This is a genomic window from Campylobacter sp. 2014D-0216 (genome assembly GCF_014931215.1).
GTDB lineage: Bacteria > Campylobacterota > Campylobacteria > Campylobacterales > Campylobacteraceae > Campylobacter_D.
On the sequence record NZ_CP063089.1, the window covers coordinates 169,755 to 225,949 of the forward strand.

Annotated in this window: 64 protein-coding genes (2 of these 64 cut by a window edge); 45 read left to right on the top strand and 19 right to left on the bottom strand. The window is 31.1% G+C overall.

The window, feature by feature from the left end; translation table 11 throughout:
* The 5 genes from A0083_RS00940 to pseI form a co-directional block, all read right to left on the bottom strand.
* Positions 1–747 carry the beginning of a motility associated factor glycosyltransferase family protein gene (locus tag A0083_RS00940; RefSeq protein WP_197553459.1) on the bottom strand. The gene continues 1,131 nt to the left of window position 1, outside the view, so only the first 747 of its 1,878 coding nucleotides appear in the window; the start codon lies at positions 745–747; its stop codon lies beyond the left edge, outside the window.
* Complete coding sequence (locus tag A0083_RS00945; RefSeq protein ID WP_197553462.1) at positions 744–2,615, bottom strand: motility associated factor glycosyltransferase family protein; 1,872 nt, start codon at positions 2,613–2,615, stop codon at positions 744–746. Before A0083_RS00945 ends, A0083_RS00940 begins: the two co-directional genes overlap by 4 nt.
* A gap of 4 nt (positions 2,616–2,619) precedes the next feature.
* Positions 2,620–4,356 carry a motility associated factor glycosyltransferase family protein gene (locus A0083_RS00950; RefSeq protein WP_197553465.1) on the bottom strand — a complete coding sequence of 579 codons (1,737 nt, stop codon included), beginning with the start codon at positions 4,354–4,356 and terminating at the stop codon, positions 2,620–2,622.
* A gap of 72 nt (positions 4,357–4,428) precedes the next feature.
* A complete protein-coding gene (locus tag A0083_RS00955) occupies positions 4,429–6,351 on the bottom strand; it encodes a motility associated factor glycosyltransferase family protein (RefSeq protein ID WP_197553468.1) in 1,923 nt (640 codons plus the stop codon).
* A gap of 2 nt (positions 6,352–6,353) precedes the next feature.
* Positions 6,354–7,388: a pseudaminic acid synthase gene (gene pseI, locus A0083_RS00960; protein WP_197553471.1), complete on the bottom strand. Its 1,035-nt coding sequence runs from the start codon at positions 7,386–7,388 to the stop codon at positions 6,354–6,356.
* A 116-nt stretch (positions 7,389–7,504) separates the two neighbouring features.
* Here pseI and A0083_RS00965 point away from each other — a divergent pair, with 116 nt between their 5' ends.
* Genes A0083_RS00965 through A0083_RS00975 form a run of 3 tightly spaced genes read left to right on the top strand, consistent with a single transcriptional unit; the run spans position 7,505 to position 8,978 of the window.
* The gene (locus A0083_RS00965) at positions 7,505–7,927 is read left to right on the top strand and encodes a chemotaxis protein CheX (protein ID WP_120760235.1); all 423 of its coding nucleotides are present in this window, start codon (positions 7,505–7,507) and stop codon (positions 7,925–7,927) included.
* Positions 7,924–8,220: a flagellar motor switch protein FliN gene (gene fliN, locus A0083_RS00970; RefSeq protein WP_120760236.1), complete on the top strand. Its 297-nt coding sequence runs from the start codon at positions 7,924–7,926 to the stop codon at positions 8,218–8,220. Before A0083_RS00965 ends, fliN begins: the two co-directional genes overlap by 4 nt.
* Positions 8,217–8,978, top strand: coding sequence for a hypothetical protein (locus tag A0083_RS00975; protein WP_197553474.1), 762 nt, complete (start codon positions 8,217–8,219; stop codon positions 8,976–8,978). Before fliN ends, A0083_RS00975 begins: the two co-directional genes overlap by 4 nt.
* Here the strand turns inward: A0083_RS00975 and A0083_RS00980 are convergent.
* The 5 genes from A0083_RS00980 to plsY form a co-directional block, all read right to left on the bottom strand.
* Entirely contained in the window at positions 8,975–10,471 is a 1,497-nt protein-coding gene (locus A0083_RS00980; protein WP_197553477.1) for a Ppx/GppA phosphatase family protein, read from the bottom strand. The genes A0083_RS00975 and A0083_RS00980 overlap by 4 nt on opposite strands.
* Positions 10,471–10,716: a YfhL family 4Fe-4S dicluster ferredoxin gene (locus A0083_RS00985; protein ID WP_012660922.1), complete on the bottom strand. Its 246-nt coding sequence runs from the start codon at positions 10,714–10,716 to the stop codon at positions 10,471–10,473. Before A0083_RS00985 ends, A0083_RS00980 begins: the two co-directional genes overlap by 1 nt.
* Positions 10,717–10,833: 117 nt before the next feature.
* Positions 10,834–11,508: a homeostatic response regulator transcription factor HsrA gene (hsrA, locus tag A0083_RS00990; RefSeq protein WP_197553480.1), complete on the bottom strand. Its 675-nt coding sequence runs from the start codon at positions 11,506–11,508 to the stop codon at positions 10,834–10,836.
* A gap of 78 nt (positions 11,509–11,586) precedes the next feature.
* Positions 11,587–11,904 carry a dihydroneopterin aldolase gene (locus A0083_RS00995; RefSeq protein ID WP_120760243.1) on the bottom strand — a complete coding sequence of 106 codons (318 nt, stop codon included), beginning with the start codon at positions 11,902–11,904 and terminating at the stop codon, positions 11,587–11,589.
* The gene (plsY, locus tag A0083_RS01000) at positions 11,889–12,500 is read right to left on the bottom strand and encodes a glycerol-3-phosphate 1-O-acyltransferase PlsY (protein WP_120760245.1); all 612 of its coding nucleotides are present in this window, start codon (positions 12,498–12,500) and stop codon (positions 11,889–11,891) included. The genes A0083_RS00995 and plsY overlap by 16 nt, the downstream gene beginning before the upstream one ends.
* Before the next feature lie 204 nt (positions 12,501–12,704).
* Here plsY and A0083_RS01005 point away from each other — a divergent pair, with 204 nt between their 5' ends.
* The 28 genes from A0083_RS01005 (at position 12,705) to recO (ending at position 33,534) form a co-directional block, all read left to right on the top strand.
* The gene (locus A0083_RS01005) at positions 12,705–13,736 is read left to right on the top strand and encodes a cytochrome-c peroxidase (protein ID WP_197553483.1); all 1,032 of its coding nucleotides are present in this window, start codon (positions 12,705–12,707) and stop codon (positions 13,734–13,736) included.
* Between the two features lie 151 nt (positions 13,737–13,887).
* On the top strand, positions 13,888–14,196 hold the full coding sequence (gene rplU, locus A0083_RS01010; RefSeq protein ID WP_039617324.1) for a 50S ribosomal protein L21: 309 nt from the start codon (positions 13,888–13,890) through the stop codon (positions 14,194–14,196).
* A 10-nt stretch (positions 14,197–14,206) separates the two neighbouring features.
* The gene (gene rpmA / locus A0083_RS01015) at positions 14,207–14,461 is read left to right on the top strand and encodes a 50S ribosomal protein L27 (protein WP_002862355.1); all 255 of its coding nucleotides are present in this window, start codon (positions 14,207–14,209) and stop codon (positions 14,459–14,461) included.
* A gap of 95 nt (positions 14,462–14,556) precedes the next feature.
* On the top strand, positions 14,557–15,600 hold the full coding sequence (gene obgE, locus A0083_RS01020; protein ID WP_197553486.1) for a GTPase ObgE: 1,044 nt from the start codon (positions 14,557–14,559) through the stop codon (positions 15,598–15,600).
* Entirely contained in the window at positions 15,600–16,067 is a 468-nt protein-coding gene (locus A0083_RS01025) for a DUF6194 family protein (protein ID WP_197553489.1), read from the top strand. The genes obgE and A0083_RS01025 overlap by 1 nt, the downstream gene beginning before the upstream one ends.
* Positions 16,064–16,975, top strand: coding sequence for a methionyl-tRNA formyltransferase (gene fmt, locus A0083_RS01030; protein WP_197553492.1), 912 nt, complete (start codon positions 16,064–16,066; stop codon positions 16,973–16,975). Before A0083_RS01025 ends, fmt begins: the two co-directional genes overlap by 4 nt.
* Positions 16,956–17,591, top strand: coding sequence for a biotin--[acetyl-CoA-carboxylase] ligase (locus tag A0083_RS01035; protein WP_120760255.1), 636 nt, complete (start codon positions 16,956–16,958; stop codon positions 17,589–17,591). The genes fmt and A0083_RS01035 overlap by 20 nt, the downstream gene beginning before the upstream one ends.
* Complete coding sequence (locus A0083_RS01040; RefSeq protein ID WP_120760257.1) at positions 17,588–18,370, top strand: ParA family protein; 783 nt, start codon at positions 17,588–17,590, stop codon at positions 18,368–18,370. The genes A0083_RS01035 and A0083_RS01040 overlap by 4 nt, the downstream gene beginning before the upstream one ends.
* Before the next feature lie 3 nt (positions 18,371–18,373).
* Positions 18,374–19,225, top strand: coding sequence for a ParB/RepB/Spo0J family partition protein (locus A0083_RS01045; RefSeq protein WP_120760259.1), 852 nt, complete (start codon positions 18,374–18,376; stop codon positions 19,223–19,225).
* 63 nt (positions 19,226–19,288) lie between these two features.
* On the top strand, positions 19,289–19,714 hold the full coding sequence (locus A0083_RS01050) for a FoF1 ATP synthase subunit B' (RefSeq protein WP_120760261.1): 426 nt from the start codon (positions 19,289–19,291) through the stop codon (positions 19,712–19,714).
* A gap of 9 nt (positions 19,715–19,723) precedes the next feature.
* Positions 19,724–20,236, top strand: coding sequence for a F0F1 ATP synthase subunit B (locus A0083_RS01055; protein WP_197553495.1), 513 nt, complete (start codon positions 19,724–19,726; stop codon positions 20,234–20,236).
* Positions 20,236–20,757 carry a F0F1 ATP synthase subunit delta gene (locus A0083_RS01060; protein WP_120760264.1) on the top strand — a complete coding sequence of 174 codons (522 nt, stop codon included), beginning with the start codon at positions 20,236–20,238 and terminating at the stop codon, positions 20,755–20,757. Before A0083_RS01055 ends, A0083_RS01060 begins: the two co-directional genes overlap by 1 nt.
* Positions 20,758–20,766: 9 nt before the next feature.
* Positions 20,767–22,272 carry a F0F1 ATP synthase subunit alpha gene (gene atpA / locus A0083_RS01065; protein ID WP_039617356.1) on the top strand — a complete coding sequence of 502 codons (1,506 nt, stop codon included), beginning with the start codon at positions 20,767–20,769 and terminating at the stop codon, positions 22,270–22,272.
* Between the two features lie 9 nt (positions 22,273–22,281).
* Entirely contained in the window at positions 22,282–23,166 is an 885-nt protein-coding gene (gene atpG / locus A0083_RS01070; RefSeq protein WP_120760266.1) for an ATP synthase F1 subunit gamma, read from the top strand.
* 14 nt (positions 23,167–23,180) lie between these two features.
* A complete protein-coding gene (gene atpD, locus A0083_RS01075; RefSeq protein WP_120760268.1) occupies positions 23,181–24,578 on the top strand; it encodes a F0F1 ATP synthase subunit beta in 1,398 nt (465 codons plus the stop codon).
* 2 nt (positions 24,579–24,580) lie between these two features.
* Complete coding sequence (gene atpC / locus A0083_RS01080; protein ID WP_197553498.1) at positions 24,581–24,973, top strand: ATP synthase F1 subunit epsilon; 393 nt, start codon at positions 24,581–24,583, stop codon at positions 24,971–24,973.
* Complete coding sequence (locus A0083_RS01085; RefSeq protein WP_120760272.1) at positions 24,973–25,533, top strand: MotA/TolQ/ExbB proton channel family protein; 561 nt, start codon at positions 24,973–24,975, stop codon at positions 25,531–25,533. The genes atpC and A0083_RS01085 overlap by 1 nt, the downstream gene beginning before the upstream one ends.
* Positions 25,534–25,535: 2 nt before the next feature.
* Entirely contained in the window at positions 25,536–25,922 is a 387-nt protein-coding gene (locus A0083_RS01090) for an ExbD/TolR family protein (RefSeq protein ID WP_043019333.1), read from the top strand.
* A 3-nt stretch (positions 25,923–25,925) separates the two neighbouring features.
* Positions 25,926–26,702 carry a Tol-Pal system subunit TolA gene (locus A0083_RS01095; protein WP_043019334.1) on the top strand — a complete coding sequence of 259 codons (777 nt, stop codon included), beginning with the start codon at positions 25,926–25,928 and terminating at the stop codon, positions 26,700–26,702.
* A complete protein-coding gene (tolB, locus tag A0083_RS01100; RefSeq protein WP_197553501.1) occupies positions 26,699–27,901 on the top strand; it encodes a Tol-Pal system protein TolB in 1,203 nt (400 codons plus the stop codon). The genes A0083_RS01095 and tolB overlap by 4 nt, the downstream gene beginning before the upstream one ends.
* Positions 27,902–27,967: 66 nt before the next feature.
* On the top strand, positions 27,968–28,453 hold the full coding sequence (gene pal / locus A0083_RS01105; RefSeq protein ID WP_197553504.1) for a peptidoglycan-associated lipoprotein Pal: 486 nt from the start codon (positions 27,968–27,970) through the stop codon (positions 28,451–28,453).
* 12 nt (positions 28,454–28,465) lie between these two features.
* Positions 28,466–29,461: a tetratricopeptide repeat protein gene (locus A0083_RS01110; protein ID WP_197553507.1), complete on the top strand. Its 996-nt coding sequence runs from the start codon at positions 28,466–28,468 to the stop codon at positions 29,459–29,461.
* A gap of 14 nt (positions 29,462–29,475) precedes the next feature.
* Entirely contained in the window at positions 29,476–30,054 is a 579-nt protein-coding gene (locus tag A0083_RS01115; protein WP_120760281.1) for an FKBP-type peptidyl-prolyl cis-trans isomerase, read from the top strand.
* Positions 30,054–30,974: an ACP S-malonyltransferase gene (gene fabD / locus A0083_RS01120; RefSeq protein ID WP_120760282.1), complete on the top strand. Its 921-nt coding sequence runs from the start codon at positions 30,054–30,056 to the stop codon at positions 30,972–30,974. The genes A0083_RS01115 and fabD overlap by 1 nt, the downstream gene beginning before the upstream one ends.
* Positions 30,971–31,657: a 5'-methylthioadenosine/adenosylhomocysteine nucleosidase gene (locus tag A0083_RS01125; RefSeq protein ID WP_120760284.1), complete on the top strand. Its 687-nt coding sequence runs from the start codon at positions 30,971–30,973 to the stop codon at positions 31,655–31,657. Before fabD ends, A0083_RS01125 begins: the two co-directional genes overlap by 4 nt.
* On the top strand, positions 31,654–32,415 hold the full coding sequence (locus tag A0083_RS01130; protein ID WP_197553510.1) for an ATP-binding protein: 762 nt from the start codon (positions 31,654–31,656) through the stop codon (positions 32,413–32,415). The genes A0083_RS01125 and A0083_RS01130 overlap by 4 nt, the downstream gene beginning before the upstream one ends.
* On the top strand, positions 32,408–32,920 hold the full coding sequence (locus tag A0083_RS01135) for a cysteine hydrolase family protein (protein ID WP_197553513.1): 513 nt from the start codon (positions 32,408–32,410) through the stop codon (positions 32,918–32,920). The genes A0083_RS01130 and A0083_RS01135 overlap by 8 nt, the downstream gene beginning before the upstream one ends.
* Positions 32,920–33,534, top strand: coding sequence for a recombination protein RecO (recO, locus tag A0083_RS01140; RefSeq protein ID WP_197553516.1), 615 nt, complete (start codon positions 32,920–32,922; stop codon positions 33,532–33,534). Before A0083_RS01135 ends, recO begins: the two co-directional genes overlap by 1 nt.
* On the opposite strand, the gene A0083_RS01145 is transcribed toward recO, so the two are convergent.
* The 7 genes from A0083_RS01145 to bamA are packed head-to-tail and all read right to left on the bottom strand — an operon-like array spanning position 33,518 to position 39,734.
* Complete coding sequence (locus tag A0083_RS01145) at positions 33,518–33,838, bottom strand: hypothetical protein (RefSeq protein WP_120760291.1); 321 nt, start codon at positions 33,836–33,838, stop codon at positions 33,518–33,520. The two genes, recO and A0083_RS01145, sit on opposite strands and share 17 nt — an antisense overlap.
* A 60-nt stretch (positions 33,839–33,898) precedes the next feature.
* Positions 33,899–34,825, bottom strand: a complete 927-nt coding sequence (locus A0083_RS01150; RefSeq protein WP_197553519.1) for a tRNA dihydrouridine synthase — start codon at positions 34,823–34,825, stop codon at positions 33,899–33,901.
* Positions 34,822–35,805 carry a hypothetical protein gene (locus A0083_RS01155; protein WP_197553522.1) on the bottom strand — a complete coding sequence of 328 codons (984 nt, stop codon included), beginning with the start codon at positions 35,803–35,805 and terminating at the stop codon, positions 34,822–34,824. Before A0083_RS01155 ends, A0083_RS01150 begins: the two co-directional genes overlap by 4 nt.
* Positions 35,802–36,158 carry an RNA polymerase-binding protein DksA gene (gene dksA / locus A0083_RS01160; RefSeq protein ID WP_120760296.1) on the bottom strand — a complete coding sequence of 119 codons (357 nt, stop codon included), beginning with the start codon at positions 36,156–36,158 and terminating at the stop codon, positions 35,802–35,804. Before dksA ends, A0083_RS01155 begins: the two co-directional genes overlap by 4 nt.
* 8 nt (positions 36,159–36,166) lie before the next feature.
* Positions 36,167–36,622 (bottom strand): 23S rRNA (pseudouridine(1915)-N(3))-methyltransferase RlmH, encoded by a 456-nt coding sequence (locus A0083_RS01165; protein ID WP_197553525.1) that lies wholly within the window; start codon positions 36,620–36,622, stop codon positions 36,167–36,169.
* A 2-nt stretch (positions 36,623–36,624) separates the two neighbouring features.
* Positions 36,625–37,467, bottom strand: a complete 843-nt coding sequence (accD, locus tag A0083_RS01170) for an acetyl-CoA carboxylase, carboxyltransferase subunit beta (RefSeq protein WP_120760300.1) — start codon at positions 37,465–37,467, stop codon at positions 36,625–36,627.
* 50 nt (positions 37,468–37,517) lie between these two features.
* Positions 37,518–39,734, bottom strand: coding sequence for an outer membrane protein assembly factor BamA (gene bamA, locus A0083_RS01175; RefSeq protein WP_197553528.1), 2,217 nt, complete (start codon positions 39,732–39,734; stop codon positions 37,518–37,520).
* Between the two features lie 77 nt (positions 39,735–39,811).
* Between bamA and A0083_RS01180 the strand changes: the two genes are divergently transcribed.
* The 12 genes from A0083_RS01180 (at position 39,812) to ribD (ending at position 52,826) form a co-directional block, all read left to right on the top strand.
* Entirely contained in the window at positions 39,812–40,639 is an 828-nt protein-coding gene (locus A0083_RS01180; protein WP_197553531.1) for a prephenate dehydrogenase, read from the top strand.
* Between the two features lie 74 nt (positions 40,640–40,713).
* Positions 40,714–42,093 carry a M23 family metallopeptidase gene (locus A0083_RS01185; RefSeq protein ID WP_120760305.1) on the top strand — a complete coding sequence of 460 codons (1,380 nt, stop codon included), beginning with the start codon at positions 40,714–40,716 and terminating at the stop codon, positions 42,091–42,093.
* Positions 42,094–42,095: 2 nt separating this feature from the next.
* Entirely contained in the window at positions 42,096–42,980 is an 885-nt protein-coding gene (gene lpxC, locus A0083_RS01190) for a UDP-3-O-acyl-N-acetylglucosamine deacetylase (RefSeq protein ID WP_197553534.1), read from the top strand.
* Between the two features lie 41 nt (positions 42,981–43,021).
* On the top strand, positions 43,022–43,429 hold the full coding sequence (locus A0083_RS01195; protein ID WP_120760355.1) for a tRNA threonylcarbamoyladenosine biosynthesis protein TsaB: 408 nt from the start codon (positions 43,022–43,024) through the stop codon (positions 43,427–43,429).
* Between the two features lie 8 nt (positions 43,430–43,437).
* Positions 43,438–44,316 carry a homoserine kinase gene (thrB, locus tag A0083_RS01200; protein ID WP_197553537.1) on the top strand — a complete coding sequence of 293 codons (879 nt, stop codon included), beginning with the start codon at positions 43,438–43,440 and terminating at the stop codon, positions 44,314–44,316.
* A gap of 48 nt (positions 44,317–44,364) precedes the next feature.
* Positions 44,365–44,607 (top strand): DUF448 domain-containing protein, encoded by a 243-nt coding sequence (locus A0083_RS01205; RefSeq protein WP_232087590.1) that lies wholly within the window; start codon positions 44,365–44,367, stop codon positions 44,605–44,607.
* On the top strand, positions 44,588–47,224 hold the full coding sequence (gene infB / locus A0083_RS01210; RefSeq protein ID WP_197553540.1) for a translation initiation factor IF-2: 2,637 nt from the start codon (positions 44,588–44,590) through the stop codon (positions 47,222–47,224). The genes A0083_RS01205 and infB overlap by 20 nt, the downstream gene beginning before the upstream one ends.
* Positions 47,221–47,583 (top strand): 30S ribosome-binding factor RbfA, encoded by a 363-nt coding sequence (gene rbfA, locus A0083_RS01215; RefSeq protein ID WP_197553543.1) that lies wholly within the window; start codon positions 47,221–47,223, stop codon positions 47,581–47,583. Before infB ends, rbfA begins: the two co-directional genes overlap by 4 nt.
* Entirely contained in the window at positions 47,573–47,995 is a 423-nt protein-coding gene (rimP, locus tag A0083_RS01220) for a ribosome maturation factor RimP (RefSeq protein ID WP_197553546.1), read from the top strand. Before rbfA ends, rimP begins: the two co-directional genes overlap by 11 nt.
* Before the next feature lie 94 nt (positions 47,996–48,089).
* Positions 48,090–50,450 (top strand): McrB family protein, encoded by a 2,361-nt coding sequence (locus A0083_RS01225; protein ID WP_197553549.1) that lies wholly within the window; start codon positions 48,090–48,092, stop codon positions 50,448–50,450.
* The gene (locus tag A0083_RS01230; protein ID WP_197553552.1) at positions 50,443–51,825 is read left to right on the top strand and encodes an McrC family protein; all 1,383 of its coding nucleotides are present in this window, start codon (positions 50,443–50,445) and stop codon (positions 51,823–51,825) included. The genes A0083_RS01225 and A0083_RS01230 overlap by 8 nt, the downstream gene beginning before the upstream one ends.
* 8 nt (positions 51,826–51,833) lie before the next feature.
* Positions 51,834–52,826 (top strand): bifunctional diaminohydroxyphosphoribosylaminopyrimidine deaminase/5-amino-6-(5-phosphoribosylamino)uracil reductase RibD, encoded by a 993-nt coding sequence (gene ribD, locus A0083_RS01235; RefSeq protein ID WP_197553555.1) that lies wholly within the window; start codon positions 51,834–51,836, stop codon positions 52,824–52,826.
* Here the strand turns inward: ribD and sppA are convergent.
* Both sppA and mqnF read right to left on the bottom strand, forming a co-directional pair.
* On the bottom strand, positions 52,823–53,716 hold the full coding sequence (sppA, locus tag A0083_RS01240) for a signal peptide peptidase SppA (RefSeq protein ID WP_197553558.1): 894 nt from the start codon (positions 53,714–53,716) through the stop codon (positions 52,823–52,825). The genes ribD and sppA overlap by 4 nt on opposite strands.
* Positions 53,704–54,927 carry an aminofutalosine deaminase family hydrolase gene (gene mqnF, locus A0083_RS01245; RefSeq protein WP_197553561.1) on the bottom strand — a complete coding sequence of 408 codons (1,224 nt, stop codon included), beginning with the start codon at positions 54,925–54,927 and terminating at the stop codon, positions 53,704–53,706. The genes sppA and mqnF overlap by 13 nt, the downstream gene beginning before the upstream one ends.
* An 88-nt stretch (positions 54,928–55,015) precedes the next feature.
* Between mqnF and aroQ the strand changes: the two genes are divergently transcribed.
* Together aroQ and A0083_RS01255 are read left to right on the top strand one after the other, a co-directional pair.
* The gene (gene aroQ, locus A0083_RS01250) at positions 55,016–55,498 is read left to right on the top strand and encodes a type II 3-dehydroquinate dehydratase (RefSeq protein WP_197553564.1); all 483 of its coding nucleotides are present in this window, start codon (positions 55,016–55,018) and stop codon (positions 55,496–55,498) included.
* Positions 55,495–56,195 carry the 5' portion of a M24 family metallopeptidase gene (locus tag A0083_RS01255; protein ID WP_197553567.1) on the top strand. Its footprint extends 325 nt past the window's final position, so only the first 701 of its 1,026 coding nucleotides appear in the window; it begins with the start codon at positions 55,495–55,497; its stop codon lies off the right edge, out of view. Before aroQ ends, A0083_RS01255 begins: the two co-directional genes overlap by 4 nt.

Below are 56,195 nucleotides of genomic sequence, written 5' to 3' on the forward strand. Positions count from 1 at the left end.
AAGTAAAGGAAGTTGTTTTTTTAAAGAAGGTCCAGTGGCTACCAAGATGGCATTTTGGCTTTTATTGCTTCTTTTTTGCTTAAGCTCTTTAAAGCTTGGGTGGGTTAGCATTTTAGGTAAGTTTAAGACAAATTGTTCAATGCCTTGCATTGCATCAATAGGATCATTTCCTCTTCTTAGTGCAATGCTTTTTATTACTTTAAAATTTAAATCACTGATGTATCTGATTTCTTCTTTATGATCTTCATAAAAATGTGAATGAATGTGTAAATCGTAAGTTTTTAAAAAAAGATCTAAAAAACTACAAAGAGTATCAGCTTTTGCATAATTTAGTTCTTTAGTATGAATTAAAATCAACCTTCCCGATGAGAGTTCTTGAGAGAAATCAACCATATTCAAAACTAAAAATATAAGCTCTAAATCTCTTTCGTATACAATAACTCTTTTATGAGTTTTATTTGCAAGTAAGCTTTTATAAAAAATTCCATTGCCCAAACCATAAAAAAACAAATAAGGGTAACGAGTATAGTTTTTGTTAAAAAATTCTAGTTTTTCTTTGAGTTCATCTAAAGGATTGATATAGATATTTTTTTGATTTTTATAACAGATATTGCAATTTAAAGGATCTTTGTCAAATACATAAAGATAGTCTTTTGTTTCTTTAATCCTTCCTAGTTTACGTTTTAGACTTTGGTATGCATCTCCCCCTAGTGCCTTGATATTTTTTTTATAAATTTCTGTTTTCATGGCTTACCTTTTATTTGTGATAAATTTTTATATTTTTCTAGATTATTTTCTAAAAGTATATCGTTCAAAAGCGACTGATGTTTATCGATGATGTATTTTAAATTTTCTAGCGTGGTAATCACAAGTTTAAAATACTCAAAATGAGAAAATATCCAAGCTTTTATTTTTTCCATACGCGTATATTCATCTGTGGGTATAATGACATAAATTTTTGCCAAAGCAAAACGAAGTTGGTCTAAAAAACAAGCCAAGAGTATTTTAATGGCATGGTTTTTTTCAAAATCATCTAAATCTAAATTTTCTAAATAAAACATGACTTTTTCAAAATCATTATGATTTTCTGCGATAAATGTCAATTGTTTGGTGTATTTATCGATATAATAATAAATATCATTTTGAAGGGTTAAAATTTTATAATAAGTTTTTAATAAATATTCTTGCTTTTTATAGTAGGGAAATTGTTTTAATTTTATAAAGTTTTTATCAATAGGTGTTGAAAGTAGTAGCTTACAAAGTTTCTCAAAAGATTCTTCTGTAGCTCCTTCTATCCTCGCTCCACCTTCGGTGGCATTGTAAATTTTTGCTTTAGATTGTGTGATGAGATATTCTAGGTTAACTCTAAATGTATCCCAAGCTATGTGGGTATAAACTTTACTTTTACCTCCATATGCTAACACTTGAATTTTTTCTAGATTACTTTCATAGTTTGCACTATACTTGTAGTTTTTAGGATGAGATTCGCCTAGATTATTATAAGCCAAATCTTGACCTATAAAAATAATGTTTTCAAATTTTAATAAATTAATAATTATGAAAGCTAGATGAGCAACGGAAAGCGCTAGATCAACATAACCAAAACTATGCAAAGCGAAATAATACTCAAAAGTTTCTTTTGAAATGAGCACGAATTGTCTATTGTTTTGTTTTAAATATTTTATAGCATTTGGATGAACTAATGATGTCAGAATAAAAGTTGTATTTTTATCAAAATCTCCAAAATCATTATGAAAAAATTCCGCAGTAACCTCTCCTCTTTCTACCATAAATACATAGTCAGGTTTTATGCCTTTTTCATACAAGATAGAATATGCACTATCTGCGCAAAAAATAACAGCATTGTTTTGATATTGCTTTAAAAGATGGAGTTGTTTGGTGAGAGATGGTCCTGTTGATACTATAATCGCATTTGATTGTATTTGTTTTCTTTTGTTTATAAACTCCTTAAAACTTGGCCTTGAAAGCATATCGGGTATATTTTTTAAAAATTGATCTATGCCTTGTAGCGTATCTTTTGCATCTGTTCCTTTTATGGTTGCTATGGATTTTATACAAGATAAAAAGACGCTGTTTAAATTCAAAATATCGGTTTGAAATTTCTCATAATACTTGCAGTGAATTTCCAAAAAATAAGTTCTAATAAATTCTCTAAAAGGGTTTTTAGAGATCAAAGAAAGTAGCATAGGTGTATTGATATTATCTTGAGTGATGATTAATCTCCCTTCTTGTAGTTCTTTTGAAAAATCAATATGATAAAACAAAAATTGTATTAGACTTAAGTTTTTTTCAAAAACTACTATGTGTTTTATGTTGGGGTTTTGCAACAATGCTTTATATAAAATTCCATTGCCAAAGCCATAAAAATACAAAACAGGATATAATTTATACATTTGATTATATTTTGTTAGCATATTGTTAAGTTCCAAAATGGGATTTTCATAAAATACCCCCCCCCATTCATCTTTGATATTTATATCTAAAGGGTCATTTCCTTGTATTATTTGGTAGTGATGCTTTTGAGATTTTTTTAAAATTTGTTGAAAAGAAGGGTTTAGCGACTGTATATTTTTTTCAAAAAGTTCATGATTCATAAAATTATGCCTTTAAATTTTCTTTTATGGTTTTGTTGTATTCTTCTAGGTATAGTATAACTTCTTGGAAAAAGTCAATTTGTTGCATTAAAAACAAATCAGTATTTTTGTCTTTTTCGACCTTATATTTTAAGACTTCACATTCATTTTGAAAACACCTAGCTTGCAAAATATCTGAAAAAAAATCACTTTTAGGTAGTTTCAGCCTTAGTTTTTCTAGTTTTTCTAAATTTTTTTCTTGCATAGCTTTTTTACATTCGTTGATGTAAATTTCGCTTTGTCTTGTAAGTTTACTAAGTCTTTCTTTGCACTGCTTGATTTTTTTTTGTGGGTTTTTAGGTTTTGCTAAGATGTTGTTTTTAACAATTTTTTCTTTTAGTAGTGTTTCGCATAGTTCTTTAAAAGGCTTTTCTATAGCTCCTTCTATCCTTGCTCCACCTTCAGTGGCGTTGTAGGTTTTGATTTTTAAGATATCTCTTGCTAAGGCGATGTCTTTTTCGAAACTTTTTAAAAATAAATACCAAGTAAGTTGTGTTTTTACTTCACCCTTTCCTCCATAAGCAGGAATCATCTTATAAACAACTTCTTCATCGCCTTGTTCACCATATAAATGTTCTTTAGGGTGGGATTTGCCATCATCATCATAAGCTAGATCTTGCCCGATTAAAATAATATTTTCAAATCTTAACCCCCCGGCTAATTCATAAGCCATATTAGCAACACTCATACCATTACCTAAAAAGCCATATTCATTTAAACCAAGCTTGCTTTCAAAAAACAATGGTCTTAAAACAAGCATGTAGTTTCTGTTGTTTTTTTCTAGATATTTTACTGTATTAGGATGGGTTAAAGAGGCGATGATAAACAAGATATTTTGATCTATTTCTTTGAAATCATTGTTAAAAAATTCACTAGTAAAGTCAACTCTTTCTAAAGAGAAAACATAATCAGGCTTGATGCCAGCATTAGCTAAAATAGCATAAGAGCTATCGGCACTAAAAATTACGACATTATCTTGGTATTGCTTTAGCAAAGGAAGTTGTTTTGTTAAAGATGGTCCAGTTGAAACAATAATAGCGTTCTTTGCTTTTGCTTTTTTTTCTTTTATAAGATTTTTTAGTGGTGTGTGAGAGATGATTTTTTCTAGATTGATTACATTATGTTTTATACCTAAGAGAGCATCTTTTGGATCGTTTCCATGTGCTAGCATGAGTGTTTTGATGGTGTTGAGTAAAATTTGCATGATTTTTTGAGCATTTGCTAGATAAAAGTGGGTATAAAACTCATTATAAAAATTAAAATTAAAAATTTTCAAAGTATGTTTGATATTTGGATAATTAAAAAGAATATTTAATTGTGCTGTATTGATATGAGGAGGATAAAATAAAATCAGTTTTTCTTTTTTGATAAAGTGGCTAAAATCATATAGATAAAATGCAAGATGTAAAATTTCTAATTCATCTTCGAAAATCACAATATGTTTGAGGTGTTTATTTTCTAAAAGTTTAAAGAAAAAACTTCCACTACCAAAACCATAGAAAAATAGCACAGGATAAAACTCAAACTTATCAAAATCAAATAGGTGGTTTTCATCTAAGAAAATTTGATTTTGTTGATCAAAAATTTTACCATCTATAAGCTTAAAACGAGTAGTTTGGGAAATTTTTCTAAGTTCATATGCTAAAATTTGGTCCACTTCAAATAAAGCTTGGGTGTTTTTTAAAAACAATTCTTTGTTCATAAAAGTCCTTATGGATATGGTTGGTTTGAATTATAACGAAAAAACATAAGGACTTTTTGAAGCTATGATTTGTTAGAATATTGTGACTAGTGGCTTGGTGTTTTTGATCTTGTTGATTTGCCGAGTTAGTTTATTTTCTTCTAGTTTTAACTCTAAATTTTTTATATTTTTTTCTAAAGTGCTTTTTAGTGCTTTTATATGGTTGTTTATTGTGGTGATCCACTCTAAATGCTCTTTGATCCAAAGATAGTTTTTGTTAAATACATCTTCATGAGTTTTGGGATTTAACACATAAATTCTAGCAAGATTGAGTTCAAATTGAGTATTTAATGGGTCTATAAGCTCTTTTGTAAACATAACATTGTTGATTTTTTCTTTAAAAACATCTAGTTGTTTTATGATGTTTTTAAAATTATTCTCATCATTGCTTAAAAAATTCAAAGTGTTGGACATAAAAGCACATTCTTTTTCTAAATATTCGCAAATTTTTATCGCTTTGTGGGTTTTATGAAAAGATTTTAGCATGAGTTCTATCTGCTTTGTGGAGTTAAGTTTTTCAAGTTTAGCAAAGTGCTTTTGCGGTTCTTTTGCTAGCAATTCTTCGCATATTTGTTTAAAAGGCTTTTCTATAGCTCCTTCTATCCTTGCTCCGCCTTCAGTGGCGTTGTAGGTTGAGGTGTGTTGTTTAGAATTTAAGATGATATTTTCAAGTTGGGTTTTAAAAAGCATCCAAGTTTCACTTGTTTTGACATAATGAGTTCCTCTGTAGCTTATGGTTGTTAAACTATAGTCAATTTCTTGAGGATTATAAGTATCATATTTTCCGTAGTGATACTCCGTAGGATGAGATGATCCATCTTTAGCATAAGCTAGATCTTGTCCTATAAAGATGATGTTTTTGTGTTCTAGTTTTAATGCTAAAATATAAGCCATCGTAGCCACACTACTTCCCATTTCCATATATCCAAAATCTTTTAAAGCTAAATGGTATGCAAATGGACGAACGTCTGATATTGTTCCAATATGTGGTTGTTGTGTTTTTTTGAGATACTTAAAAGTGTTAGGATGCACTAAGGATTTTAAAACAAAAACAATATCTTTGTCAAAATCCCCAAAGTCATTATTAAAAAATTCACTAGTAAAATCAACTCTTTCTAAAGATAAAACATAGTCAGGTTTTATATTATGTTTTGCTAGGATGGGGTATGCACTATCAGCGCAAAATATGCTAGCTTTATCAGCATATTGTTTTAATAAGGGAAGTTGTTTGATTAAAGATGGGCCAGTTGATACTATGATGGCGTATTTAGAGCTGTTTTTTCTTTTTAGTAGTAATTCTTTAAAAGAAAAATTAGAAATAATATCAGGAAGATTATAAATGTAATTTTCAATCCCCATTAATGCATCTTGGGATGAATTTCCTTTTGTAAGAATGGTTTGTTTAATATATTTTTGCATATTTTGGTTGGTTGTTAAAATATCTTCTTGATATCTTTCATAGTAATCACAATGTAAATCCAAAAAATATACACGTAAAAAATTAAAAAAAGGACTAGTGGAGCAAAGCATTTGAAAATCAACTGCTTGGAGGTTTGAAGCATCTAAGATAATTAAAGCATTGTTTTCTAATATATCGCTAAAATCTAGCACGTGAAAACTCAGATAAATAAATTCCAATTCTTTCTCAAAAACAACAATTTTTTGTCTATTTTTGTTCTGTAATAAAGCTTTATATAAAATTCCATTTCCAAAGCCGTAAAAATAAAGTACAGGGTATAGTAGATATTGATCATTGTATATATTCAATTTTTCATTTAATTCACTTAAGCTATTGTTATATAGTGTATACCCCCCCCCATCATGAATAAAATTAATATCCAAAGGATCGCTTCCTTGGAGAATTTGGAAATTTCTTTGTTTAAAATGAAGTAGTTTTTCTTTTAGTTTTGTATTTTGCAATGCTTGGATATTTTTTTCAAATACACTTTTATTCATTGTTATCCTTTAAAATGCTTTTGTTCTAATGCTGTGCCAAATTCTATATCACAATTGGCTTTTTTACCAAGTATGATAGGCAAAAACTTAGGATGTAAACCTAGGCTTGGTCTTACGCTTTTTACATTTTCTAGTGTAAAAATTTCACCTTTTTTGATATCTTTGCTAGCATATAAGCTTCTTGCAAAATGACGGTTTTTTAAGGTTTTTTCATCCATCGCTAAACTAACATCGCCTAGTGCTTGTTCGCTTTTTCTCACCATGTCACACATTTGTTTAAATGCTTCAAAATCAAGACTAAATTTCGCATCGGCACTATTTAAGGTTTTATCTAGTATAAAGTGTTTTTCTATCACTCTTGCTCCAAGGGCTACGGCTAAAGCAGGCGCTAAAAAACCCTCGCTATGATCGCTTAGGCCTACTGTGGTTTTAAATTTTTCTTGTAAAGTTTTTATGGCATTTAAATTTAGATCGCATATTTGAGAAGGATAAGCTGAAGTGCATTTAAGCAAGATTAGATCAGGGTTGTTTTCTTCTTGAAAAATTTTAGCGATCATTTCAAGTTCTTCTTCATAAGCAATACCAGTAGAAACCAAAGTCGGTTTTTTTTCTTTTGCAACAAATCGCACAAAGTCATAATCATTGACTTCAAAAGATGCGATTTTATAAGCAGGCGGATTAAATTGTCTTAAAAATTCTACATCTTGTTTAGAAAAAGGACTAGAAAAGCAGATTAAACCTTCATTTTTAGCGCACTCAAAAAGTTTTTCATGCCATTGGTAGGGAGTTTTAGCTTCTTCGTATAATTCATATAGTTTTCTTCCATGCCACAAACCACCTTCTATGGTGAAATCTTTTTTATTGGAATTTAGTGTCAAGCTATCTGGTGTATAGGTTTGTATTTTTATAGCATCAGCACCCGCTTTTTTAGCCGCTTGTATGGTTTTTAAAGCTATATCAAGACTGCTTGCGTGATTAGCTGAAAGTTCTGCGATGATGAAAACTCGTTGGTTTAGATCAAAATTTCCTATAAACATTCTAAAGCCCTTTTTTGTCTAAATAAAATTATGATATTGTATATTTTAATTATTAATTATGGTTAAAGGTTTATTTAGTAAAATAAATTTATTACAAGTCTTTTTAAGGAAAAGCTATGACTAAAACACTTGAGTATTCAATTCACCATTTTTGTGAGCATATTTTAAAATTAAAAATTTCACCAACAAGCATTATTCGCGGTGAGCTTTATGGAGCTTCTATACCTTTGTATTTTAAAGAAGAGGAGTATAGCTTTTATTTGTTTTTTCAGAAAAAAGCTTTAAATGAGATCGCACATTTTTTATTGCATGAAGAATTAAAAGAAGATGATTTGGCAGATTTATTAAAAGAAGTAGCAAATCAAATCGTAGGTTATGCGAAAAAATTACTCAATGACACGAATGGAAAAGATGAGTATCGTTTGGGTGTTCCTGAGTATTTAGGGCGTATTGATGGTTTTTCAAAAATTAAGTTAAAAGAAAAATTTACTTATGAGATGAAAAATGCTCGTTTTAGAATAGGCTATAAAAAACTATGATAGATGATCGCTTAGGTTTATTGCAATCTTATGAAGATATTTTAGATATCAGCGTGGATTTTGTGAGTGAGCTTGGTACAACCAATATGAGCGTAAAAGAACTTTTAAAACTAGAAGTAGGTTCTGTGATAGATCTTGAAAAGCCAGCAGGTGAGAGCGTGGAGCTTTACCTTAATAAAAGGATATTTGGCAAAGGCGAGGTAATGGTGTATGAGAAAAACCTTGCCATAAGGATCAATGAAATTTTAGATTCAAAATCAGTATTGCAGTATTTCAAAAAAGAATTGCAATGAAAATATTTTGGATTTTGCTGCTAGCATTGCCACTTTTGGGGGCAAAAATTCTTAATTATAATATCTACCCAAGAGAAGATAGGGTAGATATCACTTTTTCTTTTGACACGCCTTATAAAGAAGGGATAAGCCAGAAAAAGAAAAATGATATTGTTATTTTTACTTTAGATGCTAAAACTGTAAAAGAAGAAGATAAGGTATTAAATTCAAATATCATCAAAAAAATCAAGATCTTTTCAGAAGGAGAAAAGACTTTCATTGCTTTGAGCGTTGGTGATAAAATAGAAATTAGCGCTGATAGCATAGGAGAATACGGCTTAAGATTGCGTGCGCAAAAAGAGGGTGCAAATTTAACGAGCAAAAAAACCGCAGAGGAAAAAACCAAGGAAATGAATATGCAAGAGTATGATTTTACAAATTATATTTTAGTGTTGAGTGTTTTGATTCTTTTGCTTGTAGGGCTTTGGTTTTTGAAAATGTATTTAAGACAAAAGCACCCACTAGATCGAAATTTTAATTTAATTTTTCAACGCCCACTAGATAGACATAATCAATTAGTTGTATTTGAATACGGATTAAAACGTTATACGATGATTATTGGTAATTCAAATATAGTTTTAGAGACAAGTCAAGCTACAATGAAAAGTGAAGAAGTGACTAAAACTCCACCAAAGTCAAAAGAGAGAGATTTTGACTCTTACTTTGAAGAAAACAAGCAAAGACTGCAAAATTTACTTTCAAAGCAAAACAGTATTTAGCTTTTTTGATTAAAAGCTAAAATGATCAGTTTTGGCTTTGAGATTTTTTTGATTTCTTCTTTTGAAAAATAAATTTTTCTTTTATTGGAATAAATATATAAAGTATGATTTTTTAATACAAATTCTAAATTTTCATCGCTATCTTTGGCAAGCTTGTTGGCTAAAGCTAGAATGAAATTAAGCCATGTCAGTATATGGTGATTAGGCAGTAACGCTTTAATATGTTCTATACCAAATGGGTTGATTTTTTTGCCATTGGCTTTTAAAAGTGTCCAGATGAGTAAAATTTCTTGATGTGAAAAGCCAAAATGCAAACCGTTTAATGCCATATATGCACTGTGTTCATTGGCAAAATAAAAATTAATCCTTTCGCCTATATGGGTTAGTTTTGCTGCATTTATGAGGTCTTTTTTATAAGAAGCTTCAATTTTATGAAGCGGTGAAAAAACTTCAAAGAGCTTATTTGCAAAATATGCACTTTTATCAGTGTAGTCTATATCAAAACGATCTTGTAAAGATTTTAGACTTGGATTGAAGTTGGGTGGAAATTTTGCATTAAATTTTGAAAAATCAGTGGTGTCGTTTTTTATCTTGGCGTATTTTTGAAAAAGATTTGATAAAAACACCCCTTCTCTTACACCTACTGCAGATGTGATGATGTTTTTAGCTTTGAGGTTTTTTGCTAAAGCTAGAAAGATCACACAACCTTCTTTAATAGTATCAAAGCGATCTTTTTTGATGTTAAAATCGATCAAATTTTTTGCATTTTGAATTTTTTCTATATGACTTTTTTCTTTTTCAAAACTGTAGCTAAAATTATGGATCATTTTTAAAGGATAAGAGTTTTTCTTCATGATAGAATTTGATAATGCTCTTAAACTCCCTCCTATGGCGATGATATTATCATTTTGAAAGTGTTTTGGTACTTGTGTAAGAGCTTCTTGTATGAATTGATCTAAAGCATTTAATCTTTTAGTATCGTAAAAAATTTCTTTCAATCTTACTGTGCCAAGATCAAGTGAAATACAGTCTACAATTTTCCCTTCTTTAATTAAACAAAGTTCGGTGGAGCCACCACCAATATCAATAGTGGTGGCATTTTGGACATTAGATAATAAATTAAGCGCAGCAAGACCACCTAAGAAAGACTCGGTTTTTCCGTTGATACATTTGATATTTAAGCCTACATTTTTTGCAATTTTATTGATAAAATCCTTCGCATTAGGCGCATCTCTTAATGCAGAAGTCCCTACAGCGATGATTTTTCTGCATTTTTCTTTTAAGGCTTTTTCTTTGAAGTAGGCTAAAGCTTTTTCAGCCTTAAGCATAGCTTCTTCTTGAAGAATTTTATTATTATTGTACGCATTTTCTCCAAGTCTTACTTTCTTTTTGTGCTCACTACAAATAAAAAATCCATATCTTGAGGTTCTTTCAAAAATCACCATACGAACGGAATTGGAGCCAAGGTCAATTACTGCGGTTTTTTTAGCCATTAAATATCTTTGTTTTTGTGTTTTAAACGAAGTTCATCAATGCTTTCTACATTGTCAGGATCAGGTATGATACAATCTACCGGACAAGCTACAATGCAAGCGGGTTCTGAAAATTCATTTACACATTCAGTGCAAAGATCAGGATCGATAACATAAATTGGATCGTTATCATAAATTGCTTCATCTGGACATTCTTCCCTGCATGCATCACAGGATATACATTCTCTAGTGATTAAAAGTGACATATTTTTCCTTTTTATGAGTAATATAGTAAAACTTATACTATATAAAAACTTATAGCTAATTTAAACAGAGGAAAATAGGTATAATTTTTAGAATGAATTCATCATTCTAAAAATTTATCAGTTGGTTTTTTTAGGAAAGCAAAAACGATAGCCTCTACGGCGTACGGTTTCTATAGTTGAGATATTAAGAGGTTTATCCATTTTTTGTCTAATTTGATTAATCGCAACTTCTATTACATTCGGAGTGACAAGCTCAGGTTCTTCCCAAATGGCATCTAAAAGTTGTTCTTTTGATACGATTTGATCTGAATGTCTAGCTAGGTGAGTTAAAACCTCAAAAGGTTTTCCTTTTAATTCTATGTCTTTTCCTTGATAAGTGATTTTTTCTTCATCTGGATCGATCACTAAATCATCAATTTTAATCACATTTGTACCGCCAAATCTAAGTCTAGCTTCAATTCTTGCCATTAAAATTTCAAAGTCCAAAGGTTTTTTAATATAATCATCTGCTCCTGCTTTTAGAGCTTTTATTTCATTTTCTTTATCTGCTTTTGCGCACATTGTAACGATTGCAGTTCTTGGAGATTTTTGTTTGATTGCGTTGATTAAATCACCCGCATCGCTATTACCAATAGTCCAATTTGATAATACTAAATCATAATGTCTAATACCTATAAAATACTCAGCGTCTTTAAAATTTTCTGAAGTATCACTTTGATAACCAAATTCGTTTAAAGTGTTAGATAGTGTTTTGTTCAGTGATGCTTCATCTTCTACAACTAAAATACGCATTTTATTCCTTTGAAGAAAGTTTTACTAAAAAAAGTATAACACAAATTAAGCAAATATTCAAAATTCTTTAAAAAAATTTTAATATTTTTTACTTAGACTTGCCCCAACCCTAGCATTTTTGATGATATCAGGTTTGTAGCAAGTGATGTGGATAAACTGCAATTTTTTATGACGTTTTTTTGTGTCTTTGCATATGTATTTTAAAGATTTTTCTATAGTTTTAAACTTTTTTTTCTTATAAATTTTTTCAATCCTAGCGCATAATTTTGCATAATCTAGAAATTTTTTGCTTTTGGCTTCTAATTCTATCAAAACACTTTGTTCTTGAATTCTTTCAAAATCCAAAAGCCCTATAATGCATTTAAATTCCAAACTAACTTTTATATGACTTTGCATTCTTGCTTCCCAATTAGTCTTAAGATGTTTGGTATGTGTTTGTACACCACGATAAAAGCAATGATGAAAATCGGAGCATGGGTGTTAATAACCGGCATGTCATAGTGAAATACAAAAGAAGTTGTGATTAAAACAACTAAAGCACCTAGTGAAGCAAGGCTTGAAATTTTAAATACCTTACCTATGATAAACCAAGCTAATACCGCACATAAAATTTCTAGTGGTAAAAAGACAGCTAAAACTCCAGCGCCAGTAGCTACTCCTTTTCCACCTTCAAATTTTAAATAAGGTGAAAAGCAATGACCAAATACAGCTAAAACAGCCATAGTCCATAAAATGTTAGCATCATAACCCATTGATTGTGCTATTAAAATAGGAATAATCCCTTTAAGTGCATCTAAAACAACAGTGCTTATAGCAAGTTGTTTGGCTAGTTTAGGGTTATTTTCTTTTACCACTCTTAAGACATTAGTCGCACCTATGCTTTTGCTACCTGAATTTTTGATATTAGTTTTGGCAAAAATTTGAGCTAGCAAAAGTCCAAAAGGTATAGCCCCTATAAGATAAGCTAAAAGATAAATGATTAAATTTTCCATATATTCATACCTTAAAATTTATAAAACATTTTCTTGAAATAATAATAAAAAAACGCTGAAATAATTATTTAAGATATATTTTGTCTTATAATAATTTTTATTTATAAATATAATTTTTTTATTTTGTTTAAAGAAAATTATAGATATATTTTTAATAAGTTTATTTTTATGTAGACTTCATTTTATCTTAATTGGGAGTGGATAATGAAAAGAGTTTCATTGTGGGCTGTGTCGTTGTTGGTTGCTTCGAGTGTTTTTGCTAATGATAGGGCTTTGCTTGATGAAGCAAAAGCTGCTGGTTTGGTGCCTTTGCCAAAAGATCAAGCAGCCGTTGAAAAACTTTTAAAACAAATGGGTGTAAAAGTTAGTAAATTTTCTAAGGAAAAAGTTAATCTTGGTAAGAAATTGTATTTTGAACCAAGACTTTCGAAAAGTGGTTTGATTTCTTGTAACACCTGTCATAATTTAGGCATGGGAGGTGCTGATGGGATAGCTGCTGCTGTAGGACATAAATGGACTGCTAATCCTCATCATTTAAATTCGCCAACAGTTTATAACTCGGTTTTAAATTCAACTCAATTTTGGGATGGTAGAGCAGGTAGCTTGGCTGATCAAGCAAAAGGACCGATTGAAGCAGAACCCGAGATGGCAACACCGGCAAAATTAGCAGTGGAAAAAATTTCTTCTATGCCAGAATATGTCAAAGAATTTAAAAAAATATATGGCAGTAATGGCGTAACTTTTGATAATATTGCAGATGCTATTGCGACATTTGAAAGAACGCTTTTAACACCATCTAAATTTGATAAATTCTTAGAAGGTGATACAAAAGCATTAAGCAAAAAAGAAAAAGAAGGTTTGAAAACTTTCATTGATAAAGGTTGTACGGCTTGTCATACAGGAGTAAATTTGGGTGGTAGCATGCAGGCTTTCCAAGTGGCAGCTAAATATAAATTCGCAAATGTAGGGGATTTTAAAGGCGATGCAAATGGTTTGGTTAAAACTCCAACTTTAAGAAATATTGCCGAAACTGCTCCATACTTCCACAATGGTGCGATTTGGTCTTTACAAGAAGCAATTAAAGAAATGGGTAGTGTACAACTTGGTATAGAAATTTCTGATAAAGAAGCAGCTTCTATAGAAACCTTTTTGCATACTTTAACAGGAAAAAAACCTAATATTACCTATCCACAGCTTCCAAAGGCTACTGAAAAAACTCCAAAACCACAGCTTTGAGTTGTATCTTAAGGCGCTTTTTGCGTCTTAAGCTTACTTTATATAAAATCAAGATATAATTACCGCTTTTAACCATTAAAGCTTTCTAAATTTATGTGTATACATAATGCTTTATGGTGCTACCAAATACATTTTAAGAAAGGATAGCTGTATGTATGCTATTATAAAACACAGCGGAAAACAATACAGAGTAAGCCAAGGTGATGAGCTTAAACTAGATCGTTTTGAAGCTGAAGCAAAATCAAGCGTAGAAGTAAGCGAAGTTCTTGCTGTATGCGATAAAGAATTAAAGGTAGGTGCGCCGTTTGTTGCGGGTGCAAAAGTTGTTTTAGAAGTGATTGCTCATGGAAAAGACAAAAAAGTTGTGATTTATAAAAAAAGACGCAGAAAAGACTCAAAATTAAAACGCGGTTTTAGAAGACAATTTACTCGCGTTAGAGTAGTAGATATTAAAGCTTAAGGAGTAAAGAATGGCACACAAGAAAGGTCAAGGTTCAACTCAGAATAATCGTGATTCTATAGGTCGTCGTCTAGGTGTTAAAAAATTTGGTGGAGAATTTGTTCGCGCTGGTAACATCATCATTCGCCAAAGAGGAACAGCAACTCATGCAGGTAATAACGTAGGCATGGGAAAAGATCATACAATTTTTGCTTTAATTGATGGTTTTGTAAAATTTGAAAGAAAAGATAAAAATAGAAAAAAAGTTTCTGTTTATCCTGCATAATTTTAAGGCTACTTTGTAGCCTTTTTCTTCTTTTTAGTCTTAATATATTAAAAAAAATATAATATCATTTTAAAAATTTATACTTTGGTGATTGTATGTTTATAGATAATGTAAAATTAGTTTTAAGTTCGGGTAATGGTGGTAAAGGTGCTGTAAGTTTTCGCCGTGAAAAACATGTTCCACTTGGTGGACCTGATGGTGGCGATGGTGGAAATGGTGGCGATGTGTATTTTGTATGCGACAATAATACTCATACTCTAGCACACTTTAAAGGTAAAAAAGAACTTAAAGCGCAAAATGGTCAGCCAGGTCTAGGTCGTAATAAAAACGGCAAAAGAGGAGAGAGTTTAGAGCTAATCGTTCCTCAAGGTACTCAAGTAATTGATGCGCAAAGTGGGGAAATTTTACTTGATATGCTTGTAGAAGGCCAAAAAGAACTCTTTTTAAAAGGCGGTAAAGGCGGTCTTGGTAATACTCACTTTAAACACTCTACTAATCAACGCCCAGATTATGCTCAACCTGGTGTAGCAGGAAAAACCTTAAGTGTACGCTTAGAATTAAAACTCATAGCAGATGTTGGGCTTGTGGGTTTCCCAAATGTAGGAAAGTCCACTCTTATAAGCGTAGTATCTAATGCAAGACCCGAAATAGCTAATTATGAATTTACTACACTAACTCCAAAACTTGGCATGGTTGAAGTAGATGATTATAATTCTTTTGTGATGGCAGATATCCCAGGCATTATAGAAGGTGCAAGTGACGGTAGAGGTTTGGGGCTTGAGTTTTTAAGACACATAGAAAGAACTTCTTTTTTACTTTTTGTGCTTGATCCATTAAGAGAAATGAGCTTAAAAGAGCAGTTTTGTGTTTTAAGAAAAGAATTAGAAAAATTTTCAAATAAGCTTTATGCAAGAAATTTTGGTGTCATGCTCTCAAAAAGTGATAGCGTAAATTTAGGTGAAGAATTTGCACAAAAAATGGAGGATGATTATAATGAACTAAAGGCTTATTTACAAAGTCAAAATAACCCGCAAAGCTTTTTTGTTAAAGTATCAAGCCTTGAAAAAACCGGACTTAAAGAGCTTAAATTTATGCTTTTAGACGAAGTAAAAAAAATCAGAAATCAAAATAATCTTTGATGAGTGAAAATTTAACTATAGATTTTATCCAAGAATATATCAAATCTAATTTTAAAGACTTGATATATAAATTTACCTATAAAGAGCATAGCTTTTTTTATAATCCCGATAAGGTTTTAAAAAACGGAGTTTATTTTTGTACTATTAAAGAAAATGATGGCATAAGTGATAAAGCTTCAAATTTAAATAGAGAGGGTGTATTTCGTCTAAGTTGCTCTCTTTGCGATCAAGATTATCAAAATCTTTTTGGTCAAAAACCTAAAAAAGCTTTAAAGGGTGAGGTCGTTGGTTTAAATTATGATTTTTCTATGCTTGATCTTATCATGCCTCACCCAATTTATGCTTATATAGGATATATTTGCATCAACAACCCTTCTAGAAAAAATTTTGAAATTTTTAAAGATTATCTTGAGCTTTCATATCAAAAAGCTATAAAAACTTATCAAAAAAGGATAATGGCGTTATGAAAAATATCATTTTTATGGGAACTCCCTCTTATGCAACTTGTATTTTAAAAGAGCTTGTTGATAAAGGATTTAATATCCAAGCTTTATTTACTCAACCTGATAAACCTGTAGGAAGAAAGCAAATTTTAACTCCAAGTGATACTAAAAAATTTATTTTAGAAAATAATCTTGATATAAAAATTTATACTCCAAAAAGCTTAAAAGATGAAAATATTATAAAAGATATTAAAAGTTTAAAACCAGATTTTATAGTTGTTGCTGCTTATGGGAAAATTTTACCAAAAGAAATTTTAGATATCGCTCCTTGTATTAATCTACATGCTTCTTTACTTCCTAAATATCGTGGAGCTTCGCCGATACAAAGCGCTATTTTAAATGGAGATAAAATAAGCGGGGTTTGCACGATGCTTATGGAAGAAGGGCTTGATAGTGGTGCTATTTTAGAAAGCATAGAATGTGATATAGAAGGTAAAAATTCAGCCGAGGTTTTTGTAATGCTTTCCAATTTAGCAGCTAAACTTACTATTTCTACGCTTTTGAATTTTGAAAAAATTACTCCAAAAAAGCAAGATGAAAGTTTGGTTACGCATTGTAAAAAAATCAAAAAAGAACATGGATTGATTGTTTTAGATAATGCGAGTGAAATCTATCAAAAATTTCTAGCTTTTGCTCCTTGGCCTGGAATTTTTTTAGAAAATGGTTTGAAATTTTTAGATATTGAATTGGTTGATAGTGAAAAAACTCAAAAATCAGGTGTAATTTTGCAAGTAGAAAAGGAAGGCTTTTTGCTTACATGTGAAACAGGTATTTTGAGGATTAAAACTTTACAAGAGAGTGGAAAAAAAGCCTTAGATGCCAAGACTTATTTAAATGGAAAAAGGTTAAAACTTGGAGATAGTTTATTTTGATGAGCTTGAATCAACTCAAATTTATTTAAGTGATAAAATTCGTAATGGTGAAATCGCAAATAATACTGCTATTTGTGCTTTTGTTCAAAGTGCTGGTATAGGTAGTAGAGATAATACATGGCAGAGTAAGCAAGGTAATTTACATGTGTCTTTTTGTGTAAAAACTCAAGAACTAGCACAAGATCTTCCTTTAGCTTCTGCAAGCATATATTTTGCGTTCTTGATGAAAGAAGTACTGCAAAAGCATGATTCAAAAGTGTGGATTAAATGGCCTAATGATTTTTACATAGAAGATAAAAAAATAGGTGGCTTAATGAGTTCTAAAATCAATGAATTTTTAGTAGTGGGAATGGGAATTAACCTCAAATATGCTCCATTTAATGCTGAAATTTTAGATATAGAAATAGACATTAAAGATCTTTTAAATGAATACTTTTTTTATGTGAATGAGAAGACTTTATGGAAGAATATTTTTAGCAAGTATATGTTAGAATTTGAAAAATCAAGAAATTTTTTTATACATAATGAAGGCAAAATTTTATCACTAAAAGATGCCTTGTTGTATAAAGATGGTTCTATATTGTTAGATAATAAAAGGATATATAGTTTAAGATGAGTGAGATAATAACTATTGCAAATCAAAAAGGTGGAGTAGGTAAGACCACAACTGCCATTAACTTGGCAGCTTCTTTGGCAGTAGCTGAAAAAAAAGTGCTTTTGATAGACATCGATCCACAAGCAAATGCTACAACAGGACTTGGTTTTAATAGAAGTAACTATGAATACAATATTTACCATGTGTTTATAGGTAGAAAAAAACTTTCAGAAATTATTTTAAAAACCGAACTTCCACAGTTATATTTAGCACCTTCTAATATTTCTTTGGTGGGTATCGAGCAAGAAGTGGTAAAAGAAAGTGGTGAATATAGAACAATTTTAAGAGAAAAAATTAAAGAAATTGCTAAAGATTATGATTTTATCATCATTGATTCACCGCCTGCGCTTGGAAGTATTACAGTAAATGCTTTTGCAGCAAGCGATAGTGTTATCATTCCTATTCAGTGTGAGTTTTATGCACTTGAAGGCGTTGCGATGGTTTTAAACACTATTAAATTTGTGAAAAAAACTATTAATCCAAAGCTAAAAATCAAAGGCTTTTTACCGACTATGTATAGCTCTCAAAACAATCTTTCCAAAGATACAGTGGAAGATTTAAAACAGAATTTTAAGCAAAAGCTATTTAGAACAGGTGACAATGAAGATGATTTTATAATCATACCAAGAAATGTAAAACTTGCTGAAAGCCCAAGCTATGGAAAGCCTATTATACTTTATGATATAAAATCACCAGGTTCTTTGGCTTATCAAAATTTAGCACACTCTATATTAGGATAAATTATGGCAAAAAAAAGTGCATTAGGAAGAGGTTTAAGTAGTATTTTAGCTGATATTGATGAGGTTTATGAAAAAGAATTGGGTTCAAATGAAGGAAAGATAGAAGAGATTGATATCGAATTAATTAGCCCAAACCCTTATCAGCCAAGAAAAAATTTTGATGAACAAGCTTTAGAAGAACTAGCAGGTTCGATTAAAGAATATGGCTTAATTCAACCTGTGGTGGTTTTTAAAAAAGATGAGTTTGAATATATTTTAATAGCAGGTGAAAGAAGATTTAGAGCATGTAAGCTTTTGGATAAAGAGCAAATTAAGGCCGTAGTTTTAAATGTTGATGATATAAAATTACGCGAACTTGCACTCATAGAAAACATTCAAAGAGAAAATCTAAACCCTATAGAATTAGCACATTCTTACAAGGAACTACTAGAAATTCACGATATTACCCAAGAAAAACTAGCTGATCTTATCCATAAATCAAGACCGCAAATTGCAAACACATTAAGACTTTTAAATTTAAACGAACAAACGCAAAATTTTCTTATAGAAGGTAAAATTTCCCAAGGTCATGCAAAAGTTTTAGTAGGGCTTGAAAAAGATGAAGAAAAGATGATCGTTGATACGATCATAGGGCAAAAACTTAATGTAAGAGAAACAGAAAAATTAATTAAAAACTTTAAAAATACTAACCATTTAGAAAAAAATACAAATTTAAACAAACAGTATCAATCCATGGAAAACCTAAAAGATAAAATTCACTCACTAGGTTTTAGAGTAAATGCAAAAGATTTGAAGCTAACGATTACTTTTTCGAACGAAGAAGAGGTAAAGGAATTCCTAAAAACATTTAATTAAATATGTTTTTAGGTATATTTTGATATAATTTCGCGTTTTATTTAGATTTATTTAGGAGTATTAATGTTTAATGATGTACATTTTTCCATCATGATAGCCACTGGTGTCATTTTTTTGCTTATGATAGCAATTTTAAATTCTATACTCTATAAACCTTTACTTAAATTTATGGATTCTAGGGATTTAACTATTAAAAATGACGAAGAAAAGATGAAGAAAAACTCTGATGATGTTTCGAATGTAGAAAGTGAGTTGGAAAAAATTCATATTCAAACAAGAGATGAAATCAATCAAATCAAGGCAAAAGCTATAGAAGAAGCTAAATTAAAACAAGAAAAAGAAATATCAGCAAAGAAAAAAGAATTAGAAGATCAAATGCTTGTTTTTCTTAAAAGCCTAAAAGAAAAAGAAAAAGAATTAAAAGAAGAAATGCGTTCTAAAATACCAGAATTTAAACAAAGCTTTAAAAATAGCTTGAGTAAAATTTAAGGAAATTTAATGTTAAGAAAAATTGCAATTTTATCAGTGCTTCCTTTTTATGCTTTAGCAGCAGGTAATGGAAGTGGCGAGTATGACATCGTTCCAAGAGCGGTTAATTTTGTTTTATTTGCTGCAATTTTATATTATTTTATTGCAACACCTTTAAAGAATTTTTACCATGGAAGGATTGCAAAAATTGCTTCTAAGATGAATGAAATTCAGGAAAAATTGATCGCAAGTAAAAATCAAAAACTAGAAATGATGAAAAAGCTTGATCATGCTAAACAAGAAGCAAGTAATGCTATAATACTTGCAAAAAAAGAAGCAGAAATCATCACAAACAAGATAGAAGAAGAAACAAAATTAGAAATCAGTGTTTTAGAAAAAGCATACGAAGAACACAAAGACTATGAGATGAGAAAAATGGAAAAAGAAGTGGTAAAAGCTGTTTTAGATGAAATCTTTGAAGATCAGAACTTACAACTTCAGCAAAAAGAAATTTTAAATATCATGATGAAGAAGGTGTCTTGATGGAAAGTGTAATCGCAAAAACATATGCAAAAGCTATATTAGAAAGAAATGATTTTGAAGATTTTTTTTCAAAATTATTACAGTTAAGTTCAGCTTTTTCATCTACCAAATTTGTAGATATTTTAAACTCTTATGAACTTAAACAAGAAAAAAAATTAGAATTTATACTTTCTTTATTGGATAACCCAAGTGAAGCCTTTAAAAATTTTATGGCTTTAATTGTGAATAACAGTAGAGAAATGTTAATTCCAGAGATCACTAAAGAATTAAGTGAGCAAAAAGCATTAAAAGAAAACACATTCTTAGGGCAAGTTTATTCAAAAGAAAAATTAAGCGAAGAAGAGATTAGAAATTTAGAAGAAAAACTTAGCCATAAATTTAATGCAAAAATTAGATTAGATAGTAAAGTAAGTGATAACGATAGTGTGAAAATTAGCTTAGATGGACTTGGATATGAAATTTCATTTTCAATGCAAAGCTTAAAAGCTAAAATGAATGAATATATATTAAAAGCAATTTAAGGAGATTTGATGAAATTTAAAGCAGATGAAATTAGTTCTATTATAAAAGAGAGAATTGAAAAATTTGACTTTAATCTTGAAATAGAAGAAACCGGTAAAATTATTTCAGTTGCTGATGGTGTTGCTAAGGTATATGGCCTTAAAAATGCTATGGCTGGAGAAATGGTTGAATTTGAAAATGGCGAAAAAGGTATGGTACTTAACCTTGAAGAATCAAGCGTAGGCATTGTTATCTTAGGTAAGGGACTTGGGCTTAAAGAAGGAAGTTCAGTTAAGAGACTAAAAAAACTTTTAAAAGTCCCAGTGGGCGATGCATTGATAGGTCGTGTTGTAAATGCTTTAGGTGAGCCAATTGATGCTAAAGGTGTAATTGAAGCAAGCGAATACCGCTTTGTAGAAGAAAAAGCAAAAGGTATTATGGCTAGAAAAAGCGTTCATGAGCCATTACATACAGGTATTAAAGCGATTGACGCTTTGGTTCCAATCGGTAGAGGCCAAAGAGAGTTGATTATCGGTGATAGACAAACCGGTAAAACTACTGTAGCTATTGACACTATCATTAGCCAAAAAGGTAAAGATGTTATTTGTATATATGTTGCGATAGGTCAAAAGCAAAGTACAGTAGCTCAAGTGGTTAAAAAACTAGAAGAATACGGTGCTATGGATTATAGTATAGTAGTAAATGCAGGTGCTTCAGATCCTGCTGCATTGCAATACCTTGCTCCATATACTGGTGTAACTATGGGTGAATATTTTAGAGATAATTCTAGACACGCATTGATCGTTTATGATGATTTAAGTAAACATGCGGTTGCATATCGTGAAATGTCTTTGATTTTACGTCGTCCTCCAGGCCGTGAAGCATATCCTGGTGATGTATTTTATCTACATTCAAGATTGCTTGAAAGAGCAAGTAAGCTAAGCGATGAACTTGGCGCAGGAAGTTTGACTGCATTGCCAATTATCGAAACTCAAGCAGGTGATGTATCAGCATACATTCCAACTAATGTTATTTCGATTACAGATGGGCAAATTTTCTTGGAAACAGATTTGTTTAACTCAGGTATTCGTCCTGCAATTAACGTTGGTTTATCAGTATCTCGTGTTGGTGGTGCTGCACAAATCAAAGCAACAAAACAAGTTTCAGGTACACTAAGACTTGATCTAGCTCAATATAGAGAGTTGCAAGCTTTTGCACAATTTGCAAGTGATTTGGATGAAGCTAGTAGAAAACAACTTGAGCGTGGACAAAGAATGGTTGAAGTGTTAAAACAGCCTCCTTATTCTCCACTTTCAGCAGAAAATCAAGTTGTAATGATTTATGCAGGAACAAAAGGTTATTTAGATGATATCGCTGTTTCAAAAATCGGAGAATTTGAAGCAGCTTTATATCCATTTATTGAGGCTAAATACCCAGAAATTTTTGAGCAAATTAGAACGAAAAAAGCTTTAGATAAAGACTTAGAAGAAAAACTAGCTAAAGCATTGAGTGAGTTTAAAGCAAACCATATATAAGGTTTTTAAATGTCTAATTTAAAAGAAATAAAAAGAAAAATTAAAAGCGTACATAACACGCAAAAAACAACCAATGCAATGAAGCTTGTCTCTACTGCTAAATTAAGAAAAGCAGAAGAGGCGGCTAAAAAGTCAAAAGTTTATGCTCAAAAAATTGATGAAGTTTTATCTGAAATTGCTTTTAAGATGAATCAATATGAAGGGCTTGATGACAAACTTCCATTTTTTAGAAAAAAAGAAAATATCGAAAAAATGGACATTGTTTTCATTACTGCAGATAAAGGTTTGTGCGGTGGTTTCAACATTAAAACTATAAAAACAGTAAATGAAATGCTTGAAGAATGTAAAGCAAAAAAAATCAAGGTAAGATTGAGAGCGATTGGTAAAACGGGTATAGAGTATTTTAATTTTCAAAATATTGAAATTTTAGAAAAATATCTTGACACAAGCTCAAGTCCAGATTATGAAAAAGCTTGTGCGATCATTCATAGTGCTGTTGATGATTTTATGAATGAAGTTACAGATAAAGTAGTAATTGTACATAATGGCTATAAAAATATGATTTCTCAAGAAATACGTATTAATGAATTATTGCCAGTGCAAGCCATAGCAAGTAAAGAAGAACAAAATTCTCAGTCTTTAATGGATTTAGAACCTGAAGATGGAGAAATTTTACATGACTTATTAAAAACTTATTTTGAATATAATATGTATTTTTCTTTGGTTGATTCTTTGGCGGCTGAACATAGTGCAAGAATGCAAGCTATGGACAATGCAACTAATAATGCAAAAGCAAGAGTTAAGCAACTTAACTTAGCTTACAATAAAGCAAGACAAGAGTCTATTACCACCGAGTTGATAGAAATTATCAGCGGTGTTGAGTCAATGAAATAAATTTAGGAGTGATGATGCAAGGTTTTATTTCTCAAGTTTTAGGACCAGTGGTTGATGTTGAATTTAAAGACTATCTTCCACAAATTAATGAAGCAATTATTGTTAATTATGAATTAGAAGGAAAAGAGTGTAAATTAGTACTTGAAGTTGCTGCACATTTAGGCGACAACAAGGTAAGAACTATTGCTATGGATATGACTGATGGTCTTGTTAGAGGTTTATCAGCTGTCGCAACTGGAAATCCAATCAGTGTACCGGTTGGTGAAAAAGTACTTGGAAGAATTTTCAATGTTACAGGTGATTTGATTGATGAGGGTGAAGAAGTTAATTTTGATAAACACTGGTCAATCCATAGAGATCCACCTCCATTTGAGGAACAAAGCACTAAAAGTGAAATTTTTGAAACAGGGATTAAAGTTGTAGACTTACTTGCTCCTTATGCAAAAGGTGGTAAAGTAGGGCTTTTTGGTGGTGCTGGTGTTGGTAAAACCGTAATTATTATGGAATTAATTCACAATGTTGCTTTTAAACATAGTGGTTATTCGGTATTTGCGGGTGTTGGTGAAAGAACTCGTGAAGGTAATGACCTTTATAATGAAATGAAAGAAAGTAACGTTTTAGATAAAGTTGCACTGTGCTATGGACAAATGAATGAGCCACCAGGGGCAAGAAATCGTATTGCTTTAACAGGTCTTACTATGGCTGAATATTTTAGAGATGAAATGGGTCTTGATGTGTTGATGTTTATCGACAATATCTTTAGATTTTCTCAATCAGGGTCTGAAATGTCAGCGCTTTTAGGAAGAATTCCTTCAGCAGTTGGATACCAACCAACTCTAGCTAGTGAAATGGGTAAATTCCAAGAGAGAATTACTTCAACTAAAAAAGGATCTATTACTTCAGTTCAAGCAGTTTATGTTCCAGCAGATGACTTAACTGACCCTGCGCCTGCAACTGTTTTTGCGCACTTAGATGCAACTACGGTTTTAAATAGATCGATTGCTGAAAAAGGTATTTATCCAGCTGTTGATCCATTGGATTCAACTTCAAGAATGCTTGATCCACAAATCATTGGCGAAGAGCACTATAAAGTAGCTCGTGGGGTACAATCAGTACTTCAAAAATATAAAGATTTGCAAGATATTATTGCTATTTTAGGTATGGATGAGTTGAGTGAAGAGGATAAGTTGATTGTTGAAAGAGCAAGAAAAATTGAAAAATTCCTATCTCAACCATTCTTCGTTGCTGAAGTTTTCACAGGTAGCCCTGGAAAATATATCAGTTTAGAAGACACAATAGCAGGATTTAAAGGTATTTTAGAAGGAAAATACGATCACTTGCCAGAGAATGCTTTCTACATGGTAGGTGGAATTGATGAAGTGATTGAAAAAGCAGAAAAACTTAAGGCTTAATAATGGATAACTTGATTCATATAGAGGTGGTAACACCTCTTGGTATGATTTACAATGATAATGTAAAATCTGTAGTACTTCCTGGAAGTGAAGGTGAGTTTGGTGTGTTAAAAGGCCATGCTTCTTTGATATCTTCTTTAAAATCAGGAATTATCGATATAGAAAAAGCAGATTCAACTCATGAGTTAGTTGCTATTGATTCAGGCCATGTAAAAGTATCTGAAACTAAAGTTAGTGTTTTGGCTAAAGGTGCTGTTTGGGTTGGTGGAAATAGCGATAGCGAAATAGCAAAAAAATTAGAAGAAGCAAAAGATTTGATTAAATCTATGAGTAGCGATAGTGTAGCTTTGGCTTCTACTTTTGCTAAAATGGACAATAATGTAAGGCAAAAATAGTGGATTTTCAAGCAATTTTTCATTTTTTTGAAAATACAAGCTTAATCACTTATATTGTATTAGCTTGGCTTTCGGTGTATTTTATAGTTAGTTTTAGTATTTTATTTTCAAGAATGTCACTTATTAATAAGTGGATGCAAGATGAAAGTCAAGCTCTAGAAGCTTTAATGAGAGGCGAAAGAGACTTGAGCCAAAGTGCATCGATTTTAAAAAAATGTATTGAGATCGATGAAACTAAGATGAATATTTATAAAAATTCTGTAGAAAAAAAAGCAACAATAGGCTTAACTTGGCTTAGTATTATCGCTTCTACTTCACCTTTTATAGGGCTTTTTGGTACTGTTATTTCTATTCTTGAAACTTTTGGTGGTTTAGAAATGCAAAATTCTCTAAGTATTATTGCTCCTAAAATCAGCGAAGCTTTGGTAGCTACGGGTTGTGGGATTTTGGTTGCAATTCCAGCTTATAGTTTTCATTTGATTATTAAAAGAAAAGCATATGAGTTGATTAATATCTTAGATAGTGAGATTAAAGTATTAGTAAGTTCTTCAAAGGCTTAGTAATGTTTTTAGATGAAAAACCTGAATTAAACATTACGCCTTTGGTGGATATTATGCTAGTTTTACTAGCTATTTTGATGGTTACTGCGCCTAGTATTACTTATGAAGAAAAGGTGCAGCTTCCACAAGGATCACAAAAAGCTTCTAGCGCTCCAAATATTAAAAGCTTGATTATAACAATCAATGCAAAAAGAGAAATTTTTATAGGAAAAGATAAATTTGATTTTGTAAGCTTTGCAGACAATATGAATGCCTTGAAAGTTCAGTATAATACACAAGAAACTGTCTTTATAAGAGCAGATAAAAATCTAAAATACGACGATGTAATGAGTGTTTTAAGAACAATGAAGCATCTTGGTTTCCAAAAAGTTGCTTTGCAAACTGAGTAGAATATGGAAGAAAATTCGATACGCAATCTTAAAGCACTTGTTTATTCGATTTTAATTTATTTTATCGTTATTTTTTTAGTTTTTTTTAAACTGATAGAGTACAAACCAAAAGCTATTGAATTTACAGATGATCCTAATAGTTTTGTGAATATAGAACTTGGTGATAGTGTTAATACTAATCAAGTCAGTATTACACAAGAAGTACAAAAAGAAAATTTACAAAGCCTATTTGAAGAAAATCTTTTACAAAAATATACTACAAATAAAAATGTAAATACTCAAGATATAGACCAAAAAGCAAGTGTGTTTAATGATTTGTTTGGAAAAATAGAAGACTATCAAGAAGAAAAAACCACAAAAGTACAATCTTCAATGCCATCAAAAAAACCAATTTTTACTCAAAGAGAAAAGATTAATGATTTTTCTCAACAACTTAATGAAAATCTACAGTTAAATCAAGAGTTGGGGCAATCTCTTATGGAGCAAAAAATAGGAGCATATGATCAGTTTTTGGGCGCGGTGAGAAAATACCTTGAAGATCGATGGAGAATTTATAATCCTAGTGGAAATTTGAGTATCGAAGTAGAATTTGTTATAGATAATCACGGTCAATTTTATTTACTAAGTTCTACAAGTGCTTATAGTGATAATTTTGATAAAAAAGCAAAAGAATTTTTACAAAATTTAGAAGGAAAATACATAACTTTACCTCCAAATGGTAAAATAAGAAAAATCAAAATGCAACTTAGCGATGTAATTGAGTTTAAAACGGAGAAATGATGAAAAGGATATTAGTTTTTTTATTTTTTTGTTCAGTGTTGTTTGGGCAAGATGCAACTATTTCAGTTGTAAATAAAGGCATGCAGCTGCCAACAATTTTTATCAAAGATCAATCTAAGCTTAGTGATTTAGATCTTAAGAAAAGTTTTTACAATATGCTAATTAACGACATCAAGGTGAGTTCTAATTTTGAATTAAGCCAAGATGAGGCGAAAAGCGATTATGTTTTTTCTTATGTTTTGAATAAAAATGGCAAACTTTTAGATATTGATGTTGAAGTCTTAGCTGCTAATGAAACTAAGACAAGATTTTATGAACAAATTCTTTCTGTAGAAGAATACCCATTTTTAGCACATAGAAGTGTTGCTCAAATGAATAGAAAACTCGGTTTTTCACCTGTAGATTGGATGGATCATAAAATTCTAATCGCAAGAACCCAAGGTAGCAAACATAGTGATATTTTACTAGCTGATTATACTTTAACTTATCAAAAAGTGTTGATTTCAAAAGGTTTAAATTTATTTCCAAAATGGGCAAATAAAGAACAAAGCGCATTTTATTTTACAGCTTATGAAGATGAAATACCAACTCTTTATAAGTATAATATGAAAAATAAAAATATTACAAAAATAATTGCTAGCAAAGGCATGATGGTCGCTTCTGATGTGAGTGATGATGGTAAAAAAATACTTTTAACTATGGCCCCAAAAGATCAACCAGACGTTTATTTGTATGATATAGATACAAAAAACCTTACGCAAATTACAAGTTATATTGGTATAGATGTAAATGGAAATTTTGTTGATGATGATAAAAAAATTGTTTTTGTATCAGACCGTTTGGGCTATCCAAATATCTTTATGCAAAATTTAGATACCAATCTAACAGAGCAGGTTGTTTTCCATGGTAAAAATAATTCATCTGTTTCTACATATAATCATTATATGGTATATTCAAGTAGAGAGGTAAATCAAAGGGGTGTTTTTAATCTGTATTTAATGTCAACTCAAAGTGACTATATCAGACAACTTACAGCTAATGGAAAAAATCTTTTTCCAAGATTTTCTAGCGATGGTCAAAGCATCGTATTTATAAAGTACTTGGGGTCACAAAGTGCTTTAGGTGTTATAAGAATCAATGCAAACAAAGCATTTCATTATGGTTTAAAAATAGGAAAAATTCAATCAATTGATTGGTAAAATATCAAAATAACATTTTTTTTGTTATAATTAAGCATAATTTTTAAATAAAAAAAGGGGAAAGTAATGAAAAAAATCATTTTTGCTTCAATTGCTGCATTTGCTGTTATTGTAAGTGGATGTGCTACAAAAAATACTAGCGTAAGCAGTTCAAGTAGTGTAGATGGATCAAAAGGAAGCGGAGGCTCAGATCAATTTGAAAATGTTTCATCTTTAAATTCTATTCAAAATGTTTATTTTGATTTTGATAAATTTAACATCAGAAAAGATATGCAAGGTGTAATTGCTGATAATGCTGCAATCTTTAACAAAGAAGCGGCAAACGCTGCTATCGTAGTTGAAGGTAATTGTGATGAATGGGGAACAGATGAGTATAACCAAGCTTTAGGCTTAAAAAGAGCTAAAGCGGTTAAAGAATCTCTAGTAGCTCAAGGTGTTAGCGCTGATAGAATTAGCGTGAAAAGCTATGGAGAAACTAATCCTGTATGTACTGAAAGAACAAAATCTTGTGATGCACAAAATCGTCGTGCTGAATTTAAAATTGCAAAATAAGTTTAAATTGATATGAAAATAAAACTATTATCAGTAGCTCTTTTGGGAGCTACTTTTTTACACGCTGAAATTTCAGCATTTGATGCAGGAAAAGTAGACACAAAAACACCTTATGGTTTAACTCAAAATGAAAAACTACAATATGAAAACCAAGAGCGCTTAAAAGCTTTAAATGAATATTATACTAACTTAACTAGTAAAATTAACACTGCTGTGGAAAATATAGAAGGTTTGCAAAGTGTAACCGAGGGTTTGAATGCTCAGTATTCAAAAGCAAATACAAAATTACTTTCTTTGGAAGACAATTACCAAAATTTTGAGGCAAATACAACTCAAGAAATCCAAAATCTAAGAGCTTATGTAGAGGAAAATAGAAAAATTCAAGAAAAAAATCATCAAGAGATACAAAAAGTTTTAGCTGAAATCACAGCTTCAATTAACAAAATAAATGATGATTATATTTCTAAAGATGATATGAATCAAAGTATAACTTTTTTTCAGTCTGAAATAGAACGATTGCAAAAACAGATCAACAATACACCTTCTCCAGTTGTTCCTATTGTAAAAGATAACAACCAAACGCAAGAAATCATCGAAGATGTTAATGAAACTCAAGAAGTAGTGGTTGTAAAAAAAGATGACAGTTGGAAAAATTTAGATTCTAGCGAGATATTAAAACAAGCAATTAATGAAACAAATAAAAATCAATTTGAAGATGCAAAAGAGAAATTTGAGCATTTAATTAGCATTCATTATAAACCTGCTAGATCTACATTTTGGCTTGGAGAAATAAGATACAAACAACAAGATTATGCAGGCGCACTAGGCTTTTATAAAAAAAGTTCTGCAATAAGTACCAAGGGTGATTATGTGCCAAAATTACTTTATCATACTGCTATTAGTTTAGATAAAGTAGGTGATCCTAAAAGTGCGAATAAATTTTATAAAGCCTTAAAGACAGCATATCCTGATAGCCCTGAGGCGAAAGTTTCGCCAGATAGAAAATAAAAAAGGAGAATAAAATGGCTATAGAAAAAAATAGTGTAGTTTCAATGTTTTATGAGTTAAAAGATGCAAATACCAAAGAAGTTTTAGAATCAAATGTTTATGCAGAACCGATTTCTTTTATTTTAGGTAAGGGGCAAATTTTAGAAGGGTTGGAAGCTGAAATTCAAAAATTAGATGCACCTTGTAATGTTGATATTGAAATTAAAAAAGAAAATGCTTTGGGTGAATACGATGCAAATGCTTTACAAACTTTACCAAAAGAACAATTTGCAGGAATTGACTTGCAAGTTGGTATGGAGCTATTTGGTGAAGGTGAAGATGGAAATACTGTAAGAGTTATCGTAAGAGAAATCACTGAAAATGAAGTGACTATCGACTACAATCATGCTTATGCAGGAAAAGATTTGTTATTTTCATTAAATATTGTAGATGTAAGAGCAGCGACTGAAGATGAAATCTTAACAGGTATAGTTGCTGGTAGTAGAAGTTGTGGATGTGGTGGTGGAGGACATCATCATGATCATCACGGTCACGGTGGTGGCGGTTGTTGTGGTGGCCACGGTCACGGTGGTGGCTGCTGCGGTGGTCATTAATGAATACTGCATTTATTTTTCCAGGCCAAGGCTCTCAAAGCGTTGGCATGGGTCTTAGTTTTTACGAAAATTCATCTAAAGCAAAAGAACTACTTGAGCGTGCAAGCGAATACTGCAAGATAGATTTTAAACATTTGCTTTTTGAAGAGAATGAAAATTTAAATAAAAGTGAATTTACACAAATGGCTATTGTGTTAAATTCGCTTATGGCTTATGAAGCATTAAAAGAGCAAACAGATCTTTGTCCAAAATATAGCCTAGGACATTCTTTGGGTGAATTTAGTGCTTTGGCAACTCAAGGGGCATTTGATTTTTTAGATGTAATCATGCTTGTAAATAAACGTGGTCAGTTTATGCAAGAAGATTGTTCTAAAATTGAAGCAGGTATGATGGTGGTTTTGGGTTTAGAAGATCAAGTGGTGGAAGAACTTTGCCAAAAGGCATTAAACGATGGTAAAAATATTTTTGCCGCCAATTACAACTGCGATGGACAAATAGTTGTTGCAGGTTTAAAACCAGATCTAGCTTCTTATGAAAATGAATTTAAAAATGCTGGAGCAAAACGAGCCATGTTGTTAAATATGAGCGTGGCAAGCCATTGTCCGCTATTAAAAAATGCTTCCATGAGGCTTTCAAGAGAACTAGAGCTTGTCTTAAAAGATGAGTTTAAAAGTGTAGTTTCGAATGTGAATGCTAAAGTATATAATGATAAAAGTCAAGCTTTGACACTTTTAAGCGATCAGCTTGTTAAGCCTGTTCTTTATAAGCAAAGTATTAAAGCTATTGATGATGAAGTAGATTTTTATATTGAATTTGGCGCGAGTGTGTTAAAAGGTTTAAATAAAAAAATCACTACAAAAGAAACTTATGCATTAAGTAAAATAGAAGATATCGAAGAAATTTTAAAGGTTGTTAAATGAAGATAGCTATTTTAGGTGCTATGCCTGAGGAAATAACTCCTTTACTGGAAACACTAAAAGAATATCAAACTGTAGAATATGCAAACAACACCTACTATCTTGCAAAGTATAATGAGCATGAGTTGGTTATAGCTTATTCTAAAATCGGAAAAGTTAATTCAACTCTTAGTGCGACTATTATGATTGAAAAATTTAAAGCAGAACTTTTACTTTTCACAGGTGTAGCAGGTGCTTTTAATCCTAGTTTGGAAATAGGTGACTTGATTTATGCTACAAAATTAGCACAGTATGATTTAGATATTACCGCTTTTGGGCATCCACTTGGATATGTTCCAGGAAATGAAATTTTTATTCCAACTGATGAAAAGTTAAACCATCTTGCCTTAGATGTTGCCAAAGAGCTTGGTATAAAAATTCAACCTGGTGTAATTGCTACGGGTGATGAGTTTATTTGTGATGAAAATAAAAAAGCAAAAATTAGAGAAATTTTTAACGCAGATGCTTGCGAAATGGAAGGAGCAAGCGTGGCTTTAGTATGTGATGCTTTAAAGATCCCATGCTTGATTTTAAGATCAATGAGTGATAAAGCAGGCGAGAAAGCTGAATTTGATTTTGATGAATTTGTGGAAAAATCAGCAAAAATTTCAGCTAATTTTGTATTGAAAATTTGTGAGAAACTATGATTAACCTCAGTAAAAAGCTCATCAGGGAAGTGGCAAAGGCCAATGCTAAATTTTCTTTGATCAATGACAATGACAAGGTTTTGTTGGGCTTAAGTGGTGGAAAAGATTCACTTGCTTTGGCGCACCTTCTTAAACGTATGCAAGCACATGCGCCTTTTAAATTTGAGCTTAAAGCTGTGACTTTGAGCTATGGAATGGGCGAAGATTATACTAGACTTCATAATCATTGTAAAGAACATGGTATTGATCATGAAGTGATTGACTCTAATATTTATGAAATATCAGGCGACACTATTAGAAAAAATTCGAGTTTTTGCAGTTATTTTTCAAGAATGAGACGTGGTGCTTTGTATACCTATGCTTTGGAAAATGGTTTTAATAAGCTAGCTATAGGTCATCATTTAGATGATGCTGTAGAAAGCTTTTTTATGAATTTTATTTACAATGGTGCTCTTAGAAGTTTAGCGCCAAAATATAAAAGCAAAAGAGGCGTAGAAGTTATTCGCCCTTTGATTTTTGTAAGAGAAAGACAATTAAGAGAAAATGCTATTGCTAATGAGCTTGAAGTCATTGGTAATGAATTTTGCCCTGGTATGAAATTAAGTGAAAAAAATGTTAAATTTCCACATGCTAGAGAAGAGGCGAAGCAACTTTTAGCTAATTTAGAAAAAGACAATCCAAAATTATTTACAAGTCTAAAAACCGCGTTTGAAAATATTCATACAAATAGTTTTTTCATGGTTAAGGACAATGACTAAGCTCTTGGTGGTTGTTGACTATCAAAATGATTTTATCGATGGTAGCTTGGGTTTTGAAGAAGCTACCAAGATAAAAGAAAACATTCTCAAGCTTTTAAAAAATCATCAAGATGATGTGGTTTTTACTTTTGATACTCATGATGAAAATTATTTAAAAACCCAAGAGGGCAAAAATATCCCTATTTGCCACTGTATTAAAGATAGTTTTGGCTGGAAAATGCCAAGCGAATTTGATATATATTTAAAAAATGCAAAAAAAATTTTTCATAAAAACACCTTTGGTAGTTTAGAATTTGCGAATTTTTTAAAAGAAAACCATTACGATAGTATAGAATTTTGTGGTTTAGTTTCGCATATTTGCGTTTTTAGCAATATTATTTTAGCATTAAGTGCTACACCTAATTCTAAACTTATCTTACACAAAAATGCCACAGCAAGCTTTAGTAAAGAATTAGAGCAAAGTGCTTATGATATTTTAAAAGCTTATGGTATAGAACTTCTTTAATGCAAGGGTATATTTTACATACTCAAAGTGTAAAAGATGAAGATTTGATTGTTTATCTTTTAAGTCCAAAAAAAGTCATCAAAAGTTATAGATTTTATGGAATGAGACATTCAAATATCTTAAGTGGCTACAAGATAGATTTTGAACTTGAAGAAAGTACAAGATTTTTACCACGGCTAAAAGATGTCTTGCATGTGGGTTTTTCTTGGATTTTAGATAGAGAAAAAATGTTCTTTTGGCAAGAGTTTATAAGGCTTTTTTATTGGCATTTAAAAGAAGTGGAAACTGTTGATAGTTTTTATTTTGAACTTTTAGAAGAATGTGCTAGACGTTTTGAAAAACAAGATTGCAAGCGGGTTATTGTAGATGCTTATTTAAAACTTTTAAGCTTTGAAGGACGTTTGCATCAAATTTTCACTTGTTTTGTTTGCGATGAGAGTATACAAGAAGATGTTGTCTTAGTAAGAGCTTTTTTGCCAGCTCATAGAAAATGCGCTTTTGGTTATGAATTTAAAGCTAAGGATTTGTCTTATTTTTATAACAATTTTAATTCATCGCATTTTAGCGATGAATATATTGATAATTTATATAAAATCATCAAAGAGGGTTTTTAAGCGTGATATCATACATCATAATCGCTTCTTGTCGAAGTCGTGAGATGATGTTAATGCTATCAATATGGGTGTTTTTAATAATAGCTTCCTTGCTATTTTTTATATCTTCAAGTAAATTCCCAAGTTGTTGTTGAGAGCTTTGCAAGCAAGTGCTAATACACTTTGGCTTGCTTTGATCTAAAATTTGATCAAAATTCAAGCTTTGGTTGTTAAGCTTTGAAGCTTGCGCTGCTAGGTTGTTTGCACTTGTTCTAATGCCACCTAATGCTTTGTAAATCCCTTTCGAATTGATATGAGCTGCCATGAACCTTCCTTGTTTTATGGTATCTCTTCATCATATTGCTTGGTTATTTACAAGCAAAAATCATTCCTTATTGAAAAAATTTTGAATATATTCTCTCATGGTATCAGCATCATTGATACGGTTTACTTGATCTCTAAAATTAGATGCATCTTCATAGCCTTTAGAGTATTCGTGTAGATGTTTTCTAAAAATACTAACACCTTGATCTTTATAGTGTTTTAGCATTTCTTCAAAGTGCGTAAAGATGATTTTATTTTTCATGGTTTTATCGATTTTTCTACCATGTTTGATCTCATAAAATATCCACGGCTTTCCTACGCTTGCGCGACCTATCATTAAGGCATCGCATTGGGTGATTTTAAACACGTCATTGGCATTTGCTTCACTGATATCACCATTTGCAACCAAAGGAATTTTGATATTTTCTTTAGCCATGGCTATTGCTTCATAATCAGCATTACCACTATACATTTGTTTTCTAGTGCGACCATGCATGCTGATAAAATCTACTCCTGCATTTTCGCATGCTTTTGCGATAGCAATGGGATCTTTTTTGTCAAAACCCAATCTCACTTTAACACTAGTTAGCTTTTTGTTGCTGATTTTTTTTATGAGTTCTAAAATCCTTTGTAGTTTATCAAGATCTTGCAGTAGAGCACTACCTGCGCATTGTTTAATGACTTTATTAACAGGACAGCCACAGTTAAAATCAATTCCATCAATAAAATCAAAACGGTTTAAAATTTCTACAGCCTTTTGGATCACGCCCTCATCAGAACCTGCTATTTGGACAATGTAAGGATTTTCAAGTTCTGCTCTTTCTAGCATTTTAAGGGTTTTTGTACTTTCATATACTAAAGCATTAGAGCTAATCATCTCACTAATGGTCACATCAGCACCAAATTGTTTGACTAAATTTCTTAAAGGCAGATCAGAAAACCCTGCCATAGGTGCTAAAAATAAAGGTTTTTTGCTAAAATCAATCATTGTATTAGTCTATCAAGTTCAAATTTTTTGTTATGCTCTCTTAAAAAGAGGACAAGCCTAAAGTCTTTGTGTTCGTTTTGATCATTTCCTAATTCATTAAGCAATTCATCATACATACCAAATTCAGCTAAAGTGTATAAATAAGCTCTTAAGGCTTGGTTTTGGTGATCTTTTAGTTTTTTAAATAAAGCAATCAAAAACTGTGGTTCTAATTTTGGACATAGAATTTTCACACTTTGTAAGTAGCCACTCTCATCTAGCGGATTCATTGTAAGCAAAACTTCTATCTCGGCTTGATTTAAATCTAATTTCTCTTCTTTAAATCGATGTAAAAGTAACAAGATATCATCTTGGCTTTTTTGAACTTTTAATGTCTTGATTTGACTATAAGGACTGTTTTTTAATACTTCATTATATGCAAGTTGTTCTAAATCATCATTTATTTTTTCTTTGTTTTTGATAAAAGCAAAAGCATATTCACTGTCTTTTATGAAATGGTTCTTTTCGTTTAAAATAAAAATTTCATTATGTGTGTCTAGTTTGTATTTTTTTAAGTCGACAAATTCTTTTTGTTCTAATTGTTCAAAAATATCAACAATACTGTCTATTTTAGGGTTTTGAATTTTCTCTTTGCAATAAAGTGCATAGGTGTTTTTTGCTATGTCTTGAAACTCTTGTGTTTTAAATTTAATCTTGCTAGTTTTTTTTAAAAAAATATCAACTATATAGTTTTCATAGTTTTTACTGTCTTTGATTAGATTTTTATACTGTAAATGTTTTAAAAAACCATAAAAACTCATATGTAATAAAGCTAAAATCATTAAAATAAAGGTAGGTAAAATTACCCATATGCTAACTGGTAGGCGCAATTCAAAAGTAGAAACTACAAAAGTATAATCACCCAAATTTAGATTATAAACTAAGGCCGCAACAATTAAAAGATAAACTAAGCTTGCAAAGAAAAATAATTTTATTTTCATAGCTCTTTCCTTTTTTCTAGGTTTTCACGGCAATTTATACAATATTTTGCATGAGGTTTTATTTTCAGCCTTTCAGGGTGGATATTTTCCTCGCAATATTCACAAATTCCGTAAGTATTGTCATCTATTTTGCTTAATGAATGTTTAATTTCATCTAATTCAGCTTTTAAATTTTCATTGATTTTAAAATCAATATGTGAGCTATTGTCGATTTGTTGTAGATCAACTTCATCTCTAGGTTCACTATCTTGTAGATTGTGTATATTGTCTATGTTACCTTGAAGTTGGTTTAAAATTTCTTTTTGTCTTTGGATTAAAATATTTTTAAATTCTTCAAGATTTAATTCTTGCATAAATGCTCCTATTTGTGGTATGGGTGATTTGTGTTGATACAAAAGGCACGATAAATTTGCTCTAAAAGCATGGTTTTGGCAAATTTGTGCACTAGTGTCATTTTACTAAGGGCTATGCTAGTGTGCATTTGTGTGATAAATTCTCTTTCAAAGCCATAAGCACCGCCAATAAAAAAAGAAATTTCATTTTTATCTTGTAATAACTTTGCAAATTCTATACTGGTGAGATTTTTACCTTTTTCATCTAATGCTATGCAAAAGCCTTTTTTATATGGATTTAAAGCGTTGGTATAAGACTTTTTAGCTTCTAAGGCATTAGTATTTTGAGCTAGAGCTATTTTGTTGTTAAAGATACAAATGTCGTTAAAATTACAAAATTTTTTGATGAGTTTAGTGTAGTTTTCATTGATTTTACTAAACTCATCGTTGTTGTTTTTTTGAATGCTTAAAACATTAACTTGCATTTTTAATTTTTAGAAAAAAATCTTAAAAAGTCTGCGATAAATTTTTTATGTTCGTTTCTTTCTACAATGGCATCAATCAAGCCATGTTCAAGCAAAAATTCGGCTTTTTGGAAGCCTTCAGGTAAATCTGCACCTATGGTTTGTTTGATTACTCTAGCTCCTGCAAAGCCAACTAAAGCACCAGGTTCAGCCATGATGATATCACCAAGCCAAGCAAATGATGCACTAACCCCACCCATTGTCGGGTCGGTTAAAACTGAAATATAAGGTAATTTTGCTTCAGCAAGCAGCTTTAATGCGGCACTTGTTTTACTCATTTGCATTAAAGAGTAGGTACTTTCTTGCATTCTAGCGCCACCACTTGCGCTAACAATTACAACAGGGGTTTTTTTCTCAATAGCTCTTTCAATAGCTCTAAGAATTTTTTCTCCTTCAACTGAGCCTAAACTCCCGCCCATAAAAGCAAAGTCAAAAACAACTAGTTGGGTTTTTATCCCATCTATGCAACATTCCCCGCTTATTACAGCGCTTTTTCTTCCTGTTTTTTCTTCATTTTCTGCTAATCTTTTTTTATATGATTTGCTATCAACAAATTTGAGAGGATCTACCGCATGTAAGTCTTTATCCATTTCTACAAAAGTACCCTCATCGCTTAGCAGTTCAATACGTTTAGCGGGACTTAATCTCATATGAAAATTACATTTAGGGCAAACATTATAACAAGTTTCTATCTCTTTATAATACATCAACGCATGGCATGAGTTGCATTTTACCCAGTGGTTTGGAGCCTCACTTGGAGCAGCTTGCTTGCGTCTTATGCTAGAAAAAATATCTAAAAAATTCATTATCTCTACCTAAAATAAAATTTCAAAATTATAGCAAGATTTTATCACTTTTAAAATCTTGCACCCAACATAAATTCAAATTTACTCAAATCATCTTTTGAGTTGGTGTTAAATGGTTTCGCAAAAACTAAATTTAAAGCACCTAGTGGAGTAAGCCATTCAAAACCAATACCAGTACTCCATCTTTGAATTTGACTTAAAGAGCTTTGTCCGATTGCACCATAGTCAAAAAACACACTTCCCCTTAGCTTGATTCTATCAAAGATCGGAAAACTAAGTTCTACGGAGTTTGCAAAGGCTACTGTACCGCCTGTCTCATCACCCCAATCGTTTTTAGGGCTAACACTTCTTCTATCAAAACCCCTAATGGTGCCTATGCCCCCAAGATATAGTTTTTCATTGATTGGTAAATAGCCTTGATCCCATACCTTGTAAAAACTTGCTTTATAGCGATAGATCAAATCCCAACCTATGAAGTCTTCTAAACCTTGATAATAGTTAAATTTGGTAACAGAGCTTATAAACTCTTGATCTCCGCCTAAACCTGCATATTCAAGTGAGGTTGAGGCGATAAAACCCGATCTTGGTAAATAGTAATCATCGGTATTGTTAAATACAATCGAAGGTGTAATGGAGCTTTTGTAGCTTTTTCCAAGCTTATAACCTTGCGCAATCAAACGATCACTTAGATGATAAATATCACTTTGTTCAAGATTGTAAGTTAAATCTATGCTAGTATATCTACCTAGTGTTTTTCCTACGCTTACATCAAAACCATAGTTTCTTTCATCATAACTATCCCATTCTAAACGATCTGAATATAATGAGCCGCCTAAAGAATAATCGCTATCATTTACTCTAGGATTTTTTAAAGATACTCTACCAGAAAGAGTATCATCACCTTTATCAATACTTACACTTCCTTTCATACCAGATCCTAAAATATTGGCATCTGATAAAGAAGCGCTAAGCAAAATTCCATCACTAGTGCCATAACCAATACCGCCTGAAATAGCTCCAGTTGATGCTTCTTTTACTTCCACTACCAAATCAATATGAGTATCATCTACTCTTTGCTCTTTGATTTCGACATTTTCAAAATACGCTGTTCTTCTTAAGGCATTTCTTGAATCTGTTAAGTCGGTTCTATTGTAAAGATTTTCTTCTGTGAGATACAATTCTCTACGAATTACCCTATCAACTGTTTTAGTGTTACCAGAAATGATAACATTTCTTATGTATACTTTTTCATTAGGTATTACTTTAAAGATGATGGTAGCTTGGTGATTTTCTTTGTCTTTTTGTATATCAGGTATGACTTGTACAAAGGCATAGCCTAAGTCCGCAGTTTTAGTTTCGATGGTTTTGATATCTTCTCTTAATTTTTCTATGTTGACAATTTTTCCAATGCTAAGTTTAAGATCTTTTGCTAAAGCATCGTTTTCTTCATCGCTAAAGATGGGATTAAAAATTTTAATATCTTTTACTTTATAAACTTCACCTTCATTAATAAAATAAGTCAAATCAGCTTGATAAGTGTCGGTATAAGTGTTTAAAAAAGCAGGAGATACGCTTACATCTAAATAACCTTCTTTTAAATATACATCAGAAATTCTTGAGCTGTCATTTGCAAGATCAAAAATTTTAAGCTTGCCATCATTAAAACCCCACATCCAACCCAAAGCCTCTCTTTGCTTATTAGCTATAGCAGGTTCTACATCAGAGTAGCTTAGATTTTTAGCACCACTTAGATGTACTTTTTCTATGATGATATTTTCTCCGCGATTAACAATAAAAGTTAGCTTAAGTGAGTTTGAGTTGCTGAGTTTTTCACTTTTGATTTCTACGATGGTATCATAAAAACCTTTGGCTTGATAAAATAATTTAATCTTTTCAGCTGATTCTTTAACTGAATTTTCATCATATAAAATTCCAGGTCTTAATCCAACAAGAGTTTCTATTTGTTTTCTATCATTACTTGCGATACCTTGAATATCAACTTTACCAATAGATGGTTTTTCTACTACTTTGAAAGTTAAAATGCCATTTTTTTCATTGACAACGATGTCTTTAAAATAATTTCTTTCAAAAAGATTTTTAATCGCCATGTCTATATTGGCATCATCAATTTTTTGTCCAATTTTTAATTTTGAAATCGCAATAGCGCTTTCTTTGGAAAGTTGCGATAAGCCTTCAAATTTGATATCTTTAATTGTTGTTGCACATAAAGAACTTGAAAGTGCAAAGAAAACAAACCATTTTTTCATCATATTACCTAAATTTTTATATACAAAATCGTTATAATACCAAAATATTTTTAACTAATGCTTTTTAAGGAAAAATTATGGTAGTAGGGATAGTTGGGCTTGGTTTAATAGGCGGATCTTTAGGCTTGAGTTTAAGGGATAATAAGCTGATTGATCAAGTCTATGGATATGATATCAATAAAGCTTTTGAGCAAATTGCATTAGAAAGACAATTAGTAGATCAGATTGTCTCATTTGATGAGTTGAAAAAATGCGATGTGATATTTTTAGCAATTCCTGTAAGAGCCATAGTGAAAATTTTAAAAGATTTTCAAGATTTATCTAAAAATACGACAATCATAGAACTTGGAAGCACCAAAACAGAGATTATTAAAAACTTACCTTTGGCTTTAAAAAGTCAATTTATCGCAGCTCACCCTATGGCAGGAACTGAAAATAGCGGACCCACTGCTGCGGTAAAAGATTTATATAAAAATGCAGTTTGCGTTTTGTGTGATGTGCAAAATGCTGATCATATTCATCAAAAAAGAGCTATAGAGCTTTTTTCTGATTTGGGAATGAAGCTTGTATTTATGGACAGCAAAGAACACGATCATCATGCTTCTATTATCTCGCATTTACCTCATGTGATTAGTTTTTCTTTGGCAAATTTTGTTATGAAAGAAGAAAATAAAAAAAATATAGCTCATTTAGGTGGCCCTTCTTTTAGGGATATGTGCAGAATTGCTAAATCAAATCCGCAAATGTGGAGTGGAATTTTTGAACAAAATAAGCAAAATTTGCTAAATTCTATTGATTTGTTTCAAAAAGAACTGCAAGAATGTAGAAAAATGATAGAAAAATGTGATATAGACGAGCTTGAAGCTTGGATTAAAAGCGCTAATAAATTAAGAGAAATTTTATAATTTTATGTATAATTTACTCTTAATTTGCCATAGCATAATATATTTTTAAAAAAATAGATTGAAAGTGATGAATTATGGTTTTTGCACGTAGAAGATCGAATAAAAAATGGATTTTTGTACTATTTTTAATTATTTTAGCCTTTTTAGTGTTTGTTTTAAATACAAAGTTGTTTGAAAAAAATCCTCCTGTGATAGAAGTTAAATCAGATGTTATTTATAGCAACTTAAATGATCCTGTTGCGATAGAAGTAAGCGATGAAAGTGCTTTGAAAGATATAAGAGTAACTTTATTTAAGGCAAATGAGCTAAATGGTGAAGTGCTTGTGAATGAGCAAGTTAGAGGAGGAAAAAAGAATATCCATTTTGATCTAAAACTACCAAAACCCGCTTTCAAAGAAAAAGTAGATTTTTATAAGCTTATTATTGAAGCAAGTGATAGTAGTTTTTGGAATTTTTTCTTAGGTAATCAAGCTACCAAAGAGGTAAAAGTTATTATCGATACCAAAAAACCAGTGGTTGAAATTTTAGACAATTCATATCAGATTGAACAAGGTGGTGTTGGTAGTGTAGTGTTTAAGGCAAGTGATGAGAACTTGCAAGAAGTTTATATCACAACAGATAAAAATAAAATTTTTAAAGCAACTCCTTATGTAAAAGAGGGCTATTATGCGGCTTTGATTCCTTGGGAGGCAACTGATGAATATTTTAGAGCTTATGTTGTGGCAGTAGATAAAGCAGGAAATGTAAACAAACAAAGAATTCGATACTATTTTATCAATAAAAAATACCGTGTTTCTAAGATTAAAGTTAATGATAGATTTTTAGATGGAAAAATAGAATTCTTGGCTCAGCAATATGCTCCAAAAGATAGAGATTTAAGTAGACTTGAGAAATTTAAATTTGTAAATGAAGATCTAAGAGCTTCTAATGAAGTGATTATTCATGATGTTACTAGTAAAGTACCTGATAGTATGATTAATCATTTTAAAATCAATCTTTTCAAACCTTTAAAAAATGGACAAAAAGTAGCTGATTATGCCGATCATAGATTTTATTCTTATAATGATCAATCTTTTAGCAGTTCTTATCATATGGGACTTGACTTAGCTAGTGTTAAAGAAGCTCCTATTATCAGCAATAATGATGGCGAAGTCGTATTCATGCAAGAAAATGGAATTTATGGATTGAATATTATTATCTATCATGGTTTTGGGATTTATACCCTTTATGGACACTGCACTAATTCAGATGTGAATGTGGGTGATAGGGTAAAAGCAGGCGATGTTATAGGCACTACGGGAACGACCGGGTTAGCACTTGGTGATCATGTGCATTTTGGTGTCTTGGTGCAAGGTGTTGAGGTGCGTCCTGAGCAATGGCAGGATGCAAAGTGGATAAAAGAAAACATCTACAATGTATTAGAATCAGGTAAAAAAAGAATTTTAAGCGAATAAACATGAATCAAACAACAATAGCAAGAGAAGTTAAAGGCGTTGGTATAGGTTTGCATAAGGGTGAGCCTATTAGTATAAAATTAGAGCCATTAGAGGCTGATAGTGGTATAGTGTTTTATAGAAGCGATTTGGGAATTTCTTATGAGGCAAAGCCTGAAAATGTTATTGATACGCAAATGGCTACTGTGATAGGAGATCATAGAGGTTATGTTTCTACTATAGAGCATTTAATGAGTGCTATTAATGCTTATGGTGTTGATAATGTGCGTATTGTCTTAGATGCTAATGAAGCACCGGTAATGGATGGTAGTAGTATAGGTTTTTGTATGATGCTTGAAGAAGCAGGTATGAAAGAACTCGATAGAGCTAAAAAAATCCTAGTGGTAAAAAAACCCGTGGAGGTAAAAGAAGGTAATAAATTTGTACGCTTAAGTCCAACAGATATGCCTGTGATTAACTATACTATAGAGTTTGACAATCCTATCATAGGTAAACAAAATTATTGTTTTGAATTTAGTAAAGAAAATTATATCAACGAAATCGCAAGAGCAAGAACTTTTGGATTCTTAAAAGATGTACAAGCTTTAAGAGCTATGAATTTGGGTCTTGGAGGGAGTTTGGAAAATGCGGTTGTGATTGATGAAAATCGTATTTTAAATCCTGAAGGTTTGCGTTTTAAAGATGAGTTTGTTCGCCATAAAATTTTAGATGCTATTGGAGATTTGACTTTGCTTGGTTGTAGAGTTTTTGGAGATTATACCTCCTATGCGGGCTCACATAAACTTAATCATCTCTTGACTAAAGAACTCTTAAAAGACCCAAGCGCATATGAAATAGTAAGCCTAGAAAAGAGCGCGCATAAAGTCTATGAAAAGGTTTTTGCATAAAAAAGGTTACTTTGCTTTTAAATGCCATAGCAAAACCTTTAATGCTTGGTATTTATGAAGATGATAGATTGCTAGAAGTGATTGAGAGTGATTTAAAGGTAAGCGAAACCTTGCCTTGTATCATTCAAAAATTGTTACTGAAATACGAACTGCAAAAACTTATTTACGTACATGGTCCAGGTTCTTACATGGGGATAAAGATTTCATATGTATCTTTTCAAACCTTAGCCATAGTGAAAAATATTCCACTAGAAGCAGTGAGTGCTTTTGAGTTAAACAACAACACCCCTATACCTGCAAATAAACATTTGTGTTTTGTAAAAAAAGAAAATGATGAAATTGTACTTGAAAAAACACAAGCAGGGAGTTTTTTTATGCCACAGAGTTTAAAGGGCTTGGGTTTAAGTAAAGACAATGCACCTTTTTATGTTTTAGATGCGATTAATTAAGGTAATAAATGAAAATTTTAATTCCTGCAACAAGTGCAAATTTGGGTCCTGGTTTTGACTGTTTAGGGTTGAGTTTAAAGTATTTTAATCAAGCCATAGTTGAAAAGTCAAAATTTTTTAGTATTAGCGTGCATGGAGAAGGTGAAAATAATATTTATCTTAAAAAAAATAACACCTTTGTTAATATCTTTTATGAAGTATATCAAAGATTAAGTGGTAGAAAAGATAATTTTCGTTTTGTTTTTCAAAACAATATTCCTTTGGCAAGAGGCATGGGGAGTTCTTCTGCTGTGATTGTTGGGGCAATAGCTTGTGCATATGAGTTAAGCGGGTTTAAGGCAGATAAAAATACAATACTCAATGAAGCTTTAAAGTATGAAAATCATCCTGATAATATAGCCCCTGCGGCACTAGGTGGTTTTGTGTGTGCGCTAGTCCATCAAGATAAAGTTTTGGCAATCAAAAAGAAAATAGATAAGAATTTAAAAGCTATTATCACAATCCCGAATGTACCTATGAATACACAAAAATCACGATCGGTTTTAGCAAAAAAAATCAACTTAGAAGAAGGGGTTTTTAATCTTTGCCATGCTTCATTTTTGACTGCATGTTTTTTAGAAAAAAAATATGACTTGTTAAAATACGCTAGTTTAGATAAATTACACCAATACCAAAGAATGAAGCTCCTACCAGAACTTTTTGAAGTACAAAAACTAGCATTAGATAATAATGCTCTCATGAGTACACTTTCAGGATCGGGTTCGAGTTTTTTTACTTTGGCTTATCAAGATGATGCTAAAAAAATCAAAGAAAAAATCAAAAATAAATTTGCTAAATTTAGAGTCGAGCTTTTAGATTTTGATGATGAGGGCTTTAAAATTTGCTAAAAATTCCAAAAAAAAGATATAATTTTGAAAAATCATATACCCATTAGAATGTGCATTGTTTGCAAAGGTCGTTATGAAAAGCAGAGTTTGCATCGATTTCAGATAAAAAATTCTCAAATTATCACTAAAGTGGAATTTGGTAGAAGTTTGTATATTTGCAATCCGTGCTTAGATAAAGATGAAAAAACACTGCAAAGAGCTTTTATGAGAGCTTGCAAAGGCAATTTTCATGGCAGTATAAACCAGCAGGATTTAAAGGAGATATTTTTTAATGGCAGATGTAAAAATTAGCGAGATCGCTCAAGAGTTAGGATACACTAGCAAAGAAATTATAGAAAAAGCCAATGAAATAGGCCTAGAAGATATAAAATCACCTAACAAAAAAGTATCTTCTGAAATCGCAGAAGCGATTTATCAATACGTTCAATCAGGCGAAATATTAGATGTGGTTAAAAAAGTAGCAAAACCTAAGAAAGAAAAAACAGTAAAAAAAGCTACTGTTAAAAAAGAAGAAGATAAAAAAGAAGAGAAAAAAACCACAGTCAAAAAAGAAAATAAAATCAATACAAAAACAGCAATTGAAAAAAAAGAAGAGTTAAAAACTCAAGAAAAACAGCCTGAAAATCCTATTAAAAACGAAACTATAGAAGCAAAAAAAGAAGAAGTAAAGTTAGATGAAAAACTAGGTTCTAATTTAAATTTAGCCAAAAGAAGAGGCTTGGTTATCGTTAAAAAGAAAAAAGAAGAAAACAAAGAAAATTTTGTCAACAAAGAAGAAAAAACTGATACACAAAGCACGCAAGGCTTAAGTCTTAGCATGATTTTTTCAAATTCAGATGAGAGTTTAAAAAGAAAGAAAAAAGAGAAGAAAAACCACCCTGTGGCAAGCAAAAAAGAAAACACCACTAAAATGGATCTTTTAGGAGATAAAGATTTTGCTGATATTTCTTTAGAAGATGATGATATGGTGGTTTTACCTGATTTTAGCGTTAAAGAAAACAAACCAACACAACCGGTCAATAAAAAACAACCAAGTATTTTAAAACAGTCTTTAAATAACTCTATCAACCCATTTGGTGAAGGCGGTATACAAAGAAGAAGTCGCAAAAAGCCACCTAAAAAAGTAGAGAAAAAAGAAAGTGAAGCGATCACAAGCGTGAGCATACCTAAAGAAATTCGTGTGTATGAATTTGCCGAAAAACTTGGCAAAAACACCGGTGAAGTGATCTCTAAACTTTTCATGCTTGGTATGATGACGACTAAAAATGACTTTTTAGATGAAGATGCTATTGAAATTCTTGCTGCAGAATTTGGCGTGGAGATTAATATCATTGATGAAGCTGATGAATTTGACTATGTAAAAGATTATGATGAAAATCAAACAGAAGAGAATTTAAGCCAAAGAGCTCCGGTCATCACGATCATGGGGCATGTGGATCATGGTAAAACTTCTTTGCTTGATTATATTAGAAAATCACGTATTGCAAGTGGCGAAGCAGGTGGGATCACTCAACACGTTGGTGCTTATATGGTAGAAAAAAATGGTAGAAAAATTACCTTTATCGATACTCCAGGCCATGAGGCATTTACTGCTATGCGTGCAAGGGGGGCTAGTATAACGGATATTGTTATTATCGTAGTGGCTGCAGATGATGGGGTAAAACCACAAACCAAAGAAGCGATCAATCACGCAAAAGCAGCTAATGTGCCTATCATCATTGCTATCAATAAAATGGATAAAGAAAACGCAAATCCTGACATGGTAAAAACCCAACTAGCGGAAATGGACATCATGCCGGTAGAATGGGGTGGAAGCCATGAGTTTGTACCAGTTTCAGCTAAAAAAGGCGATGGTATAGAGGATTTACTTGAAATTGTATTATTACAAGCTGATATTTTAGAGCTTAAAGCAAATCCAAAAGCCCATGCTAAAGCAAGCATTATAGAATCTTCAGTGCAAAAAGGTAGAGGACCTGTGGCTACTATCATTGTGCAAAATGGTACTTTAAGAGTGGGAAATACAGTCGTAGCAGGGGAGGCTTATGGTAAAGTACGTGCTATGAGTGATGATCAAGGCAAAACTTTAAAAGAAATAGGCCCAGGTGAATGCGGGGTGATCATAGGTCTTAGCGAAGTAGCTGATGCAGGAGAAACTTTAATAGCTGTAGATAGTGATAAGCAAGCAAGAGAATATGCCAACAAACGCCATGAATATAACCGCCAAAAAGAATTAAGCAAATCCACTAAAGTAAGTATAGATGAGCTTGGTGCTAAAATCAAAGAAGGTAACTTAAAAGCCCTTCCTGTGATCTTAAAAGCAGATGTGCAGGGCTCGCTTGAAGCGATTAAAGCGAGTTTAGAAAAACTCAAAAATGATGAGATCAAGGTTAATATCATCCATAGTGGGGTGGGTGGTATCACTCAAAGTGATATAGAGCTTGCAAGTGCGAGTGAAAACTCTATCGTTTTAGGCTTTAATATACGCCCAACTGGTGAGATCAAAGAACGCGCTAAAGATAAAGGCGTAGAAATAAAAACTTATAATGTTATTTATAACTTACTCGATGATGTAAAAGCCTTACTAGGTGGCATGATGAGTCCTATTATCTCTGAAGAACAACTTGGTCAAGCTGAAATTCGCCAAGTGATCAATGTGCCAAAACTAGGACAAATCGCAGGTTGTATGGTAACAGAAGGCACGATCAATCGTGGCGCGAAAATCAGACTCATTAGAGATGGGGTTGTGGTATTTGAAGGTAATGTAAGCTCACTTAAACGCTTTAAAGATGATGTAAGAGAAGTTGCAAAAGGCTATGAATGCGGTGTAGGTATAGAAGGTTGTAATGATATGAGAGTGGGCGATTATATAGAAAGTTACAAAGAAGTTGAGGAACAAGTAAGCCTATGAACCCAGCTGAGATCAAAAAGCTACGCACAGAAAGTATTTTAAAAGAGCTTATACCGGAAGCTTTAGCAAATTTAGACAACGAGGCTTTAAAAAACTTGTGCGTAGTGGATGTAGAGTGTAAAAAAGGCAGATATGATGCTTTTGTGTATTTAGATAAAATGTTTTTTAACACCCAAGAGCAAGACATCATACTCAATCAACTTAAAAAAGCTGCCCGTGCTTTGCAAAATTACTGCATGAGTGAGCAAGGGTGGTATAGATGTCCGAATTTTCACTTTAAGTTTGATGATAGGTTGGAGTATCAAAACCACATGGATGCTTTGTTTGAAAAAATCAAAAAGGAACAAAATGAATCTTGAAGCACTTTGTAAAGAAGTAGGACTTAGCTTTTATGATGATGAGCTAACAAGTGAAAATGGTAGAAAGATTTATAGAATTTATGTGCAAAAAGAAGGCGGGGTAAATCTTGATGATTGTGCTAGGCTTAGTGAGATTTTATCGCCTATTTTTGATGTAGAACCACCCGTGAGTGGAGAGTATTTTTTAGAAGTATCAAGCTGTGGGCTTGAAAGAAAACTTAGCAAAATCGAGCATTTTGCAAAAAGCATTAATGAACTTGTAAAAATCACAACTAGTGAAAAAGAAAAAATTGAAGCAAAAATTATCGCTGTAGATGGTGAAAATATCACTTTAGAAAATTTAGAAACTCAAGAAAAAACTACTATAAATTTTAGCGACATAAGAAAAGCTAAAACCTTCATACAATGGTAAAAATTTAGAAATCTAAATTTTTACTTATTTTTTATATAATTAAATTTAAATACATTATTTTTTAATTTATTATAAAATAAAATAGGATTTAGATATGAATATTATTTTAGATGAGAAACAAAAAGAAAGTAATAAATTTTTAGAATTTCAAAGAATTTGGACTTTAGAAAAAGTTAAAAGTATGAGTCTTGAGGAATATACAAATCTTAAATATGAAAACCCAAATTATTATTGTTATTGGTTAGATGTTTTATTAAAAGAATATGCAGGATTTGGAGGAAATGATGCTGGAAAATTTGGAATTTATCGTTATAAAAAACCACCTAAAAAAGATGATTATTTGTATGATAATAGATATGCTTGGAGAAAAAATCTTGGAAATACTAAAGATGAAGTTTTTGAAAAGGTAAAAAAAGAAATAGTTAAAGTTATAGAATATTCGCAAAATAATAATTTAAAATGCATTGATAAAGAAATTTTAAATGAAATTTTACCTTTTGGTTTAAAATGGAAGATAGCGTTTCATTATCAAAATCCAAATGATATTAAGATTGTTAATATATTTAAAAAAGATATATTAGAAGCAATATGTAAAAATAAATTTAAAAGCAATTTAGAAATTTATGAATTACATAAAAAGTTGTTAAAAGATAAAATTTATACACTCGATAGCATGAGAAATGATGTTTCGGTTCCATTATGGGAGCATTATTCAAATTTGAATACTAAAACAATCGAACAAAATAAAATTAATTTTTCTATATACTTAAATAAAGTTACTAAAAAAGATGGTAGCAAACTAAGTGAAGGAACTAAAGAAAATTATATAGAAGATATTTCTCGAATTTCTACCAAATATTTGAATGTAAATCTATATAAATGTGATATAAAACAATTTGATTTTAAATGTAAAGAATTAGAAAATAATAAAAAATATTTAGATCAGAATTCTACAAATAAAAATAGATATTCAAGTGCTATAAAATATTATAGAGATTTTCTGATTAATTCTTCCGATAAAGAGTTTTATAATAACAAAGAAACAAATAAAGGATTGAATGTAGAAAATCCACCTTTAAATCAAATTCTTTATGGGCCTCCAGGGACAGGAAAAACTTATCAAACGATAGATAAGGCTTTAGAGATTATATCAAAAGAAGAAAAAATACAAATTCCAAGCAAAGATGATAGAACAAATAGAAAAAAGTTATTTGATGAATATGTAAAAAAAGGGCAAATAGTTTTTACTACTTTTCATCAAAGCTACGGATATGAAGAATTTGTAGAAGGTATAAAGCCTCGCATAGATAGAGAAAATTCTAAGGAAGTAGAGTATGAAATAAAAGATGGAATTTTTAAAGAACTTTGTCAAAAAGCTTTGGATAATTACAAAGCATCTTTATTAACACAAGAAGAATTTGTAAAGAATGAGGATTTAGAAAATAAAATAGAATTTTTTTTAGATGAATTAGTAGATCAACAAAAATTTATAGAAAAAACTCAAAGTGGTGGATTTAGATTAGAAGAATATAATGAAAAATATAGAATTATCACAGATGATACTAATGTAAATTTGTATTTAAATTTGGAAATTTTTAAAATTCTTTTGGAAAATAAAGATAAGATTATAAATGGAAGAAGCATTAAACAAATTTTAAATCATAAACATAGAAGACAAATCGATAGTTACTATTTTCAGCTAGTTAAATTGTTTAAAGAGCGAGAACAAGATTATAAAGTAGATAATAATTCTAGTAAAAAGCCGGATTCAAAACCTTACATAATTATCATAGATGAGATTAATCGTGGTAATGTAAGTAAAATTTTTGGTGAGCTTATAACCTTGATAGAGCCTAGCAAAAGGATAGGCGAAGAAGAGGAAATAAAAGTAAAATTACCTTATAGTGGTAAAGATTTTGGAGTGCCTAAAAATATTTATATCATAGGCACTATGAATACGGCTGATAGAAGTATAGCTTCACTTGATACAGCATTAAGAAGACGTTTTGAATTTATCGAGATGATGCCTGATGTTGAAGAGTTAGAAAAATCAAAATATAAAGATGTAAATTTAAAAAAATTATTAGAAGCTATAAATACTCGCATAGAATACTTACTAGATAGAGAAAAGACTATAGGACATGCATTTTTTATAGGCATTGATAATTTAGAGAAATTAAAAAAAGTTTTTCAAAACAAAATCATTCCGCTATTGCAAGAGTATTTTTACAATGATTATGCTTTGATAAATGCAGTTTTAAATGATAATGGTATGATTTTTGAAGATAAAAAAGATGATAAATATCTTCAAAAAAAGAATTTATATAATGTTGATAATGAGAGAAATATTTATACTATCGCTCCATTTGATGATGAAATTTGGAGCAATATAAAAACATATCAAGCAATTTATGATGATAAAATAACAAATAAAACAAAAAACGAAAATGAATAACACCTTTTCTATCATCGAATATCAAGCTTTTTCTAAAGAAGATTTCAAAGAAAACTTCAAAGAAAAAGCTGAAATGTTTTATAAAGAGCTAGAAGACTTCGCAAAAAACAATGAAAGTCTTCTAGGCTTTAAAAGTAAAAACGCCTTAAAAGCTAAAAATTATGTCGGCATTATACAGACTAAAAGCGGTGTTTTAGAAATCTTGCCAAAATGCACAAATTTGGATAGCTATAAAGAAAAAAAAGATAAATCTTTGAAAGTTTCAAAGAGCAAGTTAAATTATGCCTATACAATAAGCAATGGTAATAAATTATATACTAATTTTAGCTATTTTCAAGAATATAAAATTGTGAAAAACATTAAAATAAAAAAATGGTATAGTATAAAAGAGATAAATTTCAACCCCAAAAATCTTTTAATCAACATGCTAAAAACCTTAAAAAATTCCCCCTTTAAAAAATCTCAAATTTCATCTTTACAAATTGCTAAAATGCCTTTGTTTGAAGTATTTATCGCGATGTTTTTAGATGAATTTGATAGTGTGTATAAAAAAGGTTTGATGAGATCTTATGTAAGTAGCGAAGAAAACAGAACTTTTTTAAAAGGAAAATTACTTTTTAATGAGCATATAAAATCAAATTTAATACACAAAGAAAGATTTTTCACAAGTAGCGATGAGTTTGTTTTAGACATAGCTCCAAATCGCTTGATAAAATCAACGCTAAATTTTTTAAAATCCAAAACAAGCTTGAATAAATTTAAAATCATCAAAGCTATGCAAATGCTTGATGAGGTAGAGTTTTCTACAAATTACGAAAAAGATTTTAGTTTTAAAATTTCAAGACATTTTGATTATTATGAAAATATACTTTCTTGGTGTAAGATATTTTTACAAAATAAAACCTTTACTCTATATAAAGGCAAAAACGAAGCTTTTGCTTTGCTTTTTCCTATGGAAAAACTTTTTGAAAACTATGTAGCTTATATGTTTAAACTCGCCAATCCTAGTAAAAATATAAAAGCCCAAAGTCATGGAAAGTATCTAATTTCAAAAAATGATGAAAAATGTTTTATGTTAAAGCCTGATTTATATATAGAAAATAAAATGATCTTAGATACCAAATGGAAAATTCCAGATGATAACGAAGATGAGAAAAAGCATGGCATATCGCAAAGCGATTTATACCAAATGTTTGCTTATGCAAACAAATACGAGATAAAGGAAATTTATCTTATTTATCCTCTATGTGAGAGAACTTTTGACTTAAGAGAGAAATTAAAAACTAAAGATATTAAGTTTTTAGCACAAGGTTTTTTAAAAGCTTGCGATGAACATGTAAAGCTTAAGGTGTTTTTTGCACCTTTGCCTTTTTAGGAAGTAATATGAATCACGAATTTTATATGAATTTAGCCATAGATGAAGCTTGGAAATATCAGCTTTTAACCTACCCTAATCCAGCCGTAGGCTGTGTGATCTTGGATAAAAATGGCAAAATTTTAAGCATAGAAGCACACAAAGAAGCGGGCAAGGCTCATGCAGAGCTTGAAGCAGTGAGTAAAGCCTTAAAAGCGCTTAATCCAAATTTAGACTTACCACAAAATGCAAACGATTTACATGAGTTTATTTGTCAAAATCATCAGGGGTTGTTAAAAGGTGCTAGTGCTTATGTGAGTTTAGAACCTTGCAATCATCAGGGCAAAACCCCACCTTGTGCGAAACTTTTTAGCGCACTTGGCTTTAGTGAAGTTTTTATCGCTACTAAAGATGAGCACAAGCTCGCAAGTGGTGGAGCAGGGTTTTTAAAAGATCAAGGCATAAAAGTTCACATGGGAATTTGTGAACAAAGAGCCAAAGAGCTTTTAAAGCCTTTTTTAAAATGGCAAAAATCAAGCTTTAAATTTTTTAAACTAGCCCTTTCTTTGAATGGTTCTGCTTATGGTAAAATCGTAAGTTCTAAAGCAAGTAGAACTTATGCTCATACATTACGTTCAAAGCTCGATTTACTTGTAGTAGGTGGAGAAACTATAAGACATGATAGGCCTATTTTAGATGCAAGGCTAGCTCAAGCTAAGGCACCAAATTTATGCATACTAAGCCGTCAAAATTTAGAAAGTTTTGATCCAAACATTCCTTTATTTAGCGTGCCTGAGAGAGAAATTTTTACAAACATTCCTAGTGAGGCTAAGCTCATCATGTATGAGGGTGGGGAGAATTTTTTAAAAGCCTTTAAAGATGAGTTGGATATGCTTTTGATTTTTTCAAGCTCGAATTTAAATACTTTTGAAAATGTTAAGTTAGATTTAAAGCTAAAGCCTTTATACAAAGGCTTTTTAGAAAATGATACTTATGGATTTTATGAGATTATTAAATCTTAATAAATTTTTTGTGAGCTTACTTGTGTGAAAAACTGTGCTAAAGTGTTAGCAAAAAAGCTAGCGCTTTGCTCTTCTAATCGTTTTAAAAATTTATCGATAGCATCTTCTTTTTGCCATATAGGGTTTTGTACTTTGGCTAGTTTTTCTAACTCTTTTTTGGCTTGCTCATAATTGCCTATTTTATCAATGAGTTTTAATTTTAAAGCCTCATTTGCTAAAAATACTTTCGCATCAGCCCATGAGTTTGTTTGGTTTAAGTCTAATTTGCGATTTTTAGCGACAAATTGTGTGAAAAGCTCATAGCTTTGATTGGCTAAATTTTGTAAAAAGTCTTTTTCATCTTCGCTCCATTTACGCATGAAAGTTCCTGCTTCTTTATAGCTTCCTGCTTTGATGGTTTGTTCACTTATGCCAAGTTTTTGTGCAAGCTCACTTAGCTCAAAGCCTTGCATGATTACCCCAATAGACCCTACAAAGCTAGCGGGATTAGCGATAATCATATCAGCTCCCACTGCACTTAAATAACTCCCACTTGCTATAGTTCCACCTGCATACACTACCACAGGTTTTTTGGCTTTAAGATCTTGTATAGCTAAAGCTATTTCCATGCTTGGTGCAAAAGCTCCACCAGGGCTATCTATAAAAAGTAAAACTCCTTTTATAGCTTTATCCTCTTTGACTTTGTAAATTTGTTCTAAAAGATTACTCGCATCGCTAATTTCGCCTTTAAGATTAATTTGTGCTAAGTTTGCGTTAGAAAGTTTGGCATTATCCCCGTTTGGAGCAAGGATTAAAAACACGATAAATAAAAACACAAAGGTTTTAAAATAAGTATTGATATAAGAAATGATTTTTCCAATTCCTTTAAAAAATGATTTTATAATTTGCATTCTTTTCCTTCTATAAAAAGTTTTAACACTTCTTTGCTTTGTAAGATAAACTGCAAAGGAAGTTGTTTTAAATTCACACTATTTGGCAAAGCAAAAAGACTAAAATCAGCTATCTTGCCTTTTTGAATTTGCCCTAGGTTTAAATTTAAGGCTTTTGCGGCTTTGTTAGTCGCCATTAAAAGCAATATTTTAGCAAAATTTTCTAACTCAAAATCATCATGTATAAGTAAATTAGCTCTCATTTCATCAAGCATACTTAAAGAAGTATTTGAACTTAAACCATCAGTTCCTAGATGGATATTAACACCATTTTTTAAAGCAGATTTTAATTTAAAAGTATTTTTACTTAAAAGTCTGTTTGAAAAAGCACAATGCGTGATAGAGTGTAAATTTTTATCTAATAAATCCCATTCTTTAAAATACACACAATGAGTAAATAAAGTCCTTTGATCTTTAAAAAGCTCTAAAAAGCTTTGCGGGATGTAAAATGGCGTAGGATTTTTACTAAATTTAGCCAAGCTTTTTTTAAAACCGCCTTTTTTAAACCTTAGCCAGTTGTTTTCGTGATTGCTTTCAAGAAAATGTGTGCTTAGCAAATGATCATTTTCTCTAGCAAGTTTTATGGCAAATTTGGCAAGCTCTGGGTGAGTTGAATAAGGTGCATGCACTGAAATAGCAGGGATAAATTTAGAACTTTTAAAACTCATGCTTTTTTCATAACGAGTTAGAAATTCCTCTTTTTTGGCTTGGATAAAATCCTCACTAGATCCTAAAATTTCATTGAAAAATACCACTCTAGCTTGTGAGTTTACACAAGGAGTTAAATCACTCCCAAAGCTTGAAATTTCACCTATAGTAGAAGTGCCGCTTTTTAGCATTTTATGGATATTTTGAGAGATTAATTTTTCTTTGGCTTTTTCATTGAGTTGTTCGCGGTTATTAAAAATACTATCAAGCCATTTTAAAAAATCTCCAAAGGCTAAATTCCCATTATTTACGCTAAATTCTAAATGTGCATGTGGGTTGATAAATGCAGGCAAGAGTAGCGTATCTTTTGGGGTTGGTATGAGTTTAGCTTGCGGGTGGTTTTTTTGTAAATTTTCTAAGCAATCAATTTCTAAAATCCGATCACCAAAAAGAACCGCCTTGTTTTCCAAAATACTAAATTCATCATCACAAGTGAAGATAATCTTGGGTGCTATGATAAACATCTTACTTCCTTTAAAAAGGTAAATTGTAGCTAAAATTTAGCTTTAAAATGCTATAATATAGTAAATTTTACTAAATAAAGGTTAGATTATGAAAGTTATGGTGATACAAGGACCAAACATTAATATGCTTGGTGTAAGAGAAACTCACATCTATGGCAATATGAAAATGGAAGATATCCACGAACAAATGAAAATAGCAGCAAAACAGGCTAATGCTGAGATTGAATTTTTTCAAAGCAATTTTGAAGGTGAATTAGTTGATAAGATTCAAGAATGTTTAGGTAGCGTAGATGGAGTGATCGTTAATGCAGCTGCTTATGCACATACTTCTATAGCAATTCGTGATGCGATTGCAGCGATTAATTTACCAGTGATTGAAGTGCATATTAGCAATACCCACAGAAGAGAAGAATTTAGACAAAAAAGCATGATAGCACCAGTTTGTGCGGGTAGTGTGGTAGGTTTTGGTCCTTTTGGTTACCACATGGCTTTAATGGGACTTTTTCAAATTTTTGATCAAATCAATGCGTATAAAGCAGCTCAAGCAAAAGCACAACAAGCAAATCAATGAATTTTATCTTAAAAAACGAAAATGCACTTTTTTATGAGTGCGGCTATTCTTGTGATAATGCTTTATTTTTAAAACTTGAAGATGAAGCATTTTTCATCACCGATGCAAGATATAGTTTTGAAGCTAGCGAAATGATCAAAAATGCTAAAGTAGTTTTAGCGCAAGATCTTTTTGCTAGCACTAGAGAGCTTTTAGAAAAAGCGGGGGTTGATAGGGTGTGTTTTGACCCAAAAGACTTTAGCTATTTTGAATTTAAAGAGCTTAGTAAAAGTGCAAATATCGTTTTTGAAGAAAAATTAGATCTAAGTAAAAATAAACGCATTATAAAAAATGCTAAAGAACTACAGCTTTTGCAAAAGGCTGTAAATTTTGGTAAAGAATGCTTTGAAGAACTGGCTAAATATATCAGCCAAGAGGGCTTAGGTAAAAGTGAAAAAGAGCTTCATTTTAAAGCGTGTGAAATTTTTCAAAAAAAAGGCGCTTTGGGGCTTTCTTTTTCACCTATTGTGGCTATTAATGAAAATGCGGCTAAGGCACATGCTTTACCTAGTGATAAATGTTTAAAATATGGAGATTTGTTACTAGTTGATGCGGGTGTGGTTTATCAAAGGTATTGTTCTGATCGTACAAGAACAGCTTGCTTTGATGAAAATGGCATAGTCTTTGATAAAAATAAGCCAAATTTTAAAGACAAAGA

Bases quoted from the DNA above. Each gene is read 5' to 3' on its own strand.
- rbfA (WP_197553543.1), top strand. From the start codon at position 47,221: ATGAACCCAGCTGAGATCAAAAAGCTACGCACAGAAAGTATTTTAAAA.
- A0083_RS00950 (WP_197553465.1), bottom strand. From the start codon at position 4,356: ATGAACAAAGAATTGTTTTTAAAAAACACCCAAGCTTTATTTGAAGTG.
- A0083_RS01125 (WP_120760284.1), top strand. From the start codon at position 30,971: ATGAAGATAGCTATTTTAGGTGCTATGCCTGAGGAAATAACTCCTTTA.
- tolB (WP_197553501.1), top strand. From the start codon at position 26,699: ATGATGAAAAGGATATTAGTTTTTTTATTTTTTTGTTCAGTGTTGTTT.
- A0083_RS00980 (WP_197553477.1), bottom strand. From the start codon at position 10,471: ATGGCTAAAAAAACCGCAGTAATTGACCTTGGCTCCAATTCCGTTCGT.
- A0083_RS01150 (WP_197553519.1), bottom strand. From the start codon at position 34,825: ATGATTGATTTTAGCAAAAAACCTTTATTTTTAGCACCTATGGCAGGG.
- obgE (WP_197553486.1), top strand. From the start codon at position 14,557: ATGTTTATAGATAATGTAAAATTAGTTTTAAGTTCGGGTAATGGTGGT.
- A0083_RS01165 (WP_197553525.1), bottom strand. From the start codon at position 36,622: ATGCAAGTTAATGTTTTAAGCATTCAAAAAAACAACAACGATGAGTTT.
- bamA (WP_197553528.1), bottom strand. From the start codon at position 39,734: ATGAAAAAATGGTTTGTTTTCTTTGCACTTTCAAGTTCTTTATGTGCA.
- A0083_RS01050 (WP_120760261.1), top strand. From the start codon at position 19,289: ATGTTTAATGATGTACATTTTTCCATCATGATAGCCACTGGTGTCATT.
- mqnF (WP_197553561.1), bottom strand. From the start codon at position 54,927: ATGTTTATCATAGCACCCAAGATTATCTTCACTTGTGATGATGAATTT.
- A0083_RS01230 (WP_197553552.1), top strand. From the start codon at position 50,443: ATGAATAACACCTTTTCTATCATCGAATATCAAGCTTTTTCTAAAGAA.
- A0083_RS00945 (WP_197553462.1), bottom strand. From the start codon at position 2,615: ATGAATCATGAACTTTTTGAAAAAAATATACAGTCGCTAAACCCTTCT.
- dksA (WP_120760296.1), bottom strand. From the start codon at position 36,158: ATGCAAGAATTAAATCTTGAAGAATTTAAAAATATTTTAATCCAAAGA.
- hsrA (WP_197553480.1), bottom strand. From the start codon at position 11,508: ATGCGTATTTTAGTTGTAGAAGATGAAGCATCACTGAACAAAACACTA.
- pal (WP_197553504.1), top strand. From the start codon at position 27,968: ATGAAAAAAATCATTTTTGCTTCAATTGCTGCATTTGCTGTTATTGTA.
- A0083_RS00955 (WP_197553468.1), bottom strand. From the start codon at position 6,351: ATGAATAAAAGTGTATTTGAAAAAAATATCCAAGCATTGCAAAATACA.
- aroQ (WP_197553564.1), top strand. From the start codon at position 55,016: ATGAAAGTTATGGTGATACAAGGACCAAACATTAATATGCTTGGTGTA.
- fliN (WP_120760236.1), top strand. From the start codon at position 7,924: ATGATAGATGATCGCTTAGGTTTATTGCAATCTTATGAAGATATTTTA.
- A0083_RS01145 (WP_120760291.1), bottom strand. From the start codon at position 33,838: ATGGCAGCTCATATCAATTCGAAAGGGATTTACAAAGCATTAGGTGGC.
- infB (WP_197553540.1), top strand. From the start codon at position 44,588: ATGGCAGATGTAAAAATTAGCGAGATCGCTCAAGAGTTAGGATACACT.
- A0083_RS01155 (WP_197553522.1), bottom strand. From the start codon at position 35,805: ATGAAAATAAAATTATTTTTCTTTGCAAGCTTAGTTTATCTTTTAATT.
- atpC (WP_197553498.1), top strand. From the start codon at position 24,581: ATGGATAACTTGATTCATATAGAGGTGGTAACACCTCTTGGTATGATT.
- A0083_RS01225 (WP_197553549.1), top strand. From the start codon at position 48,090: ATGAATATTATTTTAGATGAGAAACAAAAAGAAAGTAATAAATTTTTA.
- A0083_RS01195 (WP_120760355.1), top strand. From the start codon at position 43,022: ATGCTTGGTATTTATGAAGATGATAGATTGCTAGAAGTGATTGAGAGT.
- A0083_RS01130 (WP_197553510.1), top strand. From the start codon at position 31,654: ATGATTAACCTCAGTAAAAAGCTCATCAGGGAAGTGGCAAAGGCCAAT.
- ribD (WP_197553555.1), top strand. From the start codon at position 51,834: ATGAATCACGAATTTTATATGAATTTAGCCATAGATGAAGCTTGGAAA.
- A0083_RS01095 (WP_043019334.1), top strand. From the start codon at position 25,926: ATGGAAGAAAATTCGATACGCAATCTTAAAGCACTTGTTTATTCGATT.
- A0083_RS00985 (WP_012660922.1), bottom strand. From the start codon at position 10,716: ATGTCACTTTTAATCACTAGAGAATGTATATCCTGTGATGCATGCAGG.
- atpA (WP_039617356.1), top strand. From the start codon at position 20,767: ATGAAATTTAAAGCAGATGAAATTAGTTCTATTATAAAAGAGAGAATT.
- fmt (WP_197553492.1), top strand. From the start codon at position 16,064: ATGAAAAATATCATTTTTATGGGAACTCCCTCTTATGCAACTTGTATT.
- plsY (WP_120760245.1), bottom strand. From the start codon at position 12,500: ATGGAAAATTTAATCATTTATCTTTTAGCTTATCTTATAGGGGCTATA.
- A0083_RS01040 (WP_120760257.1), top strand. From the start codon at position 17,588: ATGAGTGAGATAATAACTATTGCAAATCAAAAAGGTGGAGTAGGTAAG.
- atpG (WP_120760266.1), top strand. From the start codon at position 22,282: ATGTCTAATTTAAAAGAAATAAAAAGAAAAATTAAAAGCGTACATAAC.
- A0083_RS01060 (WP_120760264.1), top strand. From the start codon at position 20,236: ATGGAAAGTGTAATCGCAAAAACATATGCAAAAGCTATATTAGAAAGA.
- rimP (WP_197553546.1), top strand. From the start codon at position 47,573: ATGAATCTTGAAGCACTTTGTAAAGAAGTAGGACTTAGCTTTTATGAT.
- A0083_RS01005 (WP_197553483.1), top strand. From the start codon at position 12,705: ATGAAAAGAGTTTCATTGTGGGCTGTGTCGTTGTTGGTTGCTTCGAGT.
- A0083_RS01115 (WP_120760281.1), top strand. From the start codon at position 29,476: ATGGCTATAGAAAAAAATAGTGTAGTTTCAATGTTTTATGAGTTAAAA.
- A0083_RS01185 (WP_120760305.1), top strand. From the start codon at position 40,714: ATGGTTTTTGCACGTAGAAGATCGAATAAAAAATGGATTTTTGTACTA.
- A0083_RS00975 (WP_197553474.1), top strand. From the start codon at position 8,217: ATGAAAATATTTTGGATTTTGCTGCTAGCATTGCCACTTTTGGGGGCA.
- pseI (WP_197553471.1), bottom strand. From the start codon at position 7,388: ATGTTTATAGGAAATTTTGATCTAAACCAACGAGTTTTCATCATCGCA.
- A0083_RS01110 (WP_197553507.1), top strand. From the start codon at position 28,466: ATGAAAATAAAACTATTATCAGTAGCTCTTTTGGGAGCTACTTTTTTA.
- A0083_RS01045 (WP_120760259.1), top strand. From the start codon at position 18,374: ATGGCAAAAAAAAGTGCATTAGGAAGAGGTTTAAGTAGTATTTTAGCT.
- A0083_RS01135 (WP_197553513.1), top strand. From the start codon at position 32,408: ATGACTAAGCTCTTGGTGGTTGTTGACTATCAAAATGATTTTATCGAT.
- thrB (WP_197553537.1), top strand. From the start codon at position 43,438: ATGAAAATTTTAATTCCTGCAACAAGTGCAAATTTGGGTCCTGGTTTT.
- atpD (WP_120760268.1), top strand. From the start codon at position 23,181: ATGCAAGGTTTTATTTCTCAAGTTTTAGGACCAGTGGTTGATGTTGAA.
- A0083_RS01025 (WP_197553489.1), top strand. From the start codon at position 15,600: ATGAGTGAAAATTTAACTATAGATTTTATCCAAGAATATATCAAATCT.
- recO (WP_197553516.1), top strand. From the start codon at position 32,920: ATGCAAGGGTATATTTTACATACTCAAAGTGTAAAAGATGAAGATTTG.
- A0083_RS01180 (WP_197553531.1), top strand. From the start codon at position 39,812: ATGGTAGTAGGGATAGTTGGGCTTGGTTTAATAGGCGGATCTTTAGGC.
- lpxC (WP_197553534.1), top strand. From the start codon at position 42,096: ATGAATCAAACAACAATAGCAAGAGAAGTTAAAGGCGTTGGTATAGGT.
- A0083_RS01055 (WP_197553495.1), top strand. From the start codon at position 19,724: ATGTTAAGAAAAATTGCAATTTTATCAGTGCTTCCTTTTTATGCTTTA.
- sppA (WP_197553558.1), bottom strand. From the start codon at position 53,716: ATGCAAATTATAAAATCATTTTTTAAAGGAATTGGAAAAATCATTTCT.
- A0083_RS00995 (WP_120760243.1), bottom strand. From the start codon at position 11,904: ATGCAAAGTCATATAAAAGTTAGTTTGGAATTTAAATGCATTATAGGG.
- accD (WP_120760300.1), bottom strand. From the start codon at position 37,467: ATGAATTTTTTAGATATTTTTTCTAGCATAAGACGCAAGCAAGCTGCT.
- A0083_RS01205 (WP_232087590.1), top strand. From the start codon at position 44,365: ATGTGCATTGTTTGCAAAGGTCGTTATGAAAAGCAGAGTTTGCATCGA.
- A0083_RS00965 (WP_120760235.1), top strand. From the start codon at position 7,505: ATGACTAAAACACTTGAGTATTCAATTCACCATTTTTGTGAGCATATT.
- A0083_RS01090 (WP_043019333.1), top strand. From the start codon at position 25,536: ATGTTTTTAGATGAAAAACCTGAATTAAACATTACGCCTTTGGTGGAT.
- fabD (WP_120760282.1), top strand. From the start codon at position 30,054: ATGAATACTGCATTTATTTTTCCAGGCCAAGGCTCTCAAAGCGTTGGC.
- rplU (WP_039617324.1), top strand. From the start codon at position 13,888: ATGTATGCTATTATAAAACACAGCGGAAAACAATACAGAGTAAGCCAA.
- rpmA (WP_002862355.1), top strand. From the start codon at position 14,207: ATGGCACACAAGAAAGGTCAAGGTTCAACTCAGAATAATCGTGATTCT.